At 71.3% G+C, this 48184-nt stretch carries 45 protein-coding genes and 2 pseudogenes; 27 read left to right on the top strand and 20 right to left on the bottom strand.

Translation table 11 applies throughout. The features are described from left to right. The 4 genes and pseudogenes from GFH49_RS15155 to GFH49_RS15140 form a co-directional block, all read left to right on the top strand. A pseudogene (locus GFH49_RS15155) lies at positions 1-253 on the top strand (S-(hydroxymethyl)mycothiol dehydrogenase); the annotation flags it as partial. Beyond that, positions 253-882 carry an MBL fold metallo-hydrolase gene (locus GFH49_RS15150; RefSeq protein WP_155056393.1) on the top strand — a complete coding sequence of 210 codons (630 nt, stop codon included), beginning with the start codon at positions 253-255 and terminating at the stop codon, positions 880-882. The pseudogene GFH49_RS15155 and the gene GFH49_RS15150, both read left to right, overlap by 1 nt. After that, positions 872-1264 carry a DUF4180 domain-containing protein gene (locus GFH49_RS15145; protein ID WP_196217995.1) on the top strand — a complete coding sequence of 131 codons (393 nt, stop codon included), beginning with the start codon at positions 872-874 and terminating at the stop codon, positions 1262-1264. The genes GFH49_RS15150 and GFH49_RS15145 overlap by 11 nt, the downstream gene beginning before the upstream one ends. Before the next feature lie 79 nt (positions 1265-1343). Further along, positions 1344-2258, top strand: a complete 915-nt coding sequence (locus GFH49_RS15140) for an SDR family oxidoreductase (protein ID WP_155056392.1) — start codon at positions 1344-1346, stop codon at positions 2256-2258. Here the strand turns inward: GFH49_RS15140 and GFH49_RS15135 are convergent. Next, the gene (locus GFH49_RS15135; protein WP_155056391.1) at positions 2249-2797 is read right to left on the bottom strand and encodes a hypothetical protein; all 549 of its coding nucleotides are present in this window, start codon (positions 2795-2797) and stop codon (positions 2249-2251) included. The genes GFH49_RS15140 and GFH49_RS15135 overlap by 10 nt on opposite strands. A 49-nt stretch (positions 2798-2846) precedes the next feature. On the opposite strand from GFH49_RS15135, the gene GFH49_RS15130 reads away from it, so the two are divergent. From GFH49_RS15130 to GFH49_RS15120, 3 genes are all read left to right on the top strand, one after another. After that, positions 2847-3644, top strand: a complete 798-nt coding sequence (locus GFH49_RS15130) for an SDR family NAD(P)-dependent oxidoreductase (protein ID WP_155056390.1) — start codon at positions 2847-2849, stop codon at positions 3642-3644. A gap of 143 nt (positions 3645-3787) precedes the next feature. Next, a complete protein-coding gene (locus GFH49_RS15125; protein ID WP_155056389.1) occupies positions 3788-4483 on the top strand; it encodes a L,D-transpeptidase family protein in 696 nt (231 codons plus the stop codon). A gap of 157 nt (positions 4484-4640) precedes the next feature. After that, positions 4641-4826, top strand: a complete 186-nt coding sequence (locus GFH49_RS15120; protein ID WP_155056388.1) for a hypothetical protein — start codon at positions 4641-4643, stop codon at positions 4824-4826. A gap of 73 nt (positions 4827-4899) precedes the next feature. Here GFH49_RS15120 and GFH49_RS15115 read toward each other — a convergent pair whose 3' ends face one another. Then, positions 4900-6273, bottom strand: a complete 1374-nt coding sequence (locus GFH49_RS15115) for a S1 family peptidase (protein ID WP_155056387.1) — start codon at positions 6271-6273, stop codon at positions 4900-4902. A 97-nt stretch (positions 6274-6370) separates the two neighbouring features. Then, entirely contained in the window at positions 6371-7402 is a 1032-nt protein-coding gene (locus GFH49_RS15110; protein WP_155056386.1) for a hypothetical protein, read from the bottom strand. 25 nt (positions 7403-7427) lie between these two features. Here GFH49_RS15110 and GFH49_RS15105 point away from each other — a divergent pair, with 25 nt between their 5' ends. Both GFH49_RS15105 and GFH49_RS15100 read left to right on the top strand, forming a co-directional pair. Next, positions 7428-8639: a MalY/PatB family protein gene (locus GFH49_RS15105; protein ID WP_155056385.1), complete on the top strand. Its 1212-nt coding sequence runs from the start codon at positions 7428-7430 to the stop codon at positions 8637-8639. Beyond that, a complete protein-coding gene (locus GFH49_RS15100; protein WP_155056384.1) occupies positions 8632-9018 on the top strand; it encodes a PPOX class F420-dependent oxidoreductase in 387 nt (128 codons plus the stop codon). Before GFH49_RS15105 ends, GFH49_RS15100 begins: the two co-directional genes overlap by 8 nt. Positions 9019-9210: 192 nt before the next feature. Here GFH49_RS15100 and GFH49_RS15095 read toward each other — a convergent pair whose 3' ends face one another. Both GFH49_RS15095 and GFH49_RS15090 read right to left on the bottom strand, forming a co-directional pair. Further along, complete coding sequence (locus GFH49_RS15095; protein ID WP_155056383.1) at positions 9211-9624, bottom strand: Zn-ribbon domain-containing OB-fold protein; 414 nt, start codon at positions 9622-9624, stop codon at positions 9211-9213. Positions 9625-9786: 162 nt separating this feature from the next. Further along, a complete protein-coding gene (locus GFH49_RS15090) occupies positions 9787-10464 on the bottom strand; it encodes a TetR family transcriptional regulator (RefSeq protein ID WP_196217996.1) in 678 nt (225 codons plus the stop codon). Between the two features lie 245 nt (positions 10465-10709). On the opposite strand from GFH49_RS15090, the gene GFH49_RS15085 reads away from it, so the two are divergent. Beyond that, positions 10710-11366, top strand: coding sequence for a peptidoglycan-binding domain-containing protein (locus GFH49_RS15085; RefSeq protein ID WP_155056381.1), 657 nt, complete (start codon positions 10710-10712; stop codon positions 11364-11366). A 22-nt stretch (positions 11367-11388) separates the two neighbouring features. Here the strand turns inward: GFH49_RS15085 and GFH49_RS15080 are convergent, their stop codons facing one another. The 5 genes from GFH49_RS15080 to GFH49_RS15060 form a co-directional block, all read right to left on the bottom strand. Beyond that, positions 11389-11766 (bottom strand): hypothetical protein, encoded by a 378-nt coding sequence (locus GFH49_RS15080; RefSeq protein WP_196217994.1) that lies wholly within the window; start codon positions 11764-11766, stop codon positions 11389-11391. 294 nt (positions 11767-12060) lie between these two features. Continuing rightward, on the bottom strand, positions 12061-12984 hold the full coding sequence (locus GFH49_RS15075; RefSeq protein WP_196217993.1) for a MurR/RpiR family transcriptional regulator: 924 nt from the start codon (positions 12982-12984) through the stop codon (positions 12061-12063). 114 nt (positions 12985-13098) lie between these two features. Continuing rightward, a complete protein-coding gene (locus GFH49_RS15070; protein ID WP_155056404.1) occupies positions 13099-14850 on the bottom strand; it encodes a phospholipid carrier-dependent glycosyltransferase in 1752 nt (583 codons plus the stop codon). A gap of 93 nt (positions 14851-14943) precedes the next feature. After that, positions 14944-16890 (bottom strand): phosphatase PAP2 family protein, encoded by a 1947-nt coding sequence (locus GFH49_RS15065; RefSeq protein ID WP_155056378.1) that lies wholly within the window; start codon positions 16888-16890, stop codon positions 14944-14946. A 119-nt stretch (positions 16891-17009) separates the two neighbouring features. Beyond that, entirely contained in the window at positions 17010-18014 is a 1005-nt protein-coding gene (locus tag GFH49_RS15060; RefSeq protein WP_408055910.1) for an ATPase, read from the bottom strand. Positions 18015-18331: 317 nt separating this feature from the next. Between GFH49_RS15060 and GFH49_RS15055 the strand changes: the two genes are divergently transcribed. From GFH49_RS15055 to GFH49_RS15030, 6 genes are all read left to right on the top strand, one after another. Beyond that, positions 18332-19453, top strand: coding sequence for an ROK family protein (locus GFH49_RS15055; RefSeq protein ID WP_230396301.1), 1122 nt, complete (start codon positions 18332-18334; stop codon positions 19451-19453). A gap of 273 nt (positions 19454-19726) precedes the next feature. Beyond that, a complete protein-coding gene (locus GFH49_RS15050; protein ID WP_155056376.1) occupies positions 19727-21049 on the top strand; it encodes an extracellular solute-binding protein in 1323 nt (440 codons plus the stop codon). A 129-nt stretch (positions 21050-21178) separates the two neighbouring features. Next, positions 21179-22090, top strand: a complete 912-nt coding sequence (locus GFH49_RS15045) for a carbohydrate ABC transporter permease (RefSeq protein WP_155056375.1) — start codon at positions 21179-21181, stop codon at positions 22088-22090. After that, positions 22087-22989 carry a carbohydrate ABC transporter permease gene (locus GFH49_RS15040; protein WP_155056374.1) on the top strand — a complete coding sequence of 301 codons (903 nt, stop codon included), beginning with the start codon at positions 22087-22089 and terminating at the stop codon, positions 22987-22989. Before GFH49_RS15045 ends, GFH49_RS15040 begins: the two co-directional genes overlap by 4 nt. A 17-nt stretch (positions 22990-23006) precedes the next feature. After that, positions 23007-24725, top strand: a complete 1719-nt coding sequence (locus GFH49_RS15035) for a hypothetical protein (protein WP_155056373.1) — start codon at positions 23007-23009, stop codon at positions 24723-24725. Between the two features lie 70 nt (positions 24726-24795). After that, positions 24796-26625, top strand: coding sequence for a hypothetical protein (locus GFH49_RS15030; protein WP_155056403.1), 1830 nt, complete (start codon positions 24796-24798; stop codon positions 26623-26625). A gap of 6 nt (positions 26626-26631) precedes the next feature. On the opposite strand, the gene GFH49_RS15025 is transcribed toward GFH49_RS15030, so the two are convergent. After that, positions 26632-27279: a nucleoside/nucleotide kinase family protein gene (locus tag GFH49_RS15025; RefSeq protein WP_155056372.1), complete on the bottom strand. Its 648-nt coding sequence runs from the start codon at positions 27277-27279 to the stop codon at positions 26632-26634. 109 nt (positions 27280-27388) lie between these two features. Between GFH49_RS15025 and GFH49_RS15020 the strand changes: the two genes are divergently transcribed. The 5 genes from GFH49_RS15020 to nicT all read left to right on the top strand — a co-directional run bounded on the left by GFH49_RS15020 (position 27389) and on the right by nicT (position 32699). Beyond that, on the top strand, positions 27389-27784 hold the full coding sequence (locus GFH49_RS15020) for a YybH family protein (RefSeq protein WP_155056371.1): 396 nt from the start codon (positions 27389-27391) through the stop codon (positions 27782-27784). A gap of 161 nt (positions 27785-27945) precedes the next feature. Further along, complete coding sequence (locus GFH49_RS15015) at positions 27946-29526, top strand: hypothetical protein (protein WP_155056370.1); 1581 nt, start codon at positions 27946-27948, stop codon at positions 29524-29526. Next, positions 29523-30467 (top strand): lysylphosphatidylglycerol synthase transmembrane domain-containing protein, encoded by a 945-nt coding sequence (locus tag GFH49_RS15010; protein ID WP_155056369.1) that lies wholly within the window; start codon positions 29523-29525, stop codon positions 30465-30467. The genes GFH49_RS15015 and GFH49_RS15010 overlap by 4 nt, the downstream gene beginning before the upstream one ends. 65 nt (positions 30468-30532) lie before the next feature. Further along, positions 30533-31387 carry a proteasome subunit beta gene (prcB, locus tag GFH49_RS15005; protein ID WP_155056368.1) on the top strand — a complete coding sequence of 285 codons (855 nt, stop codon included), beginning with the start codon at positions 30533-30535 and terminating at the stop codon, positions 31385-31387. A 151-nt stretch (positions 31388-31538) separates the two neighbouring features. Beyond that, complete coding sequence (nicT, locus tag GFH49_RS15000; RefSeq protein WP_196217992.1) at positions 31539-32699, top strand: Nickel transporter NicT; 1161 nt, start codon at positions 31539-31541, stop codon at positions 32697-32699. Positions 32700-32724: 25 nt separating this feature from the next. Here nicT and GFH49_RS14995 read toward each other — a convergent pair whose 3' ends face one another. The 3 genes from GFH49_RS14995 to sthA form a co-directional block, all read right to left on the bottom strand. Beyond that, the gene (locus GFH49_RS14995) at positions 32725-33684 is read right to left on the bottom strand and encodes a hypothetical protein (protein ID WP_155056366.1); all 960 of its coding nucleotides are present in this window, start codon (positions 33682-33684) and stop codon (positions 32725-32727) included. Between the two features lie 11 nt (positions 33685-33695). Next, entirely contained in the window at positions 33696-35168 is a 1473-nt protein-coding gene (locus GFH49_RS14990; protein ID WP_155056365.1) for an APC family permease, read from the bottom strand. Between the two features lie 319 nt (positions 35169-35487). Then, on the bottom strand, positions 35488-36891 hold the full coding sequence (gene sthA, locus GFH49_RS14985; RefSeq protein WP_155056364.1) for a Si-specific NAD(P)(+) transhydrogenase: 1404 nt from the start codon (positions 36889-36891) through the stop codon (positions 35488-35490). A 146-nt stretch (positions 36892-37037) separates the two neighbouring features. On the opposite strand from sthA, the gene GFH49_RS14980 reads away from it, so the two are divergent. After that, positions 37038-38171, top strand: a complete 1134-nt coding sequence (locus tag GFH49_RS14980) for a sulfite oxidase (protein ID WP_155056363.1) — start codon at positions 37038-37040, stop codon at positions 38169-38171. A gap of 115 nt (positions 38172-38286) precedes the next feature. Here GFH49_RS14980 and GFH49_RS14975 read toward each other — a convergent pair whose 3' ends face one another. Both GFH49_RS14975 and GFH49_RS40115 read right to left on the bottom strand, forming a co-directional pair. Beyond that, a complete protein-coding gene (locus GFH49_RS14975; protein WP_155056362.1) occupies positions 38287-38490 on the bottom strand; it encodes a hypothetical protein in 204 nt (67 codons plus the stop codon). A 158-nt stretch (positions 38491-38648) separates the two neighbouring features. After that, positions 38649-39103, bottom strand: a pseudogene (locus GFH49_RS40115) (beta-1,3-glucanase family protein); the annotation flags it as partial. Between the two features lie 230 nt (positions 39104-39333). On the opposite strand from GFH49_RS40115, the gene GFH49_RS14965 reads away from it, so the two are divergent. Continuing rightward, on the top strand, positions 39334-40230 hold the full coding sequence (locus GFH49_RS14965) for a GNAT family N-acetyltransferase (protein ID WP_155056361.1): 897 nt from the start codon (positions 39334-39336) through the stop codon (positions 40228-40230). Between the two features lie 171 nt (positions 40231-40401). Here GFH49_RS14965 and GFH49_RS14960 read toward each other — a convergent pair whose 3' ends face one another. Beyond that, positions 40402-41271, bottom strand: a complete 870-nt coding sequence (locus GFH49_RS14960; RefSeq protein ID WP_155056360.1) for a Gfo/Idh/MocA family protein — start codon at positions 41269-41271, stop codon at positions 40402-40404. Between the two features lie 225 nt (positions 41272-41496). Between GFH49_RS14960 and GFH49_RS14955 the strand changes: the two genes are divergently transcribed. Next, on the top strand, positions 41497-42354 hold the full coding sequence (locus GFH49_RS14955) for an aldo/keto reductase (RefSeq protein WP_155056359.1): 858 nt from the start codon (positions 41497-41499) through the stop codon (positions 42352-42354). A gap of 317 nt (positions 42355-42671) precedes the next feature. Then, complete coding sequence (locus tag GFH49_RS14950) at positions 42672-43490, top strand: SAM-dependent methyltransferase (RefSeq protein ID WP_155056358.1); 819 nt, start codon at positions 42672-42674, stop codon at positions 43488-43490. A gap of 34 nt (positions 43491-43524) precedes the next feature. Here GFH49_RS14950 and GFH49_RS14945 read toward each other — a convergent pair whose 3' ends face one another. Both GFH49_RS14945 and GFH49_RS14940 read right to left on the bottom strand, forming a co-directional pair. Then, positions 43525-44445 (bottom strand): helix-turn-helix domain-containing protein, encoded by a 921-nt coding sequence (locus GFH49_RS14945; RefSeq protein ID WP_155056357.1) that lies wholly within the window; start codon positions 44443-44445, stop codon positions 43525-43527. A 94-nt stretch (positions 44446-44539) separates the two neighbouring features. Next, positions 44540-44770, bottom strand: coding sequence for a DUF397 domain-containing protein (locus GFH49_RS14940; protein WP_155056356.1), 231 nt, complete (start codon positions 44768-44770; stop codon positions 44540-44542). Positions 44771-44957: 187 nt separating this feature from the next. Between GFH49_RS14940 and GFH49_RS14935 the strand changes: the two genes are divergently transcribed. Together GFH49_RS14935 and GFH49_RS14930 are read left to right on the top strand one after the other, a co-directional pair. After that, complete coding sequence (locus GFH49_RS14935; protein WP_196217991.1) at positions 44958-45509, top strand: hypothetical protein; 552 nt, start codon at positions 44958-44960, stop codon at positions 45507-45509. Between the two features lie 136 nt (positions 45510-45645). Continuing rightward, on the top strand, positions 45646-47415 hold the full coding sequence (locus GFH49_RS14930) for an ABC transporter ATP-binding protein (protein WP_155056355.1): 1770 nt from the start codon (positions 45646-45648) through the stop codon (positions 47413-47415). Positions 47416-47427: 12 nt separating this feature from the next. Here GFH49_RS14930 and GFH49_RS14925 read toward each other — a convergent pair whose 3' ends face one another. After that, positions 47428-47784 (bottom strand): hypothetical protein, encoded by a 357-nt coding sequence (locus GFH49_RS14925; protein ID WP_155056354.1) that lies wholly within the window; start codon positions 47782-47784, stop codon positions 47428-47430. Between the last annotated feature and the right edge of the window lie 400 nt (positions 47785-48184).

Genomic DNA, 48184 nt, shown 5'->3' with positions numbered 1-48184 from the left:
CGGCGTGCCCACCCCCGAGATGAAGCTCGAACTGCCGCTGCTGGACGTCTTCGGACGCGGCGGAGCGCTCAAGTCCTCCTGGTACGGCGACTGCCTGCCCTCCCGCGACTTCCCCATGCTGATCGACCTGCATCTCCAGGGCCGCCTGGACCTGGAGGCGTTCGTGACCGAGACGATCCAACTCGACGAGGTGGAGAAGGCGTTCGAGCGGATGCACCACGGCGACGTGCTGCGCTCGGTGGTGGTGCTGTGATGGCCGCCCGCATCGAACGCATCGTCACCTCAGGGCAGTTCACCCTCGACGGGGGCACCTGGGACGTCGACAACAACGTGTGGATCGTCGGCGACGACCACGAGGCCGTCGTGATCGACGCCGCCCACGACGCCGACGCCATCGCCGAGGCCGTCGGCGACCGCCGGCTGACCGCGATCGTGTGCACCCACGCCCACAACGACCACATCGACGCCGCTCCCGCCCTCGCCGACCGCACCGGCGCCACCATCTGGCTGCACCCCGACGACCTGCCGCTGTGGAAGCTCACCCACCCGGACCGCGCCCCCGACGCCCATCTCGCCGACGGGCAGGTGATCGAGGCCGCGGGCGCCGACCTGACCGTGCTGCACACCCCCGGGCACGCGCCCGGCGCGATCTGCCTCTACGACCGGGGCCTCAGCACCGTCTTCACCGGCGACACCCTCTTCCAGGGCGGCCCGGGCGCCACCGGCCGCTCCTACTCCCACTTCCCGACGATCGTCGCCTCGATTCGCGACCGGCTGCTCACCCTGCCGCCCGAGACGAAGGTGCTCACCGGGCACGGCGACTCGACGACCATCGGGGCGGAGGCCCCCCACCTGGACGAATGGATCACTCGTGGCCACTGACGCCGTACCGCCCGCCGAAGAGCTCGTGACCCTGCACGGTGTCACCGTGCTGCGCTGCGCCCCGGGCGGCCCGCCGCTCGACGGCGAGAGTGCGGCGCTGGACCTCATCGGGGACGCCGGATGGCGCGGGGCGGAACTGGTCGCGGTGCCCGTGGAGCGGGTGCCGGACGACTTCTTCCGGCTGCGCTCGGGGATCGCGGGCGCGATCGTGCAGAAGTTCGTCAACTACCGCCTGCGCCTGGCCGTCGTCGGGGACATCGCGCGGCACGTCGCCGGCAGCCAGGCCTTGCGGGACTTCGTGTACGAGAGCAATCGGGGCAACCAGCTCTGGTTCCTGTCCGGCTACGACGATCTGGCCGAGCGGCTGCGCCCGGCCGGGTGAGCGCCTGAGGAAACACGACAGAAGATGTCCGGCTTGCCCGTCACCCTCGGAGGAGACACGGTCACACGGGAGGTCGGACATGTCACAGCCGCTGCAGGGCAAGGTCGCGCTGGTCGCCGGGGCGTCACGGGGAGCCGGACGGGGTGTCGCCGTGGAACTCGGGGCGGCCGGCGCGACCGTCTACGTCACCGGCCGCACCACGCGCGAGAAGCGCTCGGAGTACGACCGCCCGGAGACCATCGAGGACACCGCCGACCTGGTCACCGAGGCGGGCGGGCACGGCATCGCCGTACCCACCGACCACCTCGACCCGGCACAGGTCCGCACCCTCGTGGACCGCGTCGCCGACGAGCAGGGCCGCCTCGACATCCTGGTCAACGACGTCTGGGGCGGCGAGAAGCTCTTCGGGTGGGACAGCCCGGTCTGGGAGCACGACCTCGACAACGGGCTCAGGCTGCTCAGGCTCGCCGTCGAGACGCACGCGATCACCAGCCACCACGCCCTGCCGCTGTTGCTTCGCCACCCCGGCGGCCTGGTCGTCGAGATGACCGACGGCACCGCCGAGTACAACCGCGACAACTACCGCGTCAGCTTCTTCTACGACCTGGCCAAGTCGTCCGTCCTGCGCATGGCCTTCGCCCTCGGCCATGAACTCGGCCCGCGCGGCGCCACCGCCGTGGCCCTCACCCCGGGCTGGCTGCGCTCGGAGATGATGCTCGACACCTTCGGGGTACGCGAGGAGAACTGGCGCGACGCCCTGGAGACCGTGCCCCACTTCGCCATCTCGGAGACCCCGCGCTACGTGGGCCGCGCCGTCGCCGCCCTCGCCGCCGACCCCGACGTGGCCCGCTTCAACGGCGAGTCCCTCTCCAGCGGCGGCCTCGCCCAGGTGTACGGCTTCACCGACCTCGACGGCAGCCGCCCGGACGCCTGGCGGTACCTGGTCGAGGTGCAGGACGCGGGGAAACCGGCGGACACGGCGGGCTATCGCTGAGGCGGCACCGGGTTCGCCGCCGGGAACGACCAGCGCCCCGAATGGCCCGGCGGCAGGCCCAGGTCGTCCCGTACGGCCGTGTAGTAGTCCTCGCGAGCGGCGCGCTGCCGCGCCAACAGCGCCTGCCAGGCCTGCGGATCTTCCCGTCGGCCGCGCACGAACCGCTCCATCTCCACCACCGTCAGGGCCCATGCCCGTCCCTGCTCCACCACCTCGCGGCTGCCCAGCATGATCAGCGCCTCCCAGGCGGGATCCCGACCGGTGTTCGCCTCGGCCAGCAGCGGCTCGGCGTCGTCGAGGGCCAGAAGATCCGGGTGCGGATCAATGCCGAGATCGGAAGCGACCCGGTAGGTCACCGTGATCGTCTTCTTCAACGACAGCGCGTAGTCGGAGTACACCCCGAGCCGCCGCTCCTCCCAGCGCGCCGTCTGCTCCTGCCGAAACCTCGCACGGTCCCCCCGCACCACCGCCAGATACGAGCCGAGCGCACCGATGACAACGCCGATGAGCGCGGGGAGTTGCTGGATGAACGCGGACATGGCCGCACACTAGCTGCCCCGTTGATCGTCGCGGCACTAGATTCGCCCCATGACCCACACACGGCGTTTCGAGGGATACGGAGTTCTCGTGACCGGCGCAGCCCGTGGCATCGGCGCGGCCGTCGCCCGGCGACTTGCCGAGGAGGGGGCCCGGGTGCTGGTGACCGACGTGGACGGGTCCGAGGCCGGGAAGACGGCGTCGGCGTTGCGTCAACGGGGGCTCGCCACCGAGGCGTTGGCGTGTGATGTGGCGGACCGGGAGTCCGTCGAGGCGGCTGTCGCGCACGCCGTCGACTCCTTCGGCGCCCTCGATGTCCTGGTCAACAGCGCCGCCCACTGCACCCCCGACACCCCGCTCTTCGAGGACGGCACGGACGAGGCGTTCCACCGTGACCTCGACGTCACCCTCACCGGCGCCCACCGCTGCTGCCGCGCCGCCCTTCCCCATCTGGCGGCCTCTGGGCGCGGCGCGATCGTCAGCATCGGCTCCGTCAACGGAGCCCACGACTTCGGCAACCACGCCTACAGCGCGGCCAAGGCGGGCCTCGCCTCCCTGACCCGCACCCTCGCCGGGCACGCCGCCTCGCGCGGAGTCCGCGTGAACCTGGTGATGCCGGGCACCGTGCGCACCTCGGCCTGGGAGGGGCGGGAGGACGAACTCGACGCCCTGCGTCCGCTCTATCCCCTGGGCCGGGTCGGTGAACCGGAGGACATCGCCGCGGCCGTCGCCTTCCTCGCCTCGCGCGACGCGGCGTGGATCACGGGCACGACCCTGACCGTCGACGGCGGCCTCACCGCGGTCAACACCGGGTTTCACCAGGCGATCCGGCGCCCCTGGGACGCCTGAAGCGTCCCGTGGCGCGATCCCGACGAAGCGGACACCGGAAGGTCACCGTTTCGTCGCAGCGCGAGTTCCACCACAACCCAATCCCCCGGACGCCGGTCTAGCTGGTGGCAACGCACCCGGATACTCGCGAGAGAGGCCAGGCCATGGGGGACATACGCAGACGGGGAGCCGTCGCACTCGGGATCACCGGACTGGTGGCACCGCTCACGATCGCGCTGGGCGCCACGCCCGCGCAGGCCGCGAGCTGCACCACGCAGACCGGGCCGTATCAGAGGCAGGTGGAGAAGTTCCTCGGCCGGCCGGTCGACGGCAAGCAGTCCGCCGCCGACTGCAAGGCCATCCAGGGCTTCCAGAACAAGCACGGCATCACGCCGAACATGGGTTACGCCGGGCCTGTGACCTGGGGCGTGATGGATTTGATGAACAAGCAGAAGGCCGTCGGGAACAACCCCGACAAGGCCGGCAAGTGCCCCGTGAACAAGGGCCGTATCGCCTGTGTGAACCTCACCCTCCAGCTGAGCTGGATCCAGGACGGCAAGAAGCTCGTCTACGGTCCGGTGCCGGTCCGCACCGGCCGCAACGGCTACGAGACCCGCACCGGCCTGAAGAAGATCTACTGGCGCAACATCGACCACGTGTCGACCATCTACGACGTCCCCATGCCCTACGCCCAGTTCTTCGACGGCGGCCAGGCCTTCCACTCCGTCGGCGTCAGCATGTGGAACCCGCCCGGCTCGCACGGCTGCGTCAACATGACCAAGACCGCCGCCAAGAAGTACTGGTCGCTGCTGAAGACGGGCGACGACGTCTTCGTGTACGGCCGCAAGCCGGGCACCTGACGGAGCGGGCGCCCGGCTTGCGGAAACGAAGCGAGATGGTTGAGGCGGACCGACGTGAACTGGGCCACATGCCTTGATAGATGACGTGATCAGCAACACGGTCCGTTATGTCAGGAATGCTCGTGATGGCTCACGTGGCCTTCACCTATGGGGCCGTATGCTTCACAGCATGTCCACCACTGTTGAACCCGCCTCCGCTCGGACGGCTGACGAGGTCAACGAGGAGATCCGGGCCCTGTGGCGCCGGTCGGGCGGGACACTGAGCGGCGAGCAGCGTGAGGAGTACCAGCGGCTCGTCCTGGAGTGGGCCGCCGCGGCCCCGCAGCCGGCGAGGGCGGCCTGAGCGTCCGCCTCCGCTGAAGGCCGCCGCGCATCGTCGGCGGCCCGGCTTCCCCCTCAATCGGCCCACGTTGTCATCAGCTCCACGTTGCCGAGTAGTAGCGCTGGTAGGCCTTGCGGTCCTGTTCCGTGCGGATGTACCGCGTGGCCACCAGCGCCATCAGACTGCCGCCCATGACGAGCAGGCCCGGGCCGATGTTCCGGGGATTCAGGAGCCGCGACAGCAGTGTCGACGCGTCCAGGATGCCCGACACCGGAGCCGACGAGCCGGGCGTCGCATCGCCGGGTGCGATCGCGCCCTGCGTGGCCCCGGCCGACGGCGCCGGCGAAGCGCCCTGCCCGGCACCGTCCGGAGCGCCCACGAGCAGGCTCATGCCCAGCTCGGCCAGCGCCTTCGTCACCGGCTGGAAGTACGTCGTACCGCCCGACGTGCAGTCGCCGCTGCCGCCCGAGGTCACGCCCAGAGCGACCCCCTCGGAGAACATCGGCCCGCCGCTGTCCCCGGGCTCGGCGCACACGTTCGTCTCGATCAGGCCGCTGACCGTGCCCTCCGGGTAGTTGACGGTGGCATCGACCGCGGTCACCTCACCGTCGCGGAGCCCGCTCGTGCTGCCACTGCGGAACACCCGCTGCCCGACGGACGCTTCGCCCAGGTCCGTGATCCGCACGCCCTGCCCCTCGCCGATGGAGACGATGTCGGCGCCGTCGCCCGCCCGGCCGTTCGCGTACTCCACCAGCGAGTAGTCGTCGCCGGGGAAGCTCTGCGTGGTCGTCCTGCCCACCTGCTCACTGCCCTGGCTGTCGGAGAACCAGACGGATCCGGTGGGCCCGCAGTGCCCGGCGGTGAGGATGAAGTCGCGCCGGCCGTCGGTCACATTGAAGCCAGCGGAGCAGCGGCCCGCGGTGGACAGGATCGGCTGCGCCCCGTTGATGCGGGTCGTGAAGGTGCCCTCGGCGCGCTCCATGCGCACCGATCCGCCGATGGCGTCGGCGATCTCCTCCAGCTCGTTCCAGTCGGCGGTGGAGACGGTGCTGTCGGCGCGCACCACGACCTCGTTCGACCGGTAGTCCACGGACCACGCCGTGCCGGCCACCTTGGGCGTCGAACGCAGCGTCGACGTGGCCGTCTTGAGGTCGCGCATGCTGTAGCGCACCATCTTGGCCTCGGCCCCCGCCTGCTTCACCTCGGCGGCCGCCTCGTCGTCGGTGACCGCCACGACCGCCCTGCCCTCGGCATCGACCCAGCTGCCCGCCGTACGCGATGTACCGAGCCGGGACACCAGCCCGGTGCCGGTGTCTCCCGCGGACTGCGCCAGCGTACGTGGCAGGTCGGCGCCGTCGGACGGTTCGCTCGCCACCGCCCGCGTCACCATCGTGCCTCCCAGGAGGAGTCCGCCGACCGCCGCCAGCCGTGCCACTCGCTGGACGAACCGTCGTCGTGCGTGCCTCATGCATGGCTCCCGAACCCGAACAGCGCGGCGTCAACACCGCGGGGCACTCCGGTCAGTTGAGCGCCCTCCCTAGGTACGTGGCCCGGCCCCGGGGCGTTCAGAGGATCGGTGATCCGCTCAGGGCGCGCGGCTCGTCCGTGCTGTCGTCCACCGGTCCCAGCCGGGCCCAGCTGCGCTCGTCGCCCCAGACGGACGCCGCGTCCACGTACGGCCGTACCAGAGCCGTGAGGACGGGGTCGCCGCGTCCGTTCAGCTCGTCGGAGGCGATCTTGCGCGCGATCCCGGCGAGGAAGTCGGCCAGCTGCACCCGGGGATCCAGTCCCGCCTGGACGAGCCGCAGCCCGCCGAGCCCGAACCCGGACCTCCGGGCCGACTCCTCGATCCAGGCGATCCGGTCCGGCGTGAGCATGTTCTGCCGGTCGTGGACCAGCCGCACGGTCCGGCCGCCCGCGCTCCAGTAGGCGGCGGTGCGGACGATCGCGGGCAGCAGCGGATTGAGGAGGGGAACCAGGGTCGGACCGTGCAGAATCCCCGCCCGGTAGGCATCCGCCCGGGACCGGGTCGCCGCGAGCCGTTCCAGGATGCCCGCCAGTTCCGTGCCGGAGTGTGCTCGCAGCAGTTCGTGGATCGTCCGGAAGAACGTCTCGACCGGGAGCTGCGGCTCTCCGTCGTTCCTGACCCGCAGCAACCGGTTCGTCGCCTGGAGGAATTCCCGCCAGCCCTCCGGCCCGAAAGTCAGCGGCCCTTGCCGGAACAGCGCGACGGCCTCGGTGCCGTCGCCGAGCAGCAGGTCGAGGGCCCGGTCCACGACGAAGAACGCCTTCTCGGTGAGATGCACGTGCGCGTGCCCATGGATCGGGCCCGAGGGCGCGAGCAGCCATTCCAGTACCACGCGGTGTTTCTCCCGCAGGAGATGGTTCGCCTTGTACTCCTCGGCGGGTGAACGGATCCGGTCCCTCGTCTCCTGCACGAATCCGGCCGCGGAATCCACCGGCAGCAGCACACTGCCGTGCGCGAAGACATCGGTGTTCCCGCCGGTGAGATTCTCCCCGTCCGAACCCGACTCGTCGCAGGCCACCTCGGGAATCCGGTCGGCCGCCGCCGTTCGCCCCGCGCGATTCCACGTCACGCCACAGCCCCCTATCTTGTGCTCCATGACCAGGATCCCGCACGAAACGTCCGGTGAACCGAATCCGCTGCATGCCCTCACCCTCGACCGTCTCCGATGCCGTACGAGCATGAAATGGCGTACCTACCCCGACGACGTGCTGCCGCTGTGGGTGGCCGAGATGGACGTGCCGCTCGCCGAACCCGTCGTCCGCGCGGTCACCGACGCGCTCACGCTGGGGGACACCGGCTATCCCGCGGGCACCGCCTACGCCGAGGCGCTCGCCGGCTTCGCCGACAAGCGGTGGGGGTGGGACGGGCTCGCGGTGGAGCGCACCGCGATCGTGCCCGACGTGATGCTGGGCGTCGTCGAGATGATCAAACTGGTCACCGGCCCCGGCGATCCGGTGGTGGTGAATCCACCCGTGTATCCGCCGTTCTTCCAGTTCGTGGCGCACATGGACCGGCGGGTGGTCGAGGCTCCGCTGGGCGCGGATCTGCGGATCGACCTCGGGACGCTGGAGGAGGCCTTCCGGCGGGCGGTGGCGGACGGTGGATCCGCGGCCTACCTGCTGTGCAGCCCGCACAACCCGACCGGCACGGTGCACACCGCCGACGAGCTGGCGGAGATCGCCGTCCTCGCCGACCGGTACGGCGTGCGCGTCGTCGCCGACGAGATCCATGCGCCGCTGGTCGCCGGCGGCGTCGACTTCGTGCCGTATCTCAGCGTGCCGGGCGGCGCCAACGGCCTGTCGCTGATGTCGGCGTCCAAGGCGTGGAACCTGGCCGGCCTCAAGGCCGCGCTCGCGCTTGCGGGCCCCGAGGCCGCCGCCGACCTCGCCCGGCTGCCCGAGGAGGTCGGCCACGGCCCGAGCCACCTCGGCGTCATCGCCCACACCGCCGCCCTGCGCGACGGCACCGCGTGGCTGGACGCGCTGCTCACCGGCCTCGACGACAACCGGCGCCTGCTCGCCGACCTGCTGGCCGAGCAGCTCCCCGCGATCCGCCACAGCCCGGGCGAGGCCACCTGCCTCGCCTGGCTCGACTGCCGTCCGCTCGGCCTCGGGGACGATCCGGCGGAGGTCTTCCTGGAGCGCGGGCGCGTGGCGCTGAACTCGGGGATCCCCTTCGGCACGGGCGGGGCAGGACACGTACGCCTGAACCTGGCCACGTCGCCAGACGTGCTGCGGGAGGCGATACGACGGATCGAGACGGCGTCAGACTGCGGTGACCGGCCTGGACTTGCCGGTCATGGATGACACGGCGCTTGAGCGGCTCGGTGCGGGGCGGTACCTGCTGATCACCAGCTACCGCCGGAACGGCACCCCGGTCGCCACCCCGGTGTGGGTGGTGCGCGACGGGGACGCGCTCGGCGTCTGGACCGTCGCCGACTCCTGGAAGGTCAAGCGGATCCGGGCGCGCGGCGACGTCCTCGTCGGCCCGTGCGATCTGCGCGGCAACCCGACCGGCGACCAGGTTCCGGCCACCGCCGAGATCTGCGACGAGGCCACCGCCGCCCGCTACCGCCGACTCCTCGCCCGCAAGTACGGCATCGTCGGGCGTCTCACCCTGCTGGGCAGCAGGGTGAGACGCGGCCTGAAGGGGACCGTCGGCATCCGCGTGACGCTGACTGCCTGAGGTGGCTTCCGGTGGAGATGCCAAGCCGAGTGTGACCCTGCGCAGCCTTCGCGGCGCCGGGCCGGATGCCCGGCTTCGGCATGCGCTGACCGTACGGGACGCCGACGAGTCGTGGCCGGATGAGCGGCGCTGGTGACCGAGAAGCCGGTGGAGCGGGTGGCGCCGAGCCGCGCCCGGCGCTGTGGCCGAGTCTCAGGTCCAGGCCCGGTACGGCTCGTCGACGAGCTGGAACACGGGCTCGCCGCGGACGGGGTCCTTGGCCGTCGACAGCCGGACCCGGTCCCCGCTGTGGATGCCGATCATCGGGCCGATGACCCGGCCGCGCACCACGAACCCCTCGGCCATCTCGACCAGGGACACATTGCGCGCAGCGGGGGTGTTGCGGTGCACCACGGAGGAGTGGCGGACCGTACCGACGCCCTTGCTGCGCTCCGTCCGCAGGTCGCTGCCCTGGCAGACCGGACAGAGCAGGCGTTGGTACATGGCGGTCCCGCACCAGGTGCAGCGCTGGAAGAGGATGGCCTCCGTGTCCCGGGGCGCGGGGTCGAGTACGCCCGCCGCGGGGCCCGCTGTCTGACGAGCAACACTTCCTGAGTGGTGGTACACGCTGGTCAACTCCCTGCACTGGGGCCGGAATCCGACGTGCGCGGGTCGCCCGTGCACGCACGTGCCCGGTTCACCGTGCCACCGTGCACAGCCTCAGAGTATGGCACTCAGTGCCACTCGTAAAGGTACTGAGTGCCCCTGAATGTGGAAGAGTTGTGTGAATCAACCGCGTCCGAGCGTGGACTCGATCTCCTGGACGACCCGCCACAGGGGTGCGCCGCGCCGGGAGACGACGACCACGACGTCCTCCGGCTGCTTGTCCGCGAGCGGGGCGGAGGGGGCGCGGGACGTGCCGAAGGCGGACTGGACGTAGCCGAGCGCGTGGTCCACGGCCGCCTCCGCGTCGTCCTGTCCGTCCGAACGCAGCCAGGAGCGCAAGGCGTTGTTGTGCGCCGCGGCCACGGCGGCGGCTATCACGTCGGCCCGCAGGTTCCCGTCCGGCCGGCCGGCGAACCGTCCGCGCAGATACTCGGCGAGGGCGCGCTCGTAGCGCCACACCACGGACAGCTCGTACGCCCGCAGTCCCGGCACCTTCTTCGTGAGGCGATAGCGCTGTACGGAGAAGGCCGGGTTCTCGGCATACATGCGCAGCACCATCCGGGCCGCGTCGCAGATCCGCTGCACCGGCTCGTCGTCCTCGCCGCCGGCGGCGAGGAAGGCCGTCATGTCCGCCAGGCACCGTTCGTGGTCGGGGAAGACCACGTCCTCCTTCGAGGGGAAGTAGCGGAAGAACGAGCGCCGCCCCACACCCGCCAGCGCCACGATGTCGTCCACGGTGGTCTGTTCGTATCCCCGTTCCAGGAACAGCTGGAAGGCCGCCGCGATCAGGGCGTCCCGCATGGGCGGTTTCACGGTGGAGCTCATGGTCGGAACGTAGCACTCGACCGAGGGTCATGGCACTCAGTGCGCTGTGGAGGGGAACTGAGTGCTCAGGTTCCGGGAGGGGGAGCCGAGTGGACGGCGCGACCGGAGGGTCCGCACGGTCAGTGAGGATGCGGCCCCGCTGAACTCCCGGTGCGGCTGCCACGTATCACTGCACGGGGAACAGCCCGGACCCCAGCGCACGGGACGGAAGGAGAAGAGCGGTGCCGATACCGCCCGAACCCCGGCAGCCGCATGACGACCGGCCGCCCCTGGAACCGGTACGCGTCCTGCGCCCCCGCCGCACCGACGCCCTCGCCGAACTGCTCAAGGACCTGCCGTCCAGAACGGCTGGCTACGAGAGCGTGCCCCTGCCGGCGAGGCTGCCCGGATCCGAGGACGCGACCCAGGAACTGCCGTCCGTCCTCGCCGACGAGGCGAAGCGGGCCACGGGCCCCCGCCCCCGCAGGGCCGGGCGCCGCCGCGCCGTCGTGGCGGTCGCCGTGGCCGCGGCCGCCGTCATCGGTTTCGGCGGCGCCTTCCTGCTCCCGGGCCGGAGCGACAGCGACACGGCCGCGCCCGCACCCGAAGCCCCCACGACATCCGCCGCCCCGCCTCCCGCGGGCGGCGCGGCAGTCGACCCCGACGGCCCCGGCACCCTCCGCGAAGGAGCCTCAGGACCCGAGGTGACCGACCTCCAGGAGCGGCTGCTGCGCATCCCGGACGTCTACCAGAACGGTTCCACCAGCGGGCAGTTCGACGCCGCGCTCACCGAGGCGGTCGCCCGCTTCCAGCTCTGGTATGGCATCCGCGGCGACGAGACCGGCGTCTACGGCGACGACACCCGCCGGGACCTGGAATCCCGTACGGGCACCGGCTGAACCCGCCCTCGCCCTCCGGCGGTCAGCGTGCGGAGCTGTCCACCAGTGCCTGTGTGACCGCCCGCACGCTGCGCGCGATGTGCTGCAACTGGAGGACCTCCGCCGCGTACAGCTTGATCGTGTGCTCGATGACGGACTCCGGCAGACCGAGCCCGGGCAGGTCGGCGCGCGCGGTCTGCAGGGCGGTGCGGGCGACGCGTATCTCGTGCTGGACCTGGATCTGCGCATGCCGGGCGAGCAGCACGGGGTGGCGGATCAGGGCCGGGTAGCTGGCGTAGCGGGCCGGCACCAGTTCGCGCAGCCACTTGGCCGCCGAGCGCTCCCAGTCGTAGCTGCCGGGGGTCTTGACCTGGCAGGGCCAGTCCGGGCTGATGCGCGTGGTCGTCAAGGGCATGATCATCGCTTCCGGTGTGCGGCGTCGTGGGGGGTGGTCCCGACGTTTCTGGCGGCCCCGGTCCAGGGGATGACCGGGGCCACCGCGGGCGGTCGCGCAGGCGATGCCCGTCGAACATCCGAGGCGCCGACGCGGGTGGGAGACGGCGGTTTCGGGTGTTCGGGTGTGAAGTATTTATATATGCCGTCTGCTTTGCAAGACGTATGAAAACATTCATGCGCAGTTTGGGGTGATTGGTCCCCTTGTGCCCTTTTGTGGGGCATGCTGTGGGATCGTCGGCGCCCGGTCCCTGAGGGAGGTTCAGTCCCTGAGGAAGAACTGGTGCTGGTCGGAGACCTGCTCGTACTCCTCCAGCCGGGCCTGTGTGCGCTCGGGGTCGGCGTCGGTCATCGCCTGCAGCAGCGCCGCGGCGATCACGCCGGGCGCCGCGTAGGAGTCGAAGACCAGCCGGGAGCCGGTGCCGGTGGCGAAGGTGACATCGGCCTCGTCGGCCACCGGCCCGAGCGCCAGGTCGGTGATCAGCGCGACCTTCAGCCCCGCGCGGCGCGCGACCTGAACGGCGTTGAGGGTCTCCTGCGCGTGCCGGGGCATGGAGAACGCCAGTACCCAGGTGCCGCCCGCCTCGCGGGACTGGAGCAGCGCGTCGTAGGCGACGCTGCCGCCCCGCGTCACCAGCCGCACATCCGGGTGGACGCGGCGGGCCGCGTAGGCGAAGTACTCGGCGAGGGACACCGAGATGCGCAGGCCCAGGATGGTCAGCGGCGTCGACTCCGACAGCTTGCGGCCGGTGTCGATCACCTGGCCGGGGTCGGCGAAGTCGCGCCGCAGGTTCTCCAGGTTCTCGATCTCCGCGTCAACCGCCGCCTGCAGTTCGTTGCTCTGGTTCTCCTCGGGCGCCGCGGGGCCGCCGGCGAGCGTGCCGAGCGCGATCGACTGGAGCTTCTCCCGTAGCGCGGGGTAACCGCTGAAGCCCACCGCCGCGGCGAAACGGGTCACCGAGGGCTGGCTGACGCCGACCCGCTCGGCGAGATCGGTGATCGAAAGAAAGGCCGCTTCGGTGATGTGCTCGATCAGGTACTGGGCGATACGCCGCTGTCCCGGCGACAGCCGAGGACGGTCGAAAAGCGTCCTGATCTGGGAACTCGGGGCGGCCTCCGTCTCCGGTGCCGACTTGCCCGAGGTGATCGCGGATGCCTGTGCACGTGCCTGCTGCGGCGATGGCACCGATGCGCCTCCTTTGTCTCCCACAGTCGTTCAACATAGCTCACACACTGTGGTGACCAGGGCTGGTACGAGGGCACCTCAAGCGCACCACGGGCGCCACATCACACCACACGATCACCGTCGGTAGATCGTGATCGAATGACCGACTTCGTCGATCGGGCGACTGCCGTCGATCAACTCCGCCAGCCGCCCTTCCGCCTTGGCGGCCTTGGAGTCCGACACGACCAGCAGGCCGCGCACCTCACGGGCGGGCACCGTGCGCGGGTCGGTCGCGTCGATGCCGTAGTACGACGGCACCCCGCTGCCCTTGTAGACGAGCCAGATCCGCTCGCCCTGATAGCGCTCCCGCAGCCGGTCGGCGAGCCGGCCCAGGTCCTGGCCCCAGTCCACATTGGAGTCGTGCAGTCGCAGACGGGTCTTCGCGGTGCCGCCGAACGCTTCGTTGGAATACGGCAGATAGCAGGGGAACGTCCGCAGCGAGCTGACCGCGACGAACAGCACCAGCGCGCCCGTCGCCACGAACCGCCACCGCCACCGCAGTGTCAGGACACCGGCCGCCGCCACGGCCAGGAACATCGGCACGAAGATGGCGTACCGCGTGCCGAAGTCCCGCGCCCCCTGCATGGCCACGGCCGACAGGACGGCGGGGGCGAGCAGCAGATACGGTGCCGCGGGCCGCAGCTGACGGACCGCCAGCAGTGCGACGGCGCCGGCCGCCCACAGCACGAGCATGCCGAGTGGCGTCTTCACCAGCAGTGCCGCCGGGAGGTAGTACCACAGCGACCCCGTGTACACCCGCCCGAACAGGAAGCTCTCCCAGGGCCGGGTCTCCAGCCCGAACTGGATGCGCATACCGTCCCGGTACGCCTCCGGCAGCGGCAGCAGATCGACCAGCAGGCCGCGCACTCCTCCCACCGATGGCACCTGCTGCTGCGGCGTCCAGCGCAGCCGCGGGTCGACGGCGAGATAGGCGGCCCAGACGACCGCGATCGCGGCCAGCGTCAGCACGCCCGCGCCCGCAGCCGCTCGCAGCAGCGCTTTCCGGCGGGAGAGCACCGTGTCGCCGCGCCCGCGCTCCGCGCGGACGACGGGGGACTCAGCACAGGCCCGGCCCGCGGCCCCGGCACACCACACCGACACCCCGGCGAGCACCACCAGTACCGGAACCGCCGCCAGCGCGCTCATCTTCGTGGCCAGGGCAGCGCCCAACGCCGCCCCGGCGAGCGGCAGATACAGCCGGGGCCGGACCCGCGCCCGCCACAGCAGCCACACCGAGGTCAGCAGGAAACCGGCCGCCGGTACGTCGAGCGTGGCGAGGGAGCCATGGGCGATGACGTCGGGGGAGAAGGCGTACAGCGCGAGCGCCGTCAAACCGCCCGCCACGCCCACGAGTTCACGCGCGAACGCGAACACGACCAGACCGAACAGCAGCGTCAGCACGATCACCGGCAGGCGGGCCCAGAACATCAGCTGCCACGGGTCGTTGCCGGACCGGTACAGCAACTGCCGCCCCAGCACGCCCTGATCGTCCGGCAGCGGCCGGTCGACGTGCGGATCGGCGATCGCCACACCGACACCGACGACCAGCTTCCCCAGCGGCGGATGCTCGGGGTTGTAGCGCAGGCTGTGGTCGTGCAGATAGACGGCGGCCGTGCCGACGTACACGGGCTCGTCGATGGTCGGCGTCTGCTGCACCGCGGTGGTCACCATCGCCACGGCCATCTGGGCGAGCAGCACGACCACGAGCAGCGGCACCGGCCAGCGTCTCCGCGAGGCGCGTGGTGCCGCCTTGGCCGTCACCGATGTCGGAGGGTGCCCCTCCGTCCCGGGATCGAGGACCAGGTCCTGCTGCTCGCGCGCCATCATCCACCCCGCGGCGACACCGGCCGCACGGTGGCGGGAGTGATCCGGAGCCGCCTCACGGGGCCACTCTGCATCAGCTCCCGCCACGTCAGCGCGTCACCGCTTCAGGAGTCGTACCGACAGACCATCCGCCGTGTAGACGGGTACGGCCCGCAGCGTGTCGGAGTTCAGCTCCACGCGGTCGAACTGGCCGCGCAGCGCCGACGCGCCGACGACCCGCACCGTGCTCCCCGCGGCCGGCGGCTGGCCGGCGTCGAGCCGCAGCGACAGCGAGCTGCCCTCGCCGAGCACCGCGCGTCGCGTGACCTCCAGGGCAGGGCCGCGGCCCGAACGCAGCGTCACCTCAAGCGCCGCCGACGTCTGGGAGTACGTGCCGTGGATCTTCACGGTCGACTCGGTGGCCACGCGCAGGGTGCCGCCGGTGACCCGCACCTCGCCGTGGCCCAGGGCGTGCGCCGAGGCGGCGACGAGGACACCGTCCGTCAGCGCGGTCCCGCCGGTGTACCGGTTGTGGCCGGTCAGGGTCAGCGTCCCGGTGCCGCGCTTGGTCAGACCGCCGTCGCCGCCGATGTCGTTGCGCCAGCTGTCGGCCGCGCCGAAGCCGCCGGCCGAGGCGTCGAGGGTGACGGTCACGTCCGTGTCGAAGGCACCGTAACCGTCCGCCGCCGCGAACAGGTTGAGCCGGCCCCACTGCTCGGCGCCGTCCAGCAGTACGTACCCGGAGGGCAGCGCCGTCGTCCGCAGCACCTCGCGCCGCTGCTCGGCGTCGAGGTACGGCAGCCGCGTCTCCAGCAGCACCTCCGCGCCCTTGGGCACGGTCAGCGGCTTGCTGCGGCCCTGCCGGGTGAGGATGTACGTCAGCTTCGGCGTCGCCGCGCGGGCGTTGGCGGCGCGGTCCGCGTACGGGTCGGAGCCGGTGCCCGCCGAGTGGGCGTAGGCGTACAGCGTGTCGGCCGTCGTGCCGGTCCGCTCCTGGAAGTACGCCAGGGCCTGGGCGCGGGCCGCCTTCTTCAGGTCCGCGTTGGCCGGGTCGGCGAGGGCGGCGGCGGCCAGGGCGGTGGCCATGACGCGGCCGCCCATGACGTCGACGGGGGAGTGCATGCCCGACATGATCCGGGTGTGGCTGAGTTCGAGGGCGCGGGTCACCAGCTCCTGGAAGCGCTCCGGCACGGCGTACGCGTACGCCAGGGCCGCCAGGTGGAAGGCGTTGGTGTGCCCGCTGGGGAAGCCGCCGTCGTCGGCCGGGTCCTCGCTGCGCTGCCGCAGCAACTGAGTGGCGACGACGACCTCGGAGTCGTAGACCGGGTAGCCGAGTGCGTCGGTCTTCCCGGTGTCGACGACCTCGCTGTCACCGTTCATGCGCCACGGACGCGGGTACTGGAAGGCGAACTTGGCCGGATTGCCCGAGGCGAACGGCCCGCGCACCGTGTTGACCAGCTCGGCCACCTTGCCCAGCGCCGAGGTGGTCGAGCCGGCGCCGAGCGCCGAACCGGCCGGGGCGTCGGCGGGCAGCGCGTCGCTGATCTTGCCGGCGGGCGTGCCGTCGGGGGCGCCGGTGATCGAGGTGACCGCCTTGGCGCCGGACTTGTACAACTCGGCCAGCGGACCGAGCGCGGCGATCATCGCGTAGCTCTGGTGCTGACGGTCGTAGACGAACGACTCCTTCGCCTGTGCCTCGGTGCGCGCGGCGGTGGTCCGGGCGCAGTAGCGCACGTTGGCGCGCAGGATCTCGGGCCGCAGCGGGGTGCCGGTGTTCCACGCGCCGCCGGTCTTCCAGATCTCGGCCATGCCGCCGAGGATCCGCACCACCGCGTTGGTCTCGGGCGTCAGGTTCGTCGTGACGTTGGTCTTGTAGTCGTCGACGAACGCGGCGTAGGACGTGGCGGCCTTGGCGTCGGCTGCGCCCAGCCACGAGGCGAAGGTGGGCGCGGCCAGCACACCGGCCGAGACACCCACGGAGGTCCGGAGGAATCCCCTTCGGTTCAAGGCCGGTTCACTGGCACCGGCCGACGAGTTCGAGCGGTGCCCGGCGGATGACGGCATGCGTCTGCCTCTCTTGAGTTCTTCGGCCGCGGGGGGCCGCGGGAGTCGTGCGATGACCGCCGTGGGGTGCGCGGGGACGGACGGGCCGTACGCGCTTTCTGCGGCGTATGAGCGAAGACCTACGGGCGGGCCGTGTCGGACCGGGGCCGGCCCGGCGTCCGGCAGGTGTCAGAGGAGTGAACGCGCGAGCGCCACCGCCCCTTCGACCGGCGGGACCAGGGCCTGTTCCGAGATGCCCCGCCTGCGCCCTGGTGCCCGGCACGCACCCTCGGCGGAACAGGCCCTGGCCGCGGCTGTCGCCTGGCTGCCGGAACCCGGTCGGTGAGTGCGGTGGTGGAGGCGTCATGGAGAAGGGGCTGGGCGAGAAGCATGCTGCCCGTCACCACGTCGTCGTCGACGACACCGCGCGCGGCGAGCCGTCCGACGGGCGCGGCGAGGGAGCCGCCGCCCTCCTCCTCCATCACCGTGCGGGCGAGCGTCACCGTGCGGGCGAGCCGTGATCCCGCGGCGGCGGCGAACCCGGCCGGGGCGTGTCGGCGCCATTCGGCCGTCACGTCCTGGGCGCGCTCAAGTGCCGTGCCGGGAGCGGGTACTTCGGGCACCTCGAACGAGGCGATGAGACCGGCCGTGAGCGCATCGGGCTCCTCGCCGCGGTCGTGGGCCGCCCCTGCGGCCCGGGCGGCCTCGCGGACCGGACCGGCCGCGCCGCCCTCGTCGCCGAGGGCCGCGCCCCGGCCGCCGGCCTGGAGGAGGCGGCCGTCGAGGAAACGGCCGTCGGGGAGACGGCCCACCGTGACCGGACCGGTGCCGACGCCAAGGCCGACCCTCTGGTCCGGGCCCGCTGCGGGCACGAGGAGTTCGGCGTCGCCCACGACCAGCGCGGGCGCGTCGAAGTGGAGTCGCAGGGCGGTGCGGATCTGCTCGCACTGCCGCCGGGTCTCGCAGGCCTGTCCGCGCACGGCCGGCCAGCCGGCGGCGGCCACGGGGTCGTGCGGCCGCCGGCCGTTGCTGAAGCGGATGTGCCCGGCCACCGGGGTGTCACCCGCGAAGGCGCGCAGCTGCGTCTTGGAGCCGCCCACGTCGATGCCGAGCACGAGCGGACCGGAGTACGAGGCGTCCTGCACGGATCCTCTTTCGTCGTTGCGGGATGCTGCGACGGCGGGCGAACCATGCCTGGAGGAAAGGCAGTTGAGAAACTAGGGAAGCCCCGGGACGGGCCTCTGACGGAACACGGCAGGCGAGTACCGTGACATTCGTTAGGAAGTTAACTAACGAAGTACAGTGCGTCAAGAGCAAGCGCGCACCCGACCTCTGCGGCGGTCTTGCGGACCGCACGGCGGCGGGTGCGCGCGATGCCGGCGCCATCCCATCGCCGTCTCCCGTCGAGCCCGATCGACGCGGAGCGCGGCCCGTGATTTGTGGGGGAACTGTGGAACACGACGTGGCAATCGCCCCCCGCCTGACCGAGAGCGCGAGCGCGGTGTTCGCGGTGCTGGCCGAGGCGGGCAGTGCGACCCGGCCACAGCTCGCGAGCCTGGCGGGCCTGTCGAAACCGACGGTGTCCTCCGCCGTCGCCGAACTGGAGGGCTTCCGGCTCGCCGCGCACTCCGGCACCGCCTCCAGCGGCACCGGCCGCAGCGCCGCCGTCTACCGGCTCGGACCGGCCGCCGGCGCCGTCCTCGCCGTCGACCTCGGTCCCGCCCTCACCCGGGTGCGCGGCTGCGCCCTGGACGGCACCCTGCTCGCCGAGGCCACCGGATCGCGGGACGACGCCGTGGACGTCGTACGGGACGCGCTGTTCTCGCTGCCCGGGGACGCGCCGCTGCGCTCCATCGTCGTCGCGGTCGGTGACGTCACCGCCGAGGAGGACGCGCGTCCGGCGACCGCGAAGGCGCGGCCCGTCTTCGACGCCGTGGCCGTGACGCTGCCGCGCGGGGTGCCGGTCCACCTGGAGAACAACGTCAACTGCGCCGCGCTCGCCGAGCTGCACGAAGGCGCCGCCATAGGACGCGACACCTTCGGCTACCTGCGCATCGGTGTCGGTATAGGTCTCGGCATCGTCGTCGGCGGCCGGGTGCTGCGCGGGGCGAACGGGGCGGCCGGTGAGCTGGCCCGGCTGCCCTACCCCTGGGACGACGACCTGGATCCCCGGCACGAGGCGCTGGAGGAGTACATCGGCGCCCGTTCGCTCCTGCGCCGGGCCGCGGAGTCCTGGCAGGACGGTGAAGAGCCCTGCCCGCGGACCGCGGATCAGCTGTTCGCGCTGGCCGGCGAGGGGCGGGCAGCAGCCCGTGCCGTCGTCGACCGGCATGCGGTGGACGTGGGCCGGCTCGCCGCCGCCGTGACCGCCGTACTGGACCCGGGGCTGATCGTCCTGGGCGGCAGCACCGGCTCGGACCCGCAGCTCCTGGCCGGGGTGCGGGCCGAGCTGGAGCGCCTCAGCTGGCCCACCGAGGTGGTCAGCAGCACGGTCGGTGACCTGGGTACCGTCGTGGGTGCTGCCCGGCTCGCGGTCGCCCGGGGAGTCCAAACCGTGACCGAGGCGGCGCGGACCAGGCATTGACGGTTTCCAGCTCGGTCTGCCAATGTCCGGACAAGCGCTTTCTAAGTCGGCCGGGACGCCGGCTTGGGCGAGCGTCCCGCCCGTACTCGACGTACGGCAACCGCACCAGGGCGTGCTGATGCGGCGACGGCCACAGCGGCCGGGGACCCTCGCTCGTCAGGATGACGCGGCCGGGCGAGGCCGCGCCCTCGGAAAGCGAACTTCCTCACATATGCACCAGTGCCGCCTCCGTCGGCGCCGTGCTCCGTCCCCTACCACGAAATGGGATCCAAGATGACCACTGTGGGTGTGCGGCGCTCTCGCCGACTCGGCCGCGGCGGCATGCGCCGCCTGGTCCCCCTCGCTGCCGTGGCCACGGCAGGTACCCTGCTTCTCTCCGCCTGCGGCTCGGGATCCGAATCGGGCGGGACGTCCGACTCGCTGACGTTCTGGATCTCCACGGTTCCGGGACAGGACGCGGGCTGGAAGAAGATGGTCGCCGATTACAAGAAGGAAACCGGCGTCGACGTCAAGCTCGTCAACACCCCCTACGACGGCTACGACGCGAAGCTGCGCAACGCCGCGCAGGCGAACTCGCTGCCCGACGTGGCGGCGGTGCCGAAGCTGGACCCGATCTGGTCGAACAAGCTGATCGACCTCACTTCCATCGCCGACAACAAGAGCAACAACATCAATGGCAACTTCGTCGCCAAGGACTCGTCCGGGAAGGTGCTGTCCATCCCTTCGGACGTCACCGCGTCCGGCCTGTTCATCAACGAGACGCTGTTCAAGGAGGCCGGCGTCTCCGTCCCGGCCTCGCCCGACGACACCTGGACCTGGACCGAGTTCATCAAGGCGGCGGACGAGGTCCGGGAGAAGACGGGCGCCAAGTACTCCCTGACGTTCGACCAGTCGCCGTCCCGGCTGCGCGCCATGGTGTACGAGATGGGCGGGAAGTACGTCCACGCGGACTCCTCCGGCACGTTCTCGGCGGACGCGGCGACGAAGAAGGCCGTGAACACCTTCGTCGGATGGAACGACGACAAGACCATGCCGAAGTCGGTGTGGACCAGCGGCGCCGACCCGTCCGCCATGTTCCAGAGCGGTGACGTGGTCGCCTACTGGTCCGGCGTGTGGCAGGTTCCCGCCTTCGCGGAGAGCATCACGAAGTTCGACTGGGCCAGCGCCCCGACCCCCGCCCAGCCGGTGCAGGCCAGCGACGTCAACAGCGGCGGCATGATGGTGGGCTTCAACAACAACAGCGCCGCGGCCACCGCCGCGGAGAAGTTCCTGTCCTGGGTGTACGAGCCCGAGCACTACCAGGAGCTGTGTGAGGAGTCCGGGTTCCTGCCGGTCGAGAGCGGTCTGAACCCGGAGTACCCCTTCGAGTCCGACGCGGCGCAGGCGGCGTTCAAGCTCTACAACGAGTCGATCCCGCTCTACGACCCCATCTCCGGCTACTTCAACACCGCGCAGACGGCCTGGGTGCTGGACGGCAAGAGCCTCACCGAGGACCCGACCAAGACGGAACTCGGCAAGGCGATCAACGGCCAGCAGTCGGCCGACAAGGCCCTGCAGAACATCGTGGACGGCTACAACCAGCAGGTCGGCGGCTGATCCCAGGCCCCCGGCAGGCCAGGGCGGCGGGGGTCGAGACACCGCCGCCCGGGCCGGGCGCCCCACGCGATGCCGGGCTCGGAGCCTGAGCCCACAGCAATCCATTCCACCAGCACGGAGTCAGGGAAGATGACAAAACGCGCCTCGGACGTGTCCACGAGCCCGCCCAGGAGACGTAGTAAGTACACCGTCGCGCCGCTCGTCCTCATCGCGGCCAATGTCGTGCTCTTCGCACTGTTCTTCGTGTGGCCGGCGGTGATCGGGCTCGTCTACTCCTTCACGAACTACACGGGTGTCGGGGCGTTCCAGTTCGTCGGACTGGACAACTACGACAACCTGTTCGGGGACTCCGCCTTCTTCGACGCGCTGTCCCGGACGCTGCTGTACACCGTCCTCTTCGTGCCGCTCAACTTCGCCCTCTCGCTGCTCATCGCCAATCTGCTGGTGAGCCGGCACGCCAAGGGCGCCTCGGTCGCCCGGATCTTCTTCTTCATCCCGTGGCTTCTGTCGCCCATCGTCGTGGGCGTCCTGTGGCGGTGGCTGTTCGGTGAGAACTTCGGACTGGTCAACTACGTCATCGAGGAACTCGGCGGAAGTGCCGTCCCGTGGCAGTCGAACGCGGACCTGTCGCTGATGGTCGTGGTGGTGGCGGCGTCCTGGGCCTGGACGGGCTTCTCCATGCTGCTGTTCATCGCGGCGATCAAGAACGTACCGGTGTCGTACTACGAGGCGGCCTCGCTCGACGGTGCCGGTCCGTGGCGCCAGTTCGTCAGCATCACACTGCCGAGCATCGCGCCGACCTCGTTCATCGTCATCCTGCTCAACACGATCCACGCGATGAAGGAGTACCCGCTGTTCGCCTCCCTCAACAACGGCGGACCCGGCACGTCGAACAACCTGCTTGTCCAGTACATCTACCAGACCGGCTTCGACCGGGGCCAGATCGGCTACGCGAGCGCCGCGTCGTTCGTGCTCATGCTCATCCTGATGGCCGTCGCGATCATCCAGCTGATCGTCAACCGGCGGGTGGAGAACCGATGACAACCACAGACATGCCACGCCCGGTCGACGCCGAGGCCGGACGGGCTGCTCCCAGGAAGCGGCCGCGCGGCGGGCGCGGCGGTGGGCTTCGGCGCGCGGTGTCCGCGACGACACTGCTGTGGGTCCTGGCGGCCCTCTACGGGCTGCCGGTGCTGTGGTTCGTCCTCAGCTCCTTCAAACCGGCGGGAGACCTGTTCTCCGTTCCGCTGAAGCTGTTCCCGGACAACCCCACGCTGTCGGGTTACAGGACAGCGTGGGACAGCGCCAACTTCTCCCAGTACTTCGTCAACACGGCCATCGTGTGTGTGATCGCGACGATCCTCACGGTGGGAGTCAGCTGCTGCACGGGGTACGCGCTGGCCAAGTACGACAACAAATGGCTCAAGGTCTTCTTCGTCGGCATCCTGGCCACCACGATGCTGCCGTCCGAGGTCATGCTCGCCCCGCAGTTCCTGGTGGTCCGCGACCTCGGCCTCTACAACTCGCTCGCCGGCATCATCCTCCCGGCCCTGCTCACCGCGACCGGATGCTTCATGTTCCGCCAGTTCTTCCTGACGGTCCCCGACGAGCTCATCGAGGCCGCCCGCATCGACGGCGCGCGTGAGCTGTCGATCTTCCTGAGGATCATGGTGCCGATCTCCCGGCCCGTCATGCTGACGCTCGCCATCCTGTCGTTCCAGTGGCGGTGGAACGACTACATCTGGCCGCTGCTGATGCTCAACGACCCCGAGAAGTTCACCGTGCAGATCGGTATCCAGAGCCTGGTCGGGGCGCAGAACATCAACTGGTCGGTGCTGCTCGGCGGATCGGTCATCTCCATCATTCCGCTGATCATCATCTTCCTGGTGTTCCAGCGCTATGTCATGAACGCCGACATCAACGCCGGACTGAAGGACTGACATCCATAGGAGCGTCCTTGCCCACCCCGCTCGACCACGAGTTCGTCCGCGCGGCGGCGCGCGCCGCCGACCGGCCGGCCGTCCCGCTGGCGGCCGGCCCGGACGACGAACCCGTCGGCGTGACCCACCGCGTTCTGGCACGCCGGGTGAAGACTCTGGTCGCGGCCTGCCGTTCCCCGGAGTCGGCGCTGCACGGCAGCGGACAGGCGGTCGCCGCCGCGATGACCCACCTCCGCGCCCTCCGGGCCGTGCAGACACCCACCGGCCTGTTCGCCGGCGGTGACAACGTGCAGTCACCGCCGGACTCCGCCTTCACCGTCAACGACGTGTGCGACGCGCACGTCCTCTCCGCCGGCGCGGGGCCGGAACTGCGCGACGTCACGGCCGCGCTCGCCGAGATCGCCGGCGCCGCCTCCGACAGCCTCCTGACCGGTGGGGTGCACACCCCGAACCACCGCTGGGAGCTGTGCGCGGCGCTGGCCCGGCTGCACCGGTCGTTCCCCGACGACCGGCTGCTCCACCGCATCGAGGAGTGGCTGTCCGAGGGCGTCGACATCGACGCGGAGGGCCTGTACTCGGAACGGAGCGCGGTCTACGCGGCCCATGTGTCCAACCCGTCGCTGCTCCTGCTGGCCGACGTGCTCGGCCGCGCCGACCTGCGGGACGCCGTCGAACGGAATCTCGCCACCACCCTGGATCTCATCAGGCCGGACGGCACGGTGGAGACCGTCCACTCGCGACGGCAGGACCAGAACCACCCGTTCCCGCTGGCGCCCTACCTGCCGCACTACCGGCTGCTCGCGGTCCGCACCGGCCGGGGCGACTTCAGCCGGGCGGCGCGGCTGGCGGCGGCCGGCGGCATCGACGACCCCGACCTGCTCGCCGAGACCCTCCTCACCCCGGACGTGTGCCGCGTCCTGCCGGCCCCGGCCGCGGAGACACTTCCGCGCGAGCGGTACCTCACCACCGCGCGCCTCGCCGCACGCGCCTCGGCCACCACGCACACAGTGGTGTACGGCGGCTCCGACGTGCCCGAGCACCGGCGCGTCCGCTCGGGTCTCGCCTGCAATCCCACCTTCCTGCGCCTGTTCGCCGGAGACGCGGTCCTCGACGCCGTCCGCCTCTCGCGGGGGTTCTTCGACCTGGGCCCGTTCCGCGCCGCCGGCATGCAACGGCTCGCCGGCGACCGGTACCGGCTCACCGAAACCCTCACGGCCGCCTACTACCAGCCGCTCCCGCCGGACCGGCGACGGGACGACGGCGCCTACCTGATGGCGGACGAGGGACGCTTCTCGGCCGCGATGGCCTTCCCGGACCGCCCCCGGGACGAGGTCTCGCACACGACCCGCGTCGAGGTGGACCTCAGGGAAGACGGTGCCGACCTGCGGATCGACATCAGCGGACCACGGGTGCCCTGGGCGCTCGAACTGACCTTCCGGCCGGGCGGCGTGCCGGAGGGCGCCGCACCGGCCGGCGACGGACGCTGGTGCCTGACGACCGGGCCGATGACCTACCGGGCCGGCGACGACGAGATCCGGGTCGAGGCCTGCGTCGAGGCCGGCGAACCGCTCGCCGGACCGGACCGGAGCGACGTACTGCGGTACGACCCGGGGCAGGACTACACCGTGGCGGGCGGCACCGATGCGACGACCGGGAACCGCGTCTACCTCGGAGGGCTCGGCCCGCAGGCGCTGACCGTCGCACTGCGCGCCCGCCGGCCCGCATCCGCCGTGTGACCCCGCCGAACCACGCCATGGCCACCCCAGGCATGAAGGATTGATCCCCGTGCGCCTCACGCCCCCTCCCGTGCACCTCCCACACCAGCGCGGCCCGCTGCACGACCTGCCGGACACCCCCGAGGCCTACGACGCCGTCCTCGCCGACGTCACCGAGCAGGCCCTGACCCGCCTGACGCCGGAGGGCAGCCTCGAACACCCCGACTGCGTCGACGACATCGGCGACACCTCGCTGGGCATCACCTCCCTGCTGGCCCTGGCCTGGCAGCGCACCAAGGACCCGCGCCTGCCGGAGGCGGTGCACCGCAGCCTCGCCTTCCACCTGCGCGAACGGGTGTACGTCGACGACAACCCGGGTTACCCGAACCTGAGGGTCCGCAACTCCGGTCTGCCGTACGCCCGTTACACCCTCGCGGCGGGCGCCCACCCCATCGGCGACTGGCCCAGCACGGTGTGGGCGCTGCTCCAGGCGGTCAACGTCCTGGACCTGGCGGACGGGTTGGTGGACGAGGACCAGCGCGACGAACTCGTGCGGGTGGCGCAGGGCTACTGGCGCTGGCTGACCGGGGCGACGTTCTTCAACCCGCAGGAGGCGGGCAACCAGGCGATCGGCTGCGTCGTCGGCGGGCTGATGCTGGCGAGACATCTGCCGTCGGCGGAAGCGGAGCCGGTCCGCACGCGTGCCCTGGAGCTGTACGCCGGCAAGATCCGCGCCCACCGGGTCGGTGACCGCGGAGCCCTGCTGCCGCCCGAGCACGGCGGCGCCTACGACAACAACTACGGCCCGATCTCGCTGTCCTTCCTCGCCCAGGCCCACCGGGTCAGCGGCGAGGAGATGTTCGCCGAGGACGGCGACACGCTGGCCCGCTACATCGACGCCCGGCTGACCAACGGCGGCTTTGACCACGGCGGTCCGCGCTACAGCGAGCAGCACTCCGCGTTCGAGTCGGTGCTCGGGCTGCGCTACTTCGGCGCCCGCATCGGCTCCGACCTGGGCCGCTACCGGGGCGACAGCCGCTGGGCACGGCACGCGGTCAAGCCGGACGGCGGCGTGGACGGGCACTTCGCCTGGATGCTGGTCTGGCAGATCCAGGACGCCACGCCCTGGCACCGGGAGCCGGCTGCGGCGACCGCCCGGCACCAACTGCGCGCGGGCACGGTGTCGGTGGCCTTCGACTCCCGGATGACTCCGGCGGTGGTCGAGGCGGGCGGCACCTATTACCTGCCCGCCGCCGTCAACCGCCAGCACGGCTTCGGCCCGGTGGCCGACGGCTTCCTGCTGTGCCGACCGATGGGCGAGGTCCGCGTCCGCGACGTCCGCGCGGGGGGCCTCGCGGCCAAGCTGGTCACCAAGCCGGTCGTCGGCCGCGACCACGTCCTGCGCCATGTGCGGTCCCTGTACGTCACCGACGGCACGCGGCTGTGGATGACGGTCGCCGTGGAACGCCTGCCCGGTAGCCCGTACCTGCTCGCCGGGATGCCGTACGCCGCGGACGACGGCGACCGGGTCCGCAGGACCGCCGAGGGAGAGGTCGTCTCTGCCGGTGAACTCCGGCTCACCCACCCGGAGCCGGCGGGCGCCGACCACTTCGACGCCCGCTCTCGGACCACCCAGGAGCTGGCGGCCTTCGCCCTGGCCGCCGACCCGCGCGGCTACGGCGATCCGGACGAGGGCTGGCGTCACCTGGTCGCGTCCACGGCCCTGGAGGCCGAACCGGCGCCGGGCGTGCCCGGGGACCTGCACGTCTTCGCGGTGCGCTACGGTCCCGCGGGCCCGTTCTCGCCGGAGTTCGACGTCGGGACGCGGGGGCTGGCGGTACGGACCGAGGCCTTCACCGCCGTGATCGGGGGACCGGCCGGCGACGAGCGGGGGGAGCCGACGCTCACCCTGCGCGGCTGAGCCGCCTCACACCCCGGCGTCGAGGGACGCCGGGACGACCAGGTCGGCGCGGTCCCGGCCCGCGGCGACCAGGTCGGCGTTGCGCTGGTCCGTGCCCAGCACCCACGCCACCGCCTCGTCATGGCCCTTGCCGAACTCCTCGTGCCGGGCGATCAGCCGCCGGATCCGCTCGTCCTCGTCCAGTTCGCAGAACCACACCTCGTCCAACTGCGCCCGGACCCGCGCCCACGCCCCCGTCCCCAGCAACAGGTAGTTGCCCTCGGTCACCACCAGCCGGGCCGTCGGCGGCACCGGAATCGCGCCCGCGATCGGCTGCTCCAGCACCCGCTCGAAGCCCGGCGCGTACACCGTGCCGTCGACCTCCTCCCGCAGCCGCCCCAGCAGCGCCGCGTACCCCGCCGCGTCGAAGGTGCCGGGCGCCCCCTTGCGTTCCCGCAGACCCAGCCGGTCCAACTCGGCATCGGCCAGATGGAAGCCGTCCATGGGAACGTGCGCGACCCACCGCTCCCCGGACGCGTTCAGCTCCCGTACGAGCGTCTGGGCGAGCGTCGTCTTGCCCGCGCCGGGGCTGCCCGCGATACCGAGGACGCTGCGGCGGCGGCCCGCGACGAGGCCACGGGCGTGGATGAGGAGGTCGTCGAAGGTCACCGGCACACAGCAGAGTGTGGCACCGGGCCCCGTGATGAGTCGCGCCGGTGCGGGAAGTCGGTGGGGTAGGAGGTCTGGTCAACGCAGCGCCACCGACAAGGAGGGAGCCGCCGCCATGCCGGACGACGAAGCGCGGATCCGCACCCTGATCACGAACTGGGCCGAAGCCGTCCACCGGGGCGACCTCGACGGCGTACTCGCCGATCACGCCCTGGACATCGTGATGTACGACGTACCCCCGCCCCACGAGGGCATCCACGGCCTCGACGCCTACCGCGCGAGCTGGCCGCCGTTCTTCACCTGGCAGGCCCAGGGCGCCTCCTTCGACATCGAGTCCCTCGACATCACCGCGGGAACCGACGTCGCCTACGCCTACGCCCTGCTGCGCTGCGGCACCCCGGAGGAACTCACCGAGCGCCCCACCCTGCGCCTGCGGCTCACCCTCGGCCTGCGCAAGGAGGACGGCCGCTGGCTGGTCGCCCACGAGCACCATTCGTTCCCGCACGACTGATGCCGGGCGTCACGCTCCTGGGTGCATGCGGAGAGGTGGCCATGCACCGCCCGGGATACTTTGTCCATGTTTTTGAGGTTCCGAGGTTCCGGGGTTCCGGCCTTCAGCCCTTCCTACTGTGGGGCTGAGGAAGCCTACGACGTGCAGGGTGAGGGTGGACGATGGCGCACGGGCCGAACGCCATGCTCGTAGGTATGGGCGGACGCGACGAGGCGATCGTGCCCGGTACGTCCGGGTCGACCCGCGGCAGGGGCCCGCTCGCCGCGGTCGCCGGTGCCTTCACGCTCGCCCAGCTCGCACTCGTCCACCCCTCCATGGGCCTCGGCTGGGACGAGACCATCTACGTCAGCCAGGTCGGCACCCAGGCGCCGGCCGCCTTCTTCAGCGCCCCGCGCGCCCGAGGCGTCTCGCTGCTGGTGGCGCCCGTCGCCTCCTGGTCGACCTCCACCACGCTGCTGCGCGTCTACCTCGCGCTGCTCGCCGGACTCGGTCTGTACCTCGCCCTGCGCACCTGGCGCGGACTGTTCCCGGCCGGCGTCCTGGCCGCGGCAGGCGCCCTGTTCGCCACCTTGTGGGTGACGCTGTTCTACGCCCCGCAGGCCATGCCCAACTACTGGGTCGCGATCGGCACTCTGGTCTGCGTCGGCTGCTTCCTGCGTGCCCGCTCGGACCTTCGGGACCGGCGGGCCCTGTGGGGCGTCGCGGCGGGCGCCGCGCTCATGGCGCTGATGCGGCCCACCGACGCCGCCTGGGGCACGCTGCCCCTCCTGGTCATGGCGGTACGTCAATGGCGGCTCGCCCTCGCCCTCGTGGCAGGCCTCGTCTCCGGCGCCGTCGCGTGGGTGATCGAGGCGTTCGTCGACTACGGCGGCCTGGGTGAGCGGCTGTCGGAGGCCTCCCGGATCCAGGGCGGACTCGGCTGGCACAACGCCGTCGACGACCAGCTGCGCAGCCTCATCGGACGCACCCTGTGCCGCCCCTGCACCGGGGAGATGCCCAACCCGGCGGTGACCCTGTGGTGGTTCGTGCTCCCGCTGCTCGCCGCGCTCGGCCTCGCTCTCGCCGTCCGCGCGGGACGCACCGCCCGCACCCTCGTACCGCTCCTGTGCGCCACGGCAGCAGCCGTTCCCTACCTGTTCCTGATCGAATACGCCGCCCCGCGCTTCCTGCTGCCCACCTACGCACTGCTCGCCGTCCCCGTCGCCGACGCGCTGCGCCACCTGTGCGCTCCGCGGGTCTTCGCCCGAACCCGGGGGGACCCCCATCGCGGCGGAGCCGCACATGGCACAGCCCCGCGTCCCTTCGGGGCGCCGCCGAACCGCAGCCGACGTCTCCGAAACCGCTTGGTGCGCCGGCCGGTCGCGGCGACACTCGTCGCCGTCGGGCTGGCGGGGCATCTGGCCGTGCAGTACGTCGTCCTGGAGCGCGTGGTGCAGCGCACGACCGCCGACCGCCGCGAATGGACCCGCAGCGCCGCCGAACTGCACCGCCTGGGCGTGCGGTCGCCCTGTCTGCTCACCGGGCACGAGGCCATCCCCGTCGCCTACTACACCGGCTGCTCCTCCGGCGCGATCGGCGGCCCCAACGCCAACACCACGCAGGCGGACATCCTGCGCACCGCACGCACGATCCCGGTCGCCGCCCTCACCCCGCCGGGCGGCACCCCGCCCGGATACGCCGGTACCTGGCAGACGCACCGGCTCGACGGCCTGGACGTCCATATCGCACCGGGGCCCGTATGACGTCCGAGGAGGTGCTCGCCCCATCCCACCGCAGACGCGCCTACTGGCACACCGCCCTCACGCTCGCCGTGCTGGTGGGCGCCGGGTATCTGGCCCGGCGGCACTGGCCGGTGCTGGAAACCGGAGCGGTGCGGCTCGCCGTCGCCGACCAGGGCTGGCTGTGCGTGGCCGCGTCCGCCGCGGCCATGACCTGGCTGTGCTCGGCGCTCGCCCAGCAGGGCGCCGTGACCGCGAGGCTCCCCCCGGGACGGCTCGTCGCCGCGCAGTTCGCCGCGTCCGCCGCCAACCATGTGCTGCCCGCCGGGCTCGGCGCGGGCGCGGTGAACCTCCGCTTCCTCATGCGCTGCGGCATGCCGGCCGGCCGCGCGGCGACGGCACTCGCGGTGAAGGCGTCCGTCGGCGGCGTGGTCCGCGGTGCCCTGATCGCCGTACTCGCCCTGGCCTGCCCGGGAGTTCTGCTGATGCCGTCGCTGTCCGGCGGATGGGTGGCCGCCGGCGGCGCCATGACCGTGACGGCCGGCGCGACGGCGGTCGTGCTGCGCAGCACGCGGTGCAGACGGGCTCTCGCGGCCGTGGTCGCCGACATCCGGGCCGTGCACGCCCGCCCGCAGCGGGCGGCGGCCCTGTGGGGCGGGTCGCTGGCCTTCGCCGCGCTGCACTGCGCGGTGCTGATCGGGGTCACCCAGGCCGTGGCCCTGCCGCTGTCCCCGGTCAGGGTGGCGCTGCTCTATCTCGCCGCGAGCAGCGCGGCGGCGCTGCTGCCCACCCCCGGCGGTCTCGGCTCCCTCGACGCCGCGCTCGCTTTCGCGCTGACCGCCGGCGGCGCTCCGGCGTCCGCGGCCGCCTCCGCCGTACTCGGCTACCGGCTGCTGACCATGTGGCTGCCGCTCGTTCCCGGGCTGCTGGTGCTCGGGTTGCTGATCCGGCGCAAGGCGCTGTGAGGCGTTTCCGGCGTGCCGGGTTCAGGTAGGAGACGTCTATCGGGCCCGACGCGAAGGGGAGTGCGATGGCAGGCGAGGAGACCTCCGGCCGGCTGGGGGAGGAGTTCTTCACTCCGGGAGGCTCGTCCTTCACGGCGTTTCTGGCGGCGTACCGCCCCGAGTTGCTGAGCACCCGCAGCCCGCTCCCGGCCGGCCTGCGGGCCGACCCCGACCGCGTTCCGCACGGCACCACGGTCCTCGCCCTCGCCTACCGCGACGGCGTGCTGATCGCGGGAGACCGCAGGGCCACCATGGGCAACCTCATCGCCCAGCGCGACCTGGAGAAGGTGCACCCCGCCGACGACCACACCGCCGTCGCCTTCGCCGGCACGGTCGGCCTCGCGCTGGACATGGTGAAGCTGTACCAGGTCGAGCTGGCGCACTTCGAGAAGATCGAAGGCACCCCGATGAGCCTCAACGCGAAGGCACGCCGCCTCGCCGGCATGCTCCGCGACAACCTCGGCCAGGCCATGCAGGGCCTCGCCGTCGTCCCGCTCCTCACCGGCTACGACCCGTCCGCCCCCGAGGGAGAGCGGGGCCGCATCTTCAGCTTCGACGTCGCCGGCGGCCTGTACGAGAAGACCGACTTCCACGCCGAGGGCTCCGGATCCCCCTACGCCCGCGGCGCGTTGAAGAAGCTGTTCCGCCAGGGCATGTCCCGGCGCGACGCGGCCCTGGCCGCGCTCCAGGCGCTGTACGACGCCGCGGACGACGACTCCGCGACCGGCGGTCCCGACATCAACCGCAGGATCTTCCCCATCGTCTCGGTCATCACCGAGGAGGGGTTCGAGCGGCTGCCCGAGCCGGAGACGGAGGGACTGAGCCGCGAGATGGTGCAGCAGCGCCGCAGGAGCCCGGACGGGCCGACCGCGACGGTCTGACCGCTGAGTTCGGACCGGCCGGCCCCGCTGACCGCGGCCTTTCCCGGACCATGGTGAAGACCTGTCACGGGCTTTACTGCACATCGATTGCACATACCGGAGGATGGCGGAAGGCTGCACAGTGCGGCCGTTCACCGACAGAAAGCCCCTGATGACGGCCGCCCCTGACCCCGCTCCACACCTCCCTGCCAGGTCTCACGGACACGGTTCGGCCTGGTACCGCGTCCGCACTTCCATGACGCGGAAGGAGTGGGTCAGGGTCGGGGGCATGGCCGCCTTCATCCTGGCCCTGCACGTGATCGGCTGGTTCACCCTCGTCGCCCTGGTCACGCCCGAGCACTACAGCATCGGCGAGAAGTCCTTCGGCATCGGCATCGGCGTGACCGCGTACACGCTCGGCATGCGGCACGCCTTCGACGCCGACCACATCGCGGCGATCGACAACACGACCCGCAAGCTGATGAGCGACGGGCAGCGCCCGCTGTCCGCGGGGTTCTGGTTCTCGCTGGGCCACTCCAGCGTCGTCTTCGCGCTGGCGTTCCTGCTCTCCCTGGGCGTGAAGACCCTCGCGGGACCGGTCAGCGACGACGACTCCCACCTGCACGAGGTGACCGGGCTGATCGGTACGACCGTCTCCGGGGCGTTCCTCTACGTCATCGCCGCACTCAACCTGGTCGTACTGTCCGGCATCTGGAAGGTGTTCCGCCGGATGCGCGCGGGCCACTTCGACGAAGCCGCGCTGGAGGAGCAGCTCGACAACCGCGGCCTGATGAACCGTCTCCTGGGCCGCGTCATGAAGTCCATCACCAAGCCATGGCAGCTGTACCCCCTGGGCCTGCTCTTCGGCCTGGGCTTCGACACCGCGACGGAGGTGGCCCTGCTCGTCCTGGCGGGTTCGGGCGCCGCGTCCGGGCTGCCCTGGTACGCGATCCTGTGCCTGCCCGTCCTCTTCGCCGCCGGCATGTCCCTGCTCGACACGATCGACGGCACCTTCATGAACTTCGCCTACGGCTGGGCCTTCGCCCAGCCCGTCCGCAAGGTCTACTACAACCTCACCGTCACCGGCCTGTCCGTCGCCGTCGCCCTCCTCATCGGCACCGTCGAATTCCTCGGCCTCCTCGCCGAGAAGCTCCACCTCCACGGCCCCTTCTGGAACTGGATCAGCACCCTCGACCTCAACACCGTCGGCTTCGCCGTCGTCGGCCTCTTCATCGCCACCTGGGTCATCGCCCTGCTGGTGTGGAGGTTCGCCCGCATCGAGGAGAAGTGGACGGCGGGCCTGGCCCCGGAAAAGGCAAGCGCGCCCTGGTAGTCGACGAGGTGGAGGATGATCGATGTCACGCGCGCATCCCCAGCTCCCTGCGCCACTTGACGATCTGCCGCTGGGGATCTCCGGTGTAGGACCAGGGCGTGCGGGTGGCGCGTCGGCCGAGCATCCGCAGCAGTGGGGCGGCGACCTCCGGCAGGCCCGCGTGGCAGGCCGCGTGCGCCAGGTAGTGGAGGTCGCGCAGCTCGCCGGGGGCGACGGCGTTGCCGGCGCGGTCCATGATCCAGCGCTGCCAGGTGCGGCGTACGTCGCTGACCGCGCCGTCGTGGTTCCAGTGCTGGCTGAGCACCACGGCGGCGTGCCGTCCCTTCGCGGCGTCGAGGGCGTAGCGGAACTCCTCCACGCGGGCGTACTGCACCAGCACCGGCAACGCGCAGCCGGGCGGCGCCGCGCCGGCCGCGTCGCGGGCGAAGTCGTACATCAGGCCGTGCGTGCCGTGCCAGCGGGCGGAGTAGTAGTGCAGCACCTGGAGATGGCCCTCCACGCTGTACGGGTCCCGCCGGTGCAGCTCGTCCCACCAGCGGGCCAGCTCCTGGCGCCGTACGCCCGACGGATACAGCCGGGCGACGGAGATCAGCGAGATCCACGGCGTGGGGTCCTTCGGGTACGCCTCGGCGGCGTGCAGGCACGCGGTCACCGCGCCGTCGACGCGGCGCTGGTCGATCGGCACACCCCGGCCCGCCGCGATGGCCAGGTTGAACGCCCGGGTGGTCTCCGTCGCCGCGCGCAGCACCAGCGCGTCGGCGCTGCGCGGCTCGGCGGCCAGCCAGGACTCGACCGTGGAACTGCTCGCGCAGGCCTGGGCGAGCAGCCGCACGCGGTGGCCGCGCGCCGGCCAGTCGGGTCCGGTGGTCCGCAGCAGCTCCCTCAGGCCCTGCCAGCGGCCGATGACGATGTCCTGCCGGGCGGCGGTCAGCGGCGCGTCCCCGCAGTCGGGGTCGAAGTCGGGGGTGAAGCGGTCTCGCGCCATCGGGATCTCTCTCAGAAGTCGGTGGGGAGACCCTCGTGGACCCGCGTGTGCACGTCCGCGCGGCTGTCGGGCACGTAGTCCACGGCGACGGCACGGCTGGCGTCGAGTTTCGCGGGGTGGTAGTAGTCGCTGCCCTGCCGCCAGTACCAGAGCATCGGGATCACCCCGACAGCGAGTCCGCCGATGCCGATCACGATCGCCGGAGTGCTCAGCTCGCCCAGCGACTCGACGAAGACCCAGAACATGAAGAGGGCGCCGAACAGCGGCCACACTCCGCCGAGGACGAAGTTCGCCGGGGACTTCAGCAGCATCTTGCGGTAGGCCACGACCACGGCGAGGCCCGCGAGACCGTAGTACACGGCGATCTGCAGACCGATCGCCGAGATGGCGTGACCGAGGATGTCGCCCACCGTGCCGAGCGCGTTCGAGGCGATGATCATCAGCAGGGCCACCGCGCCGACCACCGCGATCGCCACCCAGGGGGTGTTCCAGGTACGGTGCACCCGGCCCAGCGCGGACGGCAGCGTGCGGTCCCGGCCCATCGCGAACAGCGAACGCGTCACCTGGATCAGGGTCGTCTCCAGTGTGGCGATGGTGGACAGCATCACCGCCACGATCAGCAGCTTCCCGCCCCAGCCGGGCCAGATCTCCTCGCCCAGCACGGCCAGGACGTTGGCGTCGTTGTCCTGGATCTGCCGCGTGGACAGCAGGACGTTCACCGCGATGGTGAACGCCTCGAAGAGCAGGAAGACGACGCCGACCCCGATGAGCCCGGCGAGTCCTGTCGTACGGCGGCTGTTGCGGGTCTCCTCGCTGAGGTTGCTGGTGACGTCCCAGCCCCAGTAGTAGAACGCGGCGATCAGCGCGCCCGACGCGAATCCCGACACGCCGTCGAAATGGCTGAAGCCGAGCCACGACCAGTCGAAGGCACGCGCGTGGCCGGAATGGAGGACGGCGAGCACCACGAAGAGCGCCAGGACGAGGAGTTCCACACCGGACATGACCAGCTGCGCGCGGACGGTGAGCCGGGCGCCGCCCAGCACCACGAACAGCATGAGCAGGAACCAGGCCGCCCCGACCAGTGTGGACAGCATGGTGTCCTCGGCGAGTTGCTCGTCGAAGAGCGCCAGCGTCAACGACCCGGCGGGCAGCGAACCGGCCACCATGAAGACGGTCGCCGAGATCACCAGCGCCCAGCCGCTGAGGAAACCGAGAAAGGGATGCAGCGTCCGCCCCACCCAGGAGTAACTGGCGCCCGCGTTCACGTCGATCCGGCCGAGATAGCTGAACGCCAGCGCGATGCCCAGCATGGGTATCGCGCAGTACAGCAGGGCCGCGGGACTCGCCACCCCCACCGATCCCACCAGGACCGCGGTGGTCGCGGCGATCGAGTACGCCGGCGCGCTTCCCGCGACCGCCATCACCACGGTGTCGAACGTGCTGAGGGCATTGGCCTGGAGCCCTCTGCCCCTGCTGCTGCTCATGGTTGCGCTGCTTTCGGTCGTGCACGCCGCCCCGGGCATGCCGCGGCGGCGTAGGGGTGGGGGGTGAACCCGCCGCGCACCGGGGAGGGTTGACCTCACTGGCACGGGCGGTACAAGGGGGGCGGCGGATACCGGAAGCGTTGTGTCGGCAGGTGGTCACGCCTTGTGTGCACGTGATGATAGCCCCACCCGGCGACTGCTCAATTCGCCGTCCGCGTGGGCACTCAGACCAGTTCAGCGTGCGTTCGGCGGTCCAGGGAGCCATCCTCGACAACGGCAGGCTGAGCGGCTGAAGCGAACCGCACGTCCAGCGAAGCGCTCAGTCCCCGATCCGGTCGATCTGCCGCAGTTTGTTGGTGGCGTCCAGGGCGGCGACCTTGTACGACTCCGCGAGCGTCGGGTAGTTGAACACCGCGTCGACCAGATAGTCCACGGTGCCGCCGCAGCCCATCACGGACTGACCGATGTGAATCAGCTCGGTGGCCCCGGCGCCGAAGCAGTGCACACCCAGCAGGGAACGGTCCTCGGGGGAGACCAGCAGCTTCAGCATGCCGTGCGAGTCGCCGACGATCTGCCCGCGGGCCAGCTCCCGGTACCGGGCGACTCCGACCTCGAACGGCACGGAGTCCTCGGTGAGTTGGTCCTCGGTCCGTCCGACGAAACTGATCTCCGGGATGGTGTAGATGCCGATCGGCTGGAGGTTGTCCATCCGGCCCACGGGCTCCCCGCACGCATGGTAGGCGGCGGCGCGGCCCTGCTCCATCGACGTGGCGGCCAGCGCCGGGAAACCGATGACGTCGCCGACGGCGTAGATGTGCGGAACCTCCGTGCGGTAGTGCTCGTCGACCTTGATCCGGCCGCGCGGATTGGCCGTCAGGCCCGCTTTGTCGAGGTCGAGTTCGTCGGTGAGGCCCTGTCTGCCGGCCGAGTACATCACCGCGTCGGCGGGGATCTTCTTGCCGCTCTCCAGAACCGTGAGCGTGCCGCGCGGATGCCGCTCCACGGCGGCGACGGTCTCGCCGAAGCGGAACGTGACCGAGAGATCCCGCAGGTGGTACTTGAGCGACTCGATGATCTCGACGTCGCACATGTCGAGCATCCCGGCGCGCTTCTCGACCACGGTGACCTTGCTGCCGAGTGCGGCGAACATGGAGGCGTACTCCATGCCGATGACTCCGGCGCCGACGATGACCATGGAGCGCGGCACATGTTCGAGGGTGAGGACGTTGTCCGAGTCCATGATCGTCCGGCCGTCGAACTCGACACTGTCCGGGCGCGCGGGCCGGGTGCCGGTCGCGATCACGATGTGCTCCGCGCTGAGCAGCCGCTCATGGCCGGTGACCTCGCGCAGGGCGATGGTGTGGTCGTCGACGAAGCGGCCGGTGCCGGCGTACAGGGCGATGTGGTTGCGGGAGAGCTGGTTGCGGATGACGTCGATCTCGCGGTTGACCACGTGCTGGGTGCGGGCGGTGAGGTCGGCGACGGTGATGTCCTCCTTCAGCCGGTAGCTCTGCCCGTACAGATCGCGCTGGGTGAGCCCGGTGAGGTAGATCACCGCCTCGCGCAGCGTCTTGGAGGGAATGGTGCCGGTGTGGATGGAGACCCCGCCGACCATGTCGGGGCGGTCGACGACGGCGGCCCGGCGGCCGAGCTTGGCCGCGGCGATGGCGGCCTTCTGGCCACCCGGACCGGATCCGATGACAAGCATGTCGAAGTCGGGCACCTCCGGAGTCTGCCAGCCGTACGACCTCTCGCGAAAGAGCGAAACGGCAACCACGTCGTCGGGCAGGGGGTTTCAGAAGTCCGTGAGGACGGTGGGCAGTTGTGCCCGGCCTGCGACACATGACCCCACGGCGCGATAATGCCCTCATGGGCCATCGACTCGGTGACGCGAGCGCACCCGCCCGGCTGGCCGGCCCCGACGAGGGCATCGGCCGGGACGAGCTGGCCCTCGCCACCCGCAACCACGGACTGCCGCTTGAGGCGCTGCGCTACGACGTCACGCCGCCGGGCCTGCACTACGTACTCACGCACTACGACATCCCGTACGTCCCCCAGGACGAGCCCTGGACCCTGGCCATCGGCGGCCTGGTCCACCGCCCGCTGCGCCTCGGCCTCGCCGACCTCCGGGCGTACCCCCGGGTCACCACCCGGGTCACGCTGGAGTGCGCGGGCAACGGCCGGGCCCTGCTGACGCCCCGGCCGGTGAGCCAGCCCTGGCTGGTCGAGGCGGTCGGCACCGCCGACTGGACCGGCGTACCGCTGCGGCTGCTGCTCGCGGAGGCGGGCATCGACTCCGACGCGGTCGACGTGGTCTTCACCGGTGCCGACCACGGCGTGGAACGCGGCGTCGAGCAGGACTACCGGCGCGCGCTGCCCGTGGACGTGGCGACGGGCGCCGAGCCCGAGGTGCTGGTGGCGTACGCGATGAACGGCGCCCCGCTGCCGCCCCAGCACGGCAGCCCGCTGCGCCTCGTCGTGCCCGGCTGGTACGGCATGGCGCAGGTGAAGTGGCTGCGCGAGATCACCGTCACCGACACACCGTTCACCGGCTTCCAGCAGGCCGTCGCCTACCGGCTGCGGCAGCGCCCCGGGGACGAGGGCGAGCCGGTGACCCGTATCGCACCACGCGCCCTGCTGGTCCCGCCCGGCTTCCCGGACTTCATGTCCAGGACCCGGATCGTCCGGCCGGGCCCGGTCACCGTCGAGGGGCGGGCCTGGTCCGGGCAGGCACCGGTGACCCGGGTGGAGGTCAGCACCGACGCCGGCCGCACCTGGCACACGGCCGAACCGGCGCCGTACGACGGGCACCGCTGGGCGTGGCGCCGGTGGCACTTCACCTGGACGGCGACGCCCGGTGAGCATGTGCTCAGCGCGCGCGCCACCGACGCCGAGGGCCACACCCAGCCGCTTCAGGCGCACTGGAACCGCGGCGGCTTCGCCAACAACCTCGTCCAGCGGGTGCCGGTGCTGTGCGTCGAGGCGGACGCCGACCAGGGGTAGCGCGCCGGGAAGGGGCGCGGGGCTGCATCAATGTGCGGCCCCGCCGCGTGGGCACGCCCAGCCACGACGGCGCCGCAGCTGACCGACCGCACATCGCGGCACTCCCAGCGGAGCGCTACGGCAGCATCTTGTCGAGTGCCGCCGGCCCCTCCTTCGCCAGCTTGCGCTTCGCCCACTCCATGTTGCGCGGTGTGATGTCCTTGCCGGAGGCAAGCACCAGGTCCTCCGGCGACACATCGGTGCCGGTGCGGGCGTGGAGCAGGTCGTCCGGGGTGGCGCGGTCCTCGGACGGCCCCGACGCTGACTGTGACGTCGTCATGATCTCTGCTCCTCGGGTCCGGATCGCTGCTACGGCCCCGCTGCGTTCATCGGGTCCACTATCACCATCGATCGCGGCGGTCCGCCCTGCATCCGGAGGCGCCGTCGGATGTGACACCAGGGACCCCGAGAAGCACGTGTGACGCCCGGTGTGCGGCCCGAGCGGTTGAAACCGGCGCCGAGGACGGCGGCGACGGGGCTGGTCGTGCCGTCGCTGGCGCGGCGAGGCTGCCGTCGCAGACGAGCACGTCCCGGGAGACGGCCGTGGGCCCCCGCGAAGGCGGGCCGGTCGCCGCGGACCCGGCCGGTGAAGGTGCCCGCGTCGGTGACGACCTTGAGGTCCCGCCCGGCGTCGAAGCCGTGACCGGGCGCGATGACGCGTGTGGTCGTCCACCACGAGGAAGGCGAATCCCTCGGCCTCCCGGACGGCGGCGAAGGCGGTCGCACGGCCCCTGGTCGCGCAGCGTGCCCGTCGTCTGCTCCTGGGCGCCGGTCAGCCGGATGCTCAGCGGCACGCTGAACATGCCGACCATGGTCGTGTTGCGTGCAGCACCGCGCAGTCGGGGTCCGACGCGCCTCCCGGCCGGGTACCGCAGCGTGGTGCTGCCGCTGCCGGCAAGGCGCGCTCAAGCGGCATCCGCGTCGCGGCCGCGGTGGTGTGGAAAAGCGCTGGACGCATGCGGCGGGGCCCTCGTACCGTGTCATGTCACGCGCCAAGACGGCCGGAAGGAGGCGAGTGCCGTGCAGTTCACCGCTACCACCCAGCGCTCCCTCTCCGCTGCCCCGGCGTGCTTCGTCTGACCGACCGGGAGCGCTCCCCGCAGCACGTATCCCGGAGGAACCCGTGACCGACCTGGTCATCCGTACGCTCGACGAGAGCGACGCCCATCTCTTCGACACGGCCCCCGACCCGCTGGGCGCCCGTGAGGCCCACCGGCTCACCCACCACCGCCCCGACTGGAAGCGGGTGGCCCTGCGCGACGGCACGGTCGTCGCCCGCGCGGCATGGTGGGGCGGCCCCGACGACACGGAGCCCGTCAACATCAACTGGTTCGACGTGGCCGACGGCGAGGAGGAAGCCGGAGCCGAACTCCTGCGGACCGCGCCCTGGCAGGTCGAGGAACTGGAGTTCAACCTGCCCGGCGGCTGGCGGGACACGCCCTGGCTGCGCGCCGCCGCGGACGCCCGCTTCACGGCCGTACGAGCGGCCGGATTCGAGCTTCTGGTGGAGCGCTTCCTGTACCGGTGGACCCCGGAGTGCGGGCTGCCCGAGCGACCCGGACGTCTGCTCTTCGAGCCCGAGCCCGACGACAGGGTCTTCTACGACGCACTGCGCCGCATCCACTCCGCCACCCTCGACGCCCACGCCCGGGCGGCCATCGGCGCAGGCGGCGTCGACCGGGCGGCCCAGGAAGAACTCGACTTCTTCCGCTGGTGCCCCTCACCCCGGGAATGGTGGCAGGTGGCACGCACGCCTGCGGGCGAACCGGTCGGCATCCACATCCCGGCCCACAACCCGTCCGGCCCCTGCGTCGGCTTCGTCGGCGTCCTGCCCGCACAGCGCGGACACGGTTACGCCTACGACCTGCTCGCCGAGTGCACCCACGTCCTCGTCGAACACGGCGCTCAGTACGTCTCCGCCGCGACGGACCAGGGGAACTTCCCCATGGCGGCGCACTTCGCGAAGGCGGGGTATCCGGTGGTGCGGGAGCGCGTCAACTTCCGGGCGGTCCGGCCGTAGAAGGCGGCTGCTTGTCAGTGCCGGGGGCCGCGCCGCAAAGGGGCGCGGGGCTGCGTCATGTGCGGCTCCGCCGCGGTGGAGGTCCCCGGGTTCGAGCGAAGTCGAGAGTTTGGGGGGAGCGACCAGCCACGACGCACCCGCACACGACGCACCGGCCCTCCAGCGGAGTCCCTACCGCATCGCCGCCGCCTCCGCCAGAATCTCCGTGACCCGCAGGGCGAACGCGGCGTCGCACGCGTGCGGCTCTCCTCCGCGGGCAGCGGTCCGCAGCGCGTCGGCCGCCCGCACCAGGGCGGCCACCGCTCCCTCCGCCCCCTCCGGCAGCACCGTGACTCCGGGCTCGCCCCTGAGTTCGACGCCGACCCCGGCCGCCGCGGGCGGGGCCGTGAGGCTCAGCGTCAGCGTGCTGGACGCGCCACCGGTGTGTTCGAGGACGAGGTGCGTGGTGTCCCCGGGACCGGCCGCCACGGCCGCCACACGTCGTACGTCGCCCAGCACCGGCAGCAGGACGGACAGCGCATGCGGGCCGACGTCCCACAGCGCGCCCTTCTCCCGCCGCCACGGCGTCGCGAACGGGCTGTCACTGGTGAACACCGACCCCAGCCACTGGACCCGCGCCGTGAACCAGGCACCTTGCTCCGCCTGTTCGGCGACCCACGCCTCCGTACGGGTCTGGAACCGGGCGGTGAAGAAGACCACCGACGCGACGCCCGCCTCCCGCACGGCCTCGACGACCGCCCGCCCCTCCTCGACCGTCAGGGCGAGGGGCTTGTCCAGCAGCAGATGGCACCCGGCCCGCGCGGCCCGCGCGGCGAGCCCCGCCTGGATGTCCGGAGGCAGGGCGACCGCGACGGCGTCCACATCGGCGAGCAGGGCGTCGACATCGTCGTACGCCCGTGTCCCGTGCCGGTCGGCCAGTTCCTTGGCGGCCTCCGGACGACGGCCCCACACCCCGGCGAAGTCCAGATCGCGGTGCTCGCTCAGGGCGGGTGCGTGAGCCATCTGTGCCCAGGGGCCGGTGCCGAGCAGTCCTATGCGCATGCCGTCGCCTTTCCGCGATGCCGAGCCGGTGCCGAGCCGGTGCCGAGCGAGCCTCGCACATCGACCCGGCCATGGAGCATCAGGGGTGGGCAAAGACGCACGCGAGCGGGGATTGATCCGCTCGCGTGCTGAATGCGTTCTCTTTCTTCCATTGGACTGCCGGCGGCAGTCCGGCAAGGCTGAAGGGTGATCCCGCCCACGACAGCCGGAAGAGGTCACGATCACATGCACACTCGCCGCATCGGTGACGTCGAGGTCAGCGCGATGGGCCTGGGCGCTATGCCCATGTCGATCGAGGGGCGACCGGACGAGGCCCGCTCCCTCGCGACCATCCACGCCGCGCTCGACGCCGGTGTGACGCTGATCGACACCGCGGACGCCTACCATCTGCACGCCGACGAGGTCGGCCACAACGAGACGCTGATCGCCAAGGCCCTCGCCTCCCACGGCCGGGGAGCGGACGTCCTGGTCGCCACCAAGGGCGGCCATCTGCGCCCCGGCGACGGCAGTTGGACCCTCGACGGCAGCCCCGAGCACATCAAGGCCGCCTGTGAAGCGTCCCTGCGCCGACTCGGCGCGGAGGCCATCGGGCTCTACCAGTTCCACCGCCCCGACCCGCGTGTGCCCTACGCCGAGTCCGTCGGCGCGGTACGCGACCTGCTGGACGAGGGCAAGATCCGCATGGCGGGGATCTCCAACGCGAACCCGGGCCAGATCAGGCAGGCGAACGACATCCTGGGCGGCCGACTGGTCTCCGTCCAGAACCAGTTCTCGCCCGCCTTCCGCTCCAGCGAGCCGGAATTGCGCCTGTGCGACGAACTAGGCATCGCGTTCCTGCCCTGGAGCCCGCTCGGCGGCATCGCCCGCTCCGGGGAACTCGGTTCCGCCCACGCACCGTTCGCCCGTGTCGCCGAGGCCCACGGAGTGAGCCCGCAGCGCGTCTGCCTGGCCTGGATGCTCGCCAAGTCGCCGGTCGTCCTGCCGATCCCGGGCGCGAGCCGACCGGAGACCATCCGTGACTCCTGCGAGGCGGTGAACCTGACGCTCACGCCCACGGAGATCGCCGACCTGGACGCCGCCTGAGCCGACACCGGCCGTCCCGCTCCGGCCCGGCCACAGCCATGGGGTCAGCGCCCACCGCCGGTGCAGGCTGCTCAAGCAGTGGTTCCCCGGTGATCTGCGGGAGCCGTCCCGTACAGCCCGGCCCGCCCCCGCCCGATCGACGCGAGCTGAACGCTCCGGACCGGGGGCGTTTGTCGCCCCGGTCACCGCGGCGTTCGCCAACTCCTCCATCAGGAGGGCTGGTTCAAGCGTGCACTGGCCGCGTCGGTCGCCAAGTCCCTAGGATGTGTTCCCAGTCAGGCCAGTCCAGTTGGCGCGGCAACGAGGCCGGGGGAACGATGCACACCGACAAGCAGCTGTCCACGTCGATCGACGCCGAAGTGCCGACTGCCGCCCGGATGTACGACCACTACCTGGGCGGCAAGGACAACTACGCCGCCGACCGTGCGGCCTGCGAGGAACTCGACAAGGTCGTGCCCAGCACCCGCCGGCTCGCCGTCAACAACCGCCGCTTTCTGCAGCGCGTCGTCCGGACGCTCGCCGAGGACCACGGAATCCGCCAGTTCCTCGACCACGGATCCGGTCTGCCCACCCAGGACAACGTGCACCAGGTCGCCCAGCGCGTGCACCCCGACTCCCACGTGGTCTACGTCGACAACGACCCCATGGTGCTGGTCCACGGCCGGGCACTGCTGGAGCAGGACGAGCGCACCGCCGTCATCCACGCGGACATGCGCGAGACCGACGCCATCTTCGCGCACCCCGACACCCGGCGCCTGATCGACTTCTCCCAGCCGGTCGCCGTGCTCTTCAACTCGGTGATGCACTGCATCCCGGACAGCGACACGGACGGCCCCCTCGCCGTGGCCCGCCGGGTGGCCGCACGACTGGCGCCCGGCAGCTTCATGGTCATGTGCCAGCTGGTCAGCGAGGACCCCGAAGTACGCGCCTTCGTCACCGACTTCATGGACAAGGCGACCCAGGGCCACTGGGGCCGCGTGCGGCAGGAGAAGGACGTCGCCGCACTCTTCGAAGGCCTGGAGATCCTCGAACCGGGCCTCGTGGAGGTCTCCACCTGGCGGCCCGACTCCGAGGTGACGCCCCGTCAGCTCACCCACGAATGGATCGAGTTCGGCGGCGTCGGCCGCCTTCCCTGAGTCCGGGTGAACGCTCGTGTTCCCCCGAGGCCGGTCAGGCCTCGGGGTACCGCCGCTCCATCGTCTCGCGCAGCAACTCCAGTGACGCGCGAGGCGTGAGCGCCTCGTCGGCCAGCCGGTCCAGGGCGAGCCGGTACTCCTCCGTCTCGTCCTGGTCCTCCAGGAAGTTGGCGCTCCTGATGTGCTCCAGATAGACGACGTCGGGCAGATCGAGACCGCCGAAGCGCAGATATGTGATCGGTATGGCCGGCGCCGACGCGTTCGTCACGTCCAAGGGCACGATCTGCACGGTCACGTTCGACCGCTGAGCCATCCCGATCAGCTGGACCAGCTGCTCGCGCATGACGTCCACGCTGCCCAGAACCCGCAGCAGGACCGATTCGTCGATCACCGCCCACAGTTGCGGCGCATCCGCCCGCAGCAGCAACTCCGTCCGCCGCGTGCGCAGTTCGACCCGGCGCCGGACCTCGGCGGCGGGTGCGGTCGGCAGACCCCGGCGCACCACGGCCCGGGTGTACTCGGGAGTCTGCAGCAGACCCGGGACGTACTGGATCTCGAACGTACGGATCGCGGCCGCCGCCTCCTGCAACCCGACCAGCCGGTCGAACCACTCGGGCATCAGACGCTTGTCGTAGCGCTGCCACCAGCCCGGCTCACCGGCCCGGTGCAGCAGCTTCAACAGCACCGACGCCTCGTAGCCGTCCGTGCCGTACAGCTCCAGCAGCGCACGGACGTCGCTCTCGGCCGGGGGACGGCGGCCCTTGCCCGCCTCGATGCGCGAGAGCTTGGCGGGACTGAAGCCCAGGGCCCGCGCCGCCTGGTCCTGGGCGAGCCCGGCGTCCTCACGGAAGCCGGTCAGCTGCACACCGACCAGCATTTTCAGCAGAGTCGGGGCGGGCTCGGGCCGGTCGAGATAGGGTTCGAGCAGGGAGATGCGATGCGACTCTGCTGACATCCAGACTCCCGCGGACCGGCATGAGGGTGATTCACCCTATCGCACCGGACGTCCTGCGGCATGCCTGTCGCAGCAGCGGAGTCGACCTGTCCGGCTACAGCAGATGGTCGAACTCGCCGTCCTTCGCGCCCGCCAGGAAAGCCGCCAACTCGGCCGCCGTGTAGACCAGTGCGGGACCGTCCGGATCGCGGGAGTTGCGCAGCGCGACGCCTCCGTCGACGAGCGCGGCGATCTCCACGCAGTTGCCCTCGGCGTTGCTGTGCCGGCTCTTGACCCAGCGGGCGTCCAACGAACTGGCCCGCACTCCGTTGTGTACTGGTGGCACCGCGGTCTCCTTGCTGTTCACGACCCACGCGATTGCACGCGGCGTACTGCGACGGTCGTACCCGCTCCCGCCCGCTTCTCACGCAATTTCCCGTGCAATTGCACGCGGGCGCTGTCGCTGTGGATAATAGCTGCGGCGTCAACACTGCATCCGGCGCCCAGTTCTGACGTCGCATCGGGGAGATGCCGTGTCATCACCTGCGGACCGACCACGCCACACGTCGAGCGAGGCAGCACAGCGCCACGTACCGCCCAAGGGCTTGGCGCGGGCCACGCCCCTGACGGCGCTGGGGCGGGTTCCGTGGCGTGAGATCAAGGACTCCACCGGCTCCGCGGCGGCCATCCCGCTGCTCCTCAACAGCGTCGCGTGGGGTGACGCCGACACCGCCCGCTCCGCACTCGACGACCTGCGCACCCGCATCTGTCAGTACGGCTTCGTGGTGGAACAGGCGACGGCGGCCACCGTGCCGTTCCTGTGGGAGCTCGCCCAACTGCCCCATGTGACCTGCCGCGCGCAGATCATCCAGCTGCTCAGGAGCATCGCCGACGCCCGTCAGTGGGAGAGCACCGCGGCCGTCTACCCGAAACTGCTCCATCATCGCGAGAACCACGTGGTGTGGGAGCGCCGGGCACGCCAGGCCGTGCGTGCCCGGCGCGGCGAACTGCGGCTGCTGATGAACGACGAGGACACCGAGATCGCGCGGGCCACGACGGAACTCGCGCGAGTCATAGGAGCCTGATCGCAGCGGACCTCCACAAGCTGGTGTACGTCCGGTCGGCCGGGGAAGAACGCGCCGGGGGAAAGCGCTTGCACCCCTTGTCCGCCGTACCGCCGCCGGCCACCGGCCACCGGCCACCGGGGAGGAAAAGCCGTTCATGGCTTCGTCGTTGGAGAGACCGCTCGACCATCGCTACCGGGGCGAACACCCGATCCGCACCCTCGCCTACCTGTTCCGCGCCGACCGCCACCGTCTCGCGGCGGCGGTCGGCGTCTTCACGGTCAAGCACAGCCCGCTCTGGCTGCTGCCCCTGATCACCGCGTCCATCATCGACATCGTCGTCGAGCACCAGCCGATCGGCCGGTTGTGGACCAGCACGGTGATCATCCTCTGCATCCTGCTGGTCAACTACCCCCTGCACGTGCTCTACGTCCGGCTCCTGTACGGCAGCGTCCGGCGCATGGGCACCACGCTGCGCTCCGCCCTGTGCACCCGTATGCAGCAGCTGTCCATCGGCTACCACTCCCGGGTCAGCGCCGGAGTACTCCAGGCCAAGGTCGTGCGCGATGTGGAGACCGTCGAGCAGATGGTGCAGCAGACCGCCGAGACCGGCCTCGGGGCGACCACCGTGCTCGTCGGCGGCCTCGTCATCATCGCCGTGCGCACACCCGAGTTCGTGCCGGTCTTCCTGGTCGTCGTGCCCGCCGCCGCGCTCGTCGTGGCCCGGCTCAGGGCCCGGCTGCGCACCCACAACGAACACTTCCGGCACGAGGTGGAGACCCTGTCCTCCCGGGTCACCGAGATGACCCGCCTCATCCCCGTCACCCGGGCCCACGGCCTGGAGGGCAAGGCGCTGCGCCGCATCGACGGCACCCTGAACCGGCTGCTGACCTCCGGTATGCGCCTCGACCTCGTCAATGGCCGCTTCGGCTCACTGGCCTGGGTGGTGCTGAACGTGGTCGGCGTGCTCGTCCTCGCCGGCGCCGCGCTGGTGTCGTACTACGACGTCTGGGGTGTCACCCCCGGCGACGTCGTGATGCTCAGCGCCTTCCTGACGACGCTCACCAACTCCACGACCACGTTGGCGGGCCTCGCCCCGGTCATCACCAAGGGGCTCGAATCGGTCCGCTCGGTCGGTGAGGTGCTCCAGGCTCCCGAACTGGAGGACAACGAGGGCAAGGCGGAACTGACGTCGCTGCGCGGGGCCGTCACCTTCGAGCAGGTGGCTCACGCCTACGAGGACGGCGGCCGGCCCGCCGTACGGGACTTCTCGCTCTCCGTCGTGCCGGGCGAGACCGTCGCGCTCGTCGGAGCGTCCGGCGCGGGCAAGTCCACCGTCCTCAACCTCGTCATCGGGTTCATCCGGCCGACGTCGGGCCGGCTGCTGCTCGACGGCACCGACATGAACACCCTCGACCTGCGCACCTACCGGCGTTTCGTCTCGGTGGTGCCGCAGGAGTCGATCCTGTTCGACGGCACGGTCCGGGAGAACGTCGCCTACGGCATGGACGAGGCCGACGAGGAGGCGGTGCGGGCGGCGCTGCGGGACGCCAACGCGCTGGAGTTCGTCGACCGGCTGCCGCAGGGACTCGACACGGTGGTCGGCGAGCGCGGCGCGCGGCTGTCCGGCGGGCAGCGGCAGCGCCTCGCCATCGCCCGGGCGCTGATCAGGGACCCCAGGGTGCTCGTCCTCGACGAGGCCACCTCGGCGCTGGACACCCGGTCGGAGGCGCTGGTGCAGCAGGCGCTCGCCCGGTTGCTGCGCGGGCGCACCACGTTCGTGGTGGCGCACCGGCTGTCTACCGTGCGGGGCGCGGACCGGATCGTGGTGATGCGGGACGGCCGGATCCGGGAGGTCGGGACGCACGAGGAACTCCTGTGCCGGGGCGGTGAGTACACCGCGCTGCACAGCGGGCAGGTCGCCTGACGGCGGGCCCCGTCAGGCGGCGCTGCTCCGTGGGATCCGGTGCGGGCAGAACGCGTCGTGATCGGTGCCGCAACTGGTCCACCAGCGCTCGCAGCAGGCGGCGTGCAGCTCCGAGCGGACGATGTCGTCTGCGGCCCCGTCGCCCCGCCCGCGCTCGGCGACCGCCTGGGCGCGCAGCGCGGCGACGGTGCGGCGTTCGTCGTGCAGGACTGTTTCCCGTACGACGGCGATGACCGGGACCAGACTGGCGGCCGTGAACAGCAGCGCCGCCCACACAAGACCGCAGAGGAGTTCGAGGACCGCCGTCCAGGCGAGTCCCGCGCTGGTGAGGACGTACAGCCCGCAGAGCAGGCGATGGGAGACATGCATGGGCGAAGACCGTTCCTCCTGAGGGGGATGCCTCCTGCTCAACTGCCCGCGGCGGCACGGGGAAGCGGGTGTTTTCGGGCGGATCGTCCGTGACCGGGTGTCTGTCGTGACGTTGGTCGGATTCGAGCGGCAATCGTCAGCAATGCGCCAAGACGCTTCCTCGCTCCGGCCTTCTCGGCGAACTCGGCGCGAGCCGACCCGTGGAGGGTGCGCACACGGCTCAACACGTCATGTTCACCGGCGCCTTCAACCTGCTGTGGGCCACGTCCACCGTCCACCGTCCTCGTGATCGTTCGGCCCGCTGCACGACCGGCGCCTGACGTCAAGTCCACGACGGAATTCACACTCCTATGTGCCGCTGCGCCTACACTCGGCAGTCGGGCCCATGCGCATGGGCCGT

Source organism: Streptomyces blattellae (assembly GCF_009709555.1).
In the GTDB taxonomy this organism is placed as follows: domain Bacteria; phylum Actinomycetota; class Actinomycetes; order Streptomycetales; family Streptomycetaceae; genus Streptomyces; species Streptomyces blattellae.
Note: the sequence above shows the minus strand (reverse complement) of the source record. Positions and strands in the feature narration are given on the sequence as shown.

Excerpts from the sequence above, each read along its gene's own strand:
- GFH49_RS14955 (WP_155056359.1), top strand. The coding sequence starts at position 41,497 with ATGCACACTCGCCGCATCGGTGACGTCGAGGTCAGCGCGATGGGCCTG.
- nicT (WP_196217992.1), top strand. The coding sequence starts at position 31,539 with ATGACGGCCGCCCCTGACCCCGCTCCACACCTCCCTGCCAGGTCTCAC.
- GFH49_RS14975 (WP_155056362.1), bottom strand. The coding sequence starts at position 38,490 with ATGACGACGTCACAGTCAGCGTCGGGGCCGTCCGAGGACCGCGCCACC.
- GFH49_RS15020 (WP_155056371.1), top strand. The coding sequence starts at position 27,389 with ATGCCGGACGACGAAGCGCGGATCCGCACCCTGATCACGAACTGGGCC.
- GFH49_RS15125 (WP_155056389.1), top strand. The coding sequence starts at position 3,788 with ATGGGGGACATACGCAGACGGGGAGCCGTCGCACTCGGGATCACCGGA.
- GFH49_RS15050 (WP_155056376.1), top strand. The coding sequence starts at position 19,727 with ATGACCACTGTGGGTGTGCGGCGCTCTCGCCGACTCGGCCGCGGCGGC.
- GFH49_RS15040 (WP_155056374.1), top strand. The coding sequence starts at position 22,087 with ATGACAACCACAGACATGCCACGCCCGGTCGACGCCGAGGCCGGACGG.
- GFH49_RS15150 (WP_155056393.1), top strand. The coding sequence starts at position 253 with ATGGCCGCCCGCATCGAACGCATCGTCACCTCAGGGCAGTTCACCCTC.
- GFH49_RS15115 (WP_155056387.1), bottom strand. The coding sequence starts at position 6,273 with ATGAGGCACGCACGACGACGGTTCGTCCAGCGAGTGGCACGGCTGGCG.
- GFH49_RS15100 (WP_155056384.1), top strand. The coding sequence starts at position 8,632 with ATGGATGACACGGCGCTTGAGCGGCTCGGTGCGGGGCGGTACCTGCTG.
- GFH49_RS15010 (WP_155056369.1), top strand. The coding sequence starts at position 29,523 with ATGACGTCCGAGGAGGTGCTCGCCCCATCCCACCGCAGACGCGCCTAC.
- GFH49_RS14995 (WP_155056366.1), bottom strand. The coding sequence starts at position 33,684 with ATGGCGCGAGACCGCTTCACCCCCGACTTCGACCCCGACTGCGGGGAC.
- GFH49_RS15045 (WP_155056375.1), top strand. The coding sequence starts at position 21,179 with ATGACAAAACGCGCCTCGGACGTGTCCACGAGCCCGCCCAGGAGACGT.
- GFH49_RS15120 (WP_155056388.1), top strand. The coding sequence starts at position 4,641 with ATGCTTCACAGCATGTCCACCACTGTTGAACCCGCCTCCGCTCGGACG.
- prcB (WP_155056368.1), top strand. The coding sequence starts at position 30,533 with ATGGCAGGCGAGGAGACCTCCGGCCGGCTGGGGGAGGAGTTCTTCACT.
- GFH49_RS14990 (WP_155056365.1), bottom strand. The coding sequence starts at position 35,168 with ATGAGCAGCAGCAGGGGCAGAGGGCTCCAGGCCAATGCCCTCAGCACG.
- GFH49_RS15065 (WP_155056378.1), bottom strand. The coding sequence starts at position 16,890 with ATGCCGTCATCCGCCGGGCACCGCTCGAACTCGTCGGCCGGTGCCAGT.
- GFH49_RS15105 (WP_155056385.1), top strand. The coding sequence starts at position 7,428 with ATGACCAGGATCCCGCACGAAACGTCCGGTGAACCGAATCCGCTGCAT.
- GFH49_RS15080 (WP_196217994.1), bottom strand. The coding sequence starts at position 11,766 with ATGATCATGCCCTTGACGACCACGCGCATCAGCCCGGACTGGCCCTGC.
- GFH49_RS14930 (WP_155056355.1), top strand. The coding sequence starts at position 45,646 with ATGGCTTCGTCGTTGGAGAGACCGCTCGACCATCGCTACCGGGGCGAA.
- GFH49_RS15130 (WP_155056390.1), top strand. The coding sequence starts at position 2,847 with ATGACCCACACACGGCGTTTCGAGGGATACGGAGTTCTCGTGACCGGC.
- GFH49_RS15140 (WP_155056392.1), top strand. The coding sequence starts at position 1,344 with ATGTCACAGCCGCTGCAGGGCAAGGTCGCGCTGGTCGCCGGGGCGTCA.
- GFH49_RS15070 (WP_155056404.1), bottom strand. The coding sequence starts at position 14,850 with ATGATGGCGCGCGAGCAGCAGGACCTGGTCCTCGATCCCGGGACGGAG.
- GFH49_RS15090 (WP_196217996.1), bottom strand. The coding sequence starts at position 10,464 with ATGCGGGACGCCCTGATCGCGGCGGCCTTCCAGCTGTTCCTGGAACGG.
- GFH49_RS15015 (WP_155056370.1), top strand. The coding sequence starts at position 27,946 with ATGGCGCACGGGCCGAACGCCATGCTCGTAGGTATGGGCGGACGCGAC.
- GFH49_RS15135 (WP_155056391.1), bottom strand. The coding sequence starts at position 2,797 with ATGTCCGCGTTCATCCAGCAACTCCCCGCGCTCATCGGCGTTGTCATC.
- GFH49_RS14960 (WP_155056360.1), bottom strand. The coding sequence starts at position 41,271 with ATGCGCATAGGACTGCTCGGCACCGGCCCCTGGGCACAGATGGCTCAC.
- GFH49_RS14980 (WP_155056363.1), top strand. The coding sequence starts at position 37,038 with ATGGGCCATCGACTCGGTGACGCGAGCGCACCCGCCCGGCTGGCCGGC.
- GFH49_RS14925 (WP_155056354.1), bottom strand. The coding sequence starts at position 47,784 with ATGCATGTCTCCCATCGCCTGCTCTGCGGGCTGTACGTCCTCACCAGC.
- GFH49_RS14945 (WP_155056357.1), bottom strand. The coding sequence starts at position 44,445 with ATGTCAGCAGAGTCGCATCGCATCTCCCTGCTCGAACCCTATCTCGAC.
- GFH49_RS14950 (WP_155056358.1), top strand. The coding sequence starts at position 42,672 with ATGCACACCGACAAGCAGCTGTCCACGTCGATCGACGCCGAAGTGCCG.